This window comes from Kangiella japonica (genome assembly GCF_039523535.1).
GTDB classification, from domain to species: Bacteria; Pseudomonadota; Gammaproteobacteria; order Enterobacterales; family Kangiellaceae; genus Kangiella; species Kangiella japonica.
In genome coordinates, this window is the sequence record NZ_BAAAFM010000001.1 from 1 (window position 1) to 57,671 (window position 57,671).

The 57,671-nt window shown below is 43.3% G+C and carries 44 protein-coding genes (1 of these 44 running past the window's edge); 22 read left to right on the top strand and 22 right to left on the bottom strand.

The window, feature by feature from the left end; all coding sequences use genetic code 11:
• Window positions 1-702 precede the first annotated feature (702 nt).
• Window positions 703-1,500 carry a CDP-diacylglycerol--serine O-phosphatidyltransferase gene (gene pssA, locus ABD128_RS00005; protein WP_343984963.1) on the bottom strand — a complete coding sequence of 266 codons (798 nt, stop codon included), beginning with the start codon at window positions 1,498-1,500 and terminating at the stop codon, window positions 703-705.
• A 91-nt stretch (window positions 1,501-1,591) separates the two neighbouring features.
• Here pssA and ABD128_RS00010 point away from each other — a divergent pair, with 91 nt between their 5' ends.
• Window positions 1,592-1,882, top strand: coding sequence for a DUF3579 domain-containing protein (locus ABD128_RS00010; RefSeq protein ID WP_343984965.1), 291 nt, complete (start codon window positions 1,592-1,594; stop codon window positions 1,880-1,882).
• Window positions 1,883-1,907: 25 nt separating this feature from the next.
• Window positions 1,908-2,363, top strand: a complete 456-nt coding sequence (locus ABD128_RS00015) for a DUF4124 domain-containing protein (protein ID WP_343984967.1) — start codon at window positions 1,908-1,910, stop codon at window positions 2,361-2,363.
• 65 nt (window positions 2,364-2,428) lie between these two features.
• Here the strand turns inward: ABD128_RS00015 and ABD128_RS00020 are convergent, their stop codons facing one another.
• The 7 genes from ABD128_RS00020 to rluD all read right to left on the bottom strand — a co-directional run bounded on the left by ABD128_RS00020 (window position 2,429) and on the right by rluD (window position 9,603).
• Window positions 2,429-3,013, bottom strand: coding sequence for a hypothetical protein (locus ABD128_RS00020; RefSeq protein ID WP_343984969.1), 585 nt, complete (start codon window positions 3,011-3,013; stop codon window positions 2,429-2,431).
• Window positions 3,014-3,030: 17 nt separating this feature from the next.
• Window positions 3,031-3,552, bottom strand: a complete 522-nt coding sequence (locus ABD128_RS00025) for a hypothetical protein (protein ID WP_343984971.1) — start codon at window positions 3,550-3,552, stop codon at window positions 3,031-3,033.
• 226 nt (window positions 3,553-3,778) lie between these two features.
• On the bottom strand, window positions 3,779-4,228 hold the full coding sequence (locus ABD128_RS00030; RefSeq protein WP_343984973.1) for a hypothetical protein: 450 nt from the start codon (window positions 4,226-4,228) through the stop codon (window positions 3,779-3,781).
• 140 nt (window positions 4,229-4,368) lie between these two features.
• Complete coding sequence (gene clpB / locus ABD128_RS00035) at window positions 4,369-6,978, bottom strand: ATP-dependent chaperone ClpB (protein ID WP_343986511.1); 2,610 nt, start codon at window positions 6,976-6,978, stop codon at window positions 4,369-4,371.
• Between the two features lie 130 nt (window positions 6,979-7,108).
• Window positions 7,109-7,843, bottom strand: a complete 735-nt coding sequence (locus ABD128_RS00040; RefSeq protein ID WP_343984975.1) for a lysophospholipid acyltransferase family protein — start codon at window positions 7,841-7,843, stop codon at window positions 7,109-7,111.
• A 12-nt stretch (window positions 7,844-7,855) separates the two neighbouring features.
• On the bottom strand, window positions 7,856-8,623 hold the full coding sequence (gene pgeF, locus ABD128_RS00045; RefSeq protein ID WP_343984977.1) for a peptidoglycan editing factor PgeF: 768 nt from the start codon (window positions 8,621-8,623) through the stop codon (window positions 7,856-7,858).
• A gap of 2 nt (window positions 8,624-8,625) precedes the next feature.
• A complete protein-coding gene (rluD, locus tag ABD128_RS00050) occupies window positions 8,626-9,603 on the bottom strand; it encodes a 23S rRNA pseudouridine(1911/1915/1917) synthase RluD (RefSeq protein ID WP_343984979.1) in 978 nt (325 codons plus the stop codon).
• A 92-nt stretch (window positions 9,604-9,695) separates the two neighbouring features.
• On the opposite strand from rluD, the gene ABD128_RS00055 reads away from it, so the two are divergent.
• Complete coding sequence (locus ABD128_RS00055) at window positions 9,696-10,466, top strand: outer membrane protein assembly factor BamD (protein WP_343984981.1); 771 nt, start codon at window positions 9,696-9,698, stop codon at window positions 10,464-10,466.
• A 90-nt stretch (window positions 10,467-10,556) separates the two neighbouring features.
• Here the strand turns inward: ABD128_RS00055 and ABD128_RS00060 are convergent, their stop codons facing one another.
• Both ABD128_RS00060 and ABD128_RS00065 read right to left on the bottom strand, forming a co-directional pair.
• Complete coding sequence (locus tag ABD128_RS00060; protein WP_343984983.1) at window positions 10,557-10,895, bottom strand: P-II family nitrogen regulator; 339 nt, start codon at window positions 10,893-10,895, stop codon at window positions 10,557-10,559.
• Window positions 10,896-10,914: 19 nt separating this feature from the next.
• The gene (locus ABD128_RS00065) at window positions 10,915-12,543 is read right to left on the bottom strand and encodes an NAD+ synthase (protein ID WP_343984985.1); all 1,629 of its coding nucleotides are present in this window, start codon (window positions 12,541-12,543) and stop codon (window positions 10,915-10,917) included.
• A gap of 124 nt (window positions 12,544-12,667) precedes the next feature.
• Here ABD128_RS00065 and ABD128_RS00070 point away from each other — a divergent pair, with 124 nt between their 5' ends.
• The 4 genes from ABD128_RS00070 (at window position 12,668) to ppnN (ending at window position 17,719) form a co-directional block, all read left to right on the top strand.
• On the top strand, window positions 12,668-14,257 hold the full coding sequence (locus tag ABD128_RS00070) for an ATP-binding protein (protein WP_343984987.1): 1,590 nt from the start codon (window positions 12,668-12,670) through the stop codon (window positions 14,255-14,257).
• A gap of 12 nt (window positions 14,258-14,269) precedes the next feature.
• Window positions 14,270-15,589 (top strand): sigma-54-dependent transcriptional regulator, encoded by a 1,320-nt coding sequence (locus ABD128_RS00075; protein WP_343984989.1) that lies wholly within the window; start codon window positions 14,270-14,272, stop codon window positions 15,587-15,589.
• Between the two features lie 115 nt (window positions 15,590-15,704).
• Window positions 15,705-16,211 carry a GspH/FimT family pseudopilin gene (locus ABD128_RS00080; RefSeq protein WP_343984991.1) on the top strand — a complete coding sequence of 169 codons (507 nt, stop codon included), beginning with the start codon at window positions 15,705-15,707 and terminating at the stop codon, window positions 16,209-16,211.
• Between the two features lie 110 nt (window positions 16,212-16,321).
• Complete coding sequence (gene ppnN, locus ABD128_RS00085; RefSeq protein ID WP_425545664.1) at window positions 16,322-17,719, top strand: nucleotide 5'-monophosphate nucleosidase PpnN; 1,398 nt, start codon at window positions 16,322-16,324, stop codon at window positions 17,717-17,719.
• 6 nt (window positions 17,720-17,725) lie between these two features.
• Here the strand turns inward: ppnN and ABD128_RS00090 are convergent, their stop codons facing one another.
• The 11 genes from ABD128_RS00090 to rmf form a co-directional block, all read right to left on the bottom strand.
• Complete coding sequence (locus ABD128_RS00090) at window positions 17,726-18,328, bottom strand: CAP domain-containing protein (RefSeq protein ID WP_343984993.1); 603 nt, start codon at window positions 18,326-18,328, stop codon at window positions 17,726-17,728.
• Window positions 18,288-19,451, bottom strand: coding sequence for a mechanosensitive ion channel family protein (locus tag ABD128_RS00095; RefSeq protein WP_343984995.1), 1,164 nt, complete (start codon window positions 19,449-19,451; stop codon window positions 18,288-18,290). The genes ABD128_RS00090 and ABD128_RS00095 overlap by 41 nt, the downstream gene beginning before the upstream one ends.
• Window positions 19,452-19,542: 91 nt before the next feature.
• Window positions 19,543-20,481 (bottom strand): protein translocase subunit SecF, encoded by a 939-nt coding sequence (gene secF, locus ABD128_RS00100; RefSeq protein WP_343984997.1) that lies wholly within the window; start codon window positions 20,479-20,481, stop codon window positions 19,543-19,545.
• 13 nt (window positions 20,482-20,494) lie between these two features.
• Window positions 20,495-22,423 (bottom strand): protein translocase subunit SecD, encoded by a 1,929-nt coding sequence (gene secD / locus ABD128_RS00105; RefSeq protein ID WP_343984999.1) that lies wholly within the window; start codon window positions 22,421-22,423, stop codon window positions 20,495-20,497.
• Window positions 22,424-22,494: 71 nt separating this feature from the next.
• On the bottom strand, window positions 22,495-22,818 hold the full coding sequence (gene yajC / locus ABD128_RS00110) for a preprotein translocase subunit YajC (RefSeq protein ID WP_343985001.1): 324 nt from the start codon (window positions 22,816-22,818) through the stop codon (window positions 22,495-22,497).
• 48 nt (window positions 22,819-22,866) lie between these two features.
• Complete coding sequence (gene tgt / locus ABD128_RS00115) at window positions 22,867-23,994, bottom strand: tRNA guanosine(34) transglycosylase Tgt (RefSeq protein ID WP_343985003.1); 1,128 nt, start codon at window positions 23,992-23,994, stop codon at window positions 22,867-22,869.
• 16 nt (window positions 23,995-24,010) lie between these two features.
• Entirely contained in the window at window positions 24,011-25,066 is a 1,056-nt protein-coding gene (gene queA / locus ABD128_RS00120) for a tRNA preQ1(34) S-adenosylmethionine ribosyltransferase-isomerase QueA (RefSeq protein ID WP_343985005.1), read from the bottom strand.
• A gap of 100 nt (window positions 25,067-25,166) precedes the next feature.
• On the bottom strand, window positions 25,167-27,530 hold the full coding sequence (gene pbpC, locus ABD128_RS00125; RefSeq protein ID WP_343985007.1) for a penicillin-binding protein 1C: 2,364 nt from the start codon (window positions 27,528-27,530) through the stop codon (window positions 25,167-25,169).
• A gap of 29 nt (window positions 27,531-27,559) precedes the next feature.
• Entirely contained in the window at window positions 27,560-32,482 is a 4,923-nt protein-coding gene (locus ABD128_RS00130) for an alpha-2-macroglobulin family protein (RefSeq protein WP_343985009.1), read from the bottom strand.
• A 182-nt stretch (window positions 32,483-32,664) separates the two neighbouring features.
• Window positions 32,665-33,987: a TonB family protein gene (locus ABD128_RS00135; protein ID WP_343985011.1), complete on the bottom strand. Its 1,323-nt coding sequence runs from the start codon at window positions 33,985-33,987 to the stop codon at window positions 32,665-32,667.
• Window positions 33,988-34,118: 131 nt separating this feature from the next.
• A complete protein-coding gene (gene rmf, locus ABD128_RS00140; protein ID WP_046561298.1) occupies window positions 34,119-34,301 on the bottom strand; it encodes a ribosome modulation factor in 183 nt (60 codons plus the stop codon).
• A gap of 488 nt (window positions 34,302-34,789) precedes the next feature.
• Between rmf and ABD128_RS00145 the strand changes: the two genes are divergently transcribed.
• From ABD128_RS00145 to ABD128_RS00205, 13 genes are all read left to right on the top strand, one after another.
• A complete protein-coding gene (locus tag ABD128_RS00145) occupies window positions 34,790-35,182 on the top strand; it encodes a MerR family transcriptional regulator (RefSeq protein ID WP_110201856.1) in 393 nt (130 codons plus the stop codon).
• A gap of 21 nt (window positions 35,183-35,203) precedes the next feature.
• A complete protein-coding gene (locus ABD128_RS00150; RefSeq protein WP_343985018.1) occupies window positions 35,204-36,364 on the top strand; it encodes an isovaleryl-CoA dehydrogenase in 1,161 nt (386 codons plus the stop codon).
• Window positions 36,365-36,806: 442 nt separating this feature from the next.
• Complete coding sequence (locus tag ABD128_RS00155; protein WP_343985020.1) at window positions 36,807-37,985, top strand: acetyl-CoA C-acyltransferase; 1,179 nt, start codon at window positions 36,807-36,809, stop codon at window positions 37,983-37,985.
• Between the two features lie 119 nt (window positions 37,986-38,104).
• Window positions 38,105-39,241 (top strand): acyl-CoA dehydrogenase family protein, encoded by a 1,137-nt coding sequence (locus ABD128_RS00160; RefSeq protein WP_343985022.1) that lies wholly within the window; start codon window positions 38,105-38,107, stop codon window positions 39,239-39,241.
• Window positions 39,242-39,308: 67 nt separating this feature from the next.
• Window positions 39,309-40,919: a carboxyl transferase domain-containing protein gene (locus ABD128_RS00165; RefSeq protein WP_343985024.1), complete on the top strand. Its 1,611-nt coding sequence runs from the start codon at window positions 39,309-39,311 to the stop codon at window positions 40,917-40,919.
• Between the two features lie 13 nt (window positions 40,920-40,932).
• On the top strand, window positions 40,933-41,790 hold the full coding sequence (locus ABD128_RS00170; RefSeq protein ID WP_343985026.1) for an enoyl-CoA hydratase/isomerase family protein: 858 nt from the start codon (window positions 40,933-40,935) through the stop codon (window positions 41,788-41,790).
• Window positions 41,791-41,800: 10 nt separating this feature from the next.
• A complete protein-coding gene (locus ABD128_RS00175) occupies window positions 41,801-43,825 on the top strand; it encodes an acetyl/propionyl/methylcrotonyl-CoA carboxylase subunit alpha (RefSeq protein WP_343985028.1) in 2,025 nt (674 codons plus the stop codon).
• A gap of 30 nt (window positions 43,826-43,855) precedes the next feature.
• The gene (locus ABD128_RS00180) at window positions 43,856-44,797 is read left to right on the top strand and encodes a hydroxymethylglutaryl-CoA lyase (protein ID WP_343985030.1); all 942 of its coding nucleotides are present in this window, start codon (window positions 43,856-43,858) and stop codon (window positions 44,795-44,797) included.
• A 77-nt stretch (window positions 44,798-44,874) separates the two neighbouring features.
• A complete protein-coding gene (locus ABD128_RS00185; RefSeq protein WP_343985031.1) occupies window positions 44,875-45,576 on the top strand; it encodes a CoA transferase subunit A in 702 nt (233 codons plus the stop codon).
• Between the two features lie 11 nt (window positions 45,577-45,587).
• Complete coding sequence (locus ABD128_RS00190; RefSeq protein ID WP_343985032.1) at window positions 45,588-46,244, top strand: CoA transferase subunit B; 657 nt, start codon at window positions 45,588-45,590, stop codon at window positions 46,242-46,244.
• 715 nt (window positions 46,245-46,959) lie between these two features.
• Window positions 46,960-49,128, top strand: a complete 2,169-nt coding sequence (locus tag ABD128_RS00195; protein WP_343985034.1) for a S46 family peptidase — start codon at window positions 46,960-46,962, stop codon at window positions 49,126-49,128.
• Between the two features lie 165 nt (window positions 49,129-49,293).
• Entirely contained in the window at window positions 49,294-49,776 is a 483-nt protein-coding gene (locus ABD128_RS00200; RefSeq protein WP_343985036.1) for a DUF7793 family protein, read from the top strand.
• Window positions 49,777-49,838: 62 nt separating this feature from the next.
• Window positions 49,839-52,505 carry an EAL domain-containing protein gene (locus tag ABD128_RS00205; RefSeq protein WP_343985038.1) on the top strand — a complete coding sequence of 889 codons (2,667 nt, stop codon included), beginning with the start codon at window positions 49,839-49,841 and terminating at the stop codon, window positions 52,503-52,505.
• A 64-nt stretch (window positions 52,506-52,569) separates the two neighbouring features.
• Here ABD128_RS00205 and acnB read toward each other — a convergent pair whose 3' ends face one another.
• Complete coding sequence (acnB, locus tag ABD128_RS00210; RefSeq protein WP_343985040.1) at window positions 52,570-55,182, bottom strand: bifunctional aconitate hydratase 2/2-methylisocitrate dehydratase; 2,613 nt, start codon at window positions 55,180-55,182, stop codon at window positions 52,570-52,572.
• A 421-nt stretch (window positions 55,183-55,603) separates the two neighbouring features.
• On the opposite strand from acnB, the gene purB reads away from it, so the two are divergent.
• Together purB and ABD128_RS00220 are read left to right on the top strand one after the other, a co-directional pair.
• Window positions 55,604-56,968, top strand: coding sequence for an adenylosuccinate lyase (gene purB, locus ABD128_RS00215; protein ID WP_343986517.1), 1,365 nt, complete (start codon window positions 55,604-55,606; stop codon window positions 56,966-56,968).
• A 67-nt stretch (window positions 56,969-57,035) separates the two neighbouring features.
• Window positions 57,036-57,671: the 5' portion of a cupin domain-containing protein gene (locus ABD128_RS00220; RefSeq protein WP_343985042.1), read on the top strand. Its footprint extends 516 nt past the window's final position; the window shows 636 of its 1,152 coding nt (coding positions 1-636); the start codon lies at window positions 57,036-57,038; its stop codon lies off the right edge, out of view.

Here is a 57,671-nt window from a genome sequence, read left to right on the forward strand (position 1 = left end):
AAGCTCTCTAATCTTTTGCTCGATGAATCACCAACTTATTAAAAAATAAATCAATCGAATAAATTTTTTGGGTGTTGGTCACTGCATCGTTGTTTGTATTTCAACATTGACACAAGTGCCCACACAAATTGTCTTATCAATCTGTTAAAGAACGTCTTGGTGAAGAACTCGCTTCACTCAAGTGGGCGCACATTATATATCGCCCTAACTTCCTGTCAACCGCTTTCGATAATCTTTTTAACGTTTATTTTTCAAAACCTTAAATCGCTTTATCGACCCCTCAAATCCCTGAGCGGCTTGCTCGAACTTTTCGTTCAGAGCGGCGCGCATTATATAGCGCCTTAACTTCCTGTCAACACTCTTTTTGAAACTTTTTACATCGTTTCAAAAGCCACTCTTCCTGAGCGTCTTTCTTGGCGAGTACTTGCTGTGTTTGCCTCGAAAGTGAAACGCATTATAGAGACTAAATTGCACTCCGCAACCCTTTTTTGAAACTTTTATGAAAAAGTATTTTTCCACAAGGGGAACTGCTTAGTATAGCGCCATTTGGTACAAAAATTAAGCGTATTCTGCAGTTTAGATAAGGATTGATTATGGCTTAGATAAAAGCTACTAATTCTATAGGAATAGAGAACTAGCAGCTTTCTTGATGATTGATGGTTTTAAGGCCAATATTTGAGCTATTTTGTGCCTGTTCTGAGCTTAATTGTCATCTTCATCGAGAGTTGGTTCACTCATACCTTCTTTTTTCAGTGCTTTTTTGCGTTGTCGCTCTTCTTTTATGTCTTTGATACGCCACAGTGTCATTACTGGTCCAGAAAGCGCATAAAGCGTAAAGCCAACGAACAGAACCGTCGGTGGATCAATCGCAATAAAGATGAAAACCAGTACTATAACTAAAACACCTATAAATGGTATTTTGCCTTTCCAATCGACTTCCTTAAAGCTCGAGTACCTAAAGTTACTGACCATTAGTAAGCCTGCAAGCAGAGTTAACAAGGCTATATAGAATCCCCATGGTTTTGCTTCCCATTGATATTTCGAACCCACCCACACTAGGCCAGCTAAAATAGCGGCGGCGGATGGACTCGCTAACCCTTGGAAATAGTTCTTATCCGCTGTCGCAACTTGGGTATTAAACCTTGCTAAACGTAATGCGGCACCAACCACATAGACAAAGGCAGCTAGCCAGCCGAACTTTCCTATGTCTGTTAGCGCCCAGTTATACACAACTAAAGAGGGTGCAATTCCGAATGACACCATATCGGCCATAGAGTCATACTCGGCACCAAAGTCGCTTTGGGTATTTGTCATTCGTGCCATACGCCCATCGAGTCCGTCCATAATCATGGCGATAAAGATGGCAATCGCTGCGTTTTCGAAGTGCCCTTGCATCGAAGCAACAACTGCGTAGAATCCTGCAAACAAACCTGCAGTTGTTAGCAAGTTTGGGAGCAGATAGATGCCTCTGCGATTGGCTAATGACTTCTTAACTTTCATAAAATGGTATTACCTATTAAAAACGCGTTATAATCAATGCATTACATCTTATCATAACTAGCTACAGTGGAAATAATTTCAATAAATTAATATGAATGATGAAATATCAAATAAACGACTCATAATTATGGGCGTCACAGAAGCAGGGAAGAAATTTCGTCCTAGTGACTGGGCTGAGCGAATGTGCGGTAACCTGTGTACTTTTAGAAACCGAAGAATTATCTACTCTCCCCTCCTTAGACCTGCGATTAGAGATGGCTTCAAGTCCGTCATTATTTCCGACCAGTTATCAATAAAGCACCCCAAACTCTATCAAGAGCTGGTGGAATTTGCCAAAACCAACAATTTAGTGGTAAAAGAAGAGACTGTAGCTGCAACTTAACTTGGAACAACTAAAGAGAATTATTATGGTTAACAAAAAAACAATCCTTTTAACGTCAATCATAGCGCTAGCTTTATCCTTTAGTGCGTCAGCCAGCAAACCTATATATAAGTGGAAGGATGGGCAAGGGAATATTAAGTATACTCAGTCTAAGCCTCCGCGTGGCACCGAGTTCGAAATTATCTATCAGCGCGCTAGTGACAATTCACAGTCAGAGCGAGTCAACAATCAGAATAGCAGTCAAGCTGACTTACAAGACGATATAATTGCTAAACAAAGTGAAGAAATAGAAAAAGCAAAGAAAGCTAACGAGGAAATAGCGAATAAAAACTGTACTATCGCTAAAAACAATCTAGAAACTCTAGAAACTAGCCATAGAGTATTTACAGTTGTAGATGGTAAGCGTCGCTTACTTACTGATAAAGAAAGAACCGACAAGTTAGCGACAGCAAAAAGCAATGTGAGTAAATATTGCAAATAGCTCTAGAACAAGACAACTAACAGAAAAGCCCTCAAACAGAGGGCTTTTTTATTGCTTCTACGTTTTTAAAGTGGATATGCTGATACCCAAAGAATCCAAGCGTAGGCTGTTTTTTCAGTGGTCGATATCGCCCCGGTGTGAGACCAACGGCTTTTGTTATCCCACTTCATAATCTCGAAGGCTACTGCGGTATTACCTTCTCTTGCATGAGCAATTTTATCACTTGGCATTTTGATCATATAAGATCGAGAAGCTGGTCCTTTCGCTGTAGCAATAGAGCTGTTAAGGACTAAAACGCCGTATAAAGGCTCTGGGTTGTTGCCATAAAAAACATGTACCTTCTTGCCGCCACAAAGCTGAGCTTGAGTCGAATTATTTAAGACATTTTTGCCATTGATACTATTGATATCGCAACCATAAGTCCATAAGTTCGATTGAAACGGAGACTGGAAACGCTCTCCTCCTTTAAGTTCAAAAGATTTATCTTCAGCTACAATTGTAAGGCCTTCTTCCAATACACCATGCTGAATAGGAATCGGAGCCTTGCTTGTAATATTTGTTAATCTTGCAGGCTGCTCAGAGCCCATTGCCAATAACAACATCCCCGCGATCGCTAATCCACTTATCGCTAGTTTTAACCACACTTTCATGTCTTAATCCTCAAGGTTTAATACTTCAACACAATATTATTGTTAACGCGCTTGTAATTTAAAAATTCATCCCCTGTGACAACATTGACAACCTCATGCCCAACGAGACCTGTTACAACAACTGAATTCATTGATGGTACTTTTATACATTTAAACTGATTCGATAAATTTCCAAACTGGCGGGAATCTGCGTCGTCACCAAATTGCCTAGAATCAGCGTCATCGCCAAATTGGCGTGACTCCGCATCATCACCAAACTGACGTGAATCAGCTAAATCGCCAAACTGACGAGAATCCGCATCATCACCAAACTGACGAGAATCTGCATCTTCACCAAATTGACGTGAATCAGCTAGATCTCCGAACTGGCGTGAATCCGCATCGTCACCAAACTGGCGCGAATCAGCATCATCACCAAACTGGCGTGAATCCGCATCATCACCAAATTGACGAGAATCGGCATCCTCACCAAACTGACGTGAATCGCTATCATCGCCAAACTGACGAGAGTCAGCATCACCGCCAAAGCTACGTGCCATAGAACATGGTTTCGGAAGTGTATAATCAGTCCCGTTTATAGTTATTACGGTTTTGATTGAATTGTTAGATGTGTTTTGAGAAGAATTCTTTTGAACAACAAGAGGATGTATGCCTTGGTGAGACACTTTTGGTTGGTGATAAACAGGCCCTCCACACGCTTGAAGCAGGAAAACTCCTGACAACACCCCCAGAGCACAAATTTTCATGGCCTTTCCTTAGTTTTGCTTATTGAGCATTCTTACTTGGCTTTCTGCGCAGCAACCAATGACTAAACACAGTTGCAACTCCCCCTGCACAAAAAGAATAAAATAGGTCCCATTCATCGAAGGTTCCGCCAGCTACGCCAACTAGCTGTAATACTTCATAAAAAATAGCACAGGTAATTCCAAGTGGCAATAATTTCAAGAGTGTAAGCTGACCAACCCAAATACCGCAAATCAGCATTGCAAAACTTGTTGACCACAAAATATCGGCTAAATGATGCGCTATCCACCCCGACCGATAGAAACTTGGGCTAGCGTTGGCTATCGTCATTAACCCTTCATAAATAAAGGGAATCTCTGCTCTGAGCCATTGCACTACTACGACATCTTTCGCCCCCTGTAAATATAAAACGCCTCCTATATAAAGCAGAGTAAAAATTATCAGTAGCCATATACAATATCGATATTTCATTGGAGACAATTTTAGTGAGCTTGTTTTGATTATAGGCGTAATTATCGCCTATACCAGAAAAAACCCACTAACAATTGCTAGTGGGTTTTAAAGGCTGGCAGATAATTTGAATAAATTGATGTTACATAAGTAATTTATGATCAAGTGAATTTCAACTCATCACCCTCAATATCTAACGATATCGGTTTGCCAGGCTGCAACTCTCCAGAAAGTATTGCCATCGATAAAGGATCCTCGATACGGCTTTGTATTGCACGCTTTAGTGGTCTCGCGCCGAAGACTGGATCGAAACCAGCTTCTGCTAACTTATCCAACAAGGCTTCAGTAACGTTAACGTCAAAACCATTGTCTTTTAAACGCTGTAATAAGCGCTCTAGCTGTATCGATGCAATGGCTTTAATTTGTTCTCTAGTTAACGGATGGAATACCACTATCTCATCAATCCGATTAATAAACTCAGGTCTGAAATGATTACCAATGACATCCATTAGCATATTTTTCATCTCTTCGTAATTTTTAGCATCGGTAGATGCACTTTCTGTAGACGAATCTGTGCTAGCGGTCACCGCACTATGCTGCTGAATCAAGTCAGAACCCATGTTCGAGGTCATAACAATCACTGTATTTTTAAAGTCTACGGTACGACCTTGGCTATCGGTCAAACGTCCGTCCTCAAGTACCTGCAACAGGATATTGAACACATCAGGGTGCGCTTTTTCTACTTCATCAAACAAAATTACCGAATAGGGCTTGCGACGTACCGCCTCCGTTAAATAACCACCCTGCTCATAACCAACATAACCAGGAGGCGCACCAATGAGTCGTGCAACCGAGTGCTTCTCCATAAACTCAGACATATCAATTCGCACCATAGCGTCTTCAGTGTCGAACAAGAATGTTGCTAACGTTTTACAGAGCTCTGTTTTACCCACACCAGTTGGGCCCAAGAATAGGAATGAGCCATTGGGGCGATTAGGATCTGCAAGGCCAGCTCTAGAGCGACGAATAGCATTCGATACAGCCACAACAGCTTCATTTTGACCAACCACACGTTTGTGCAACGCCTGCTCCATCTGAAGCAGTTTTTCGCGTTCTCCTTCTAACATTTTAGACACAGGGATACCTGTCCACTTAGATACAACTTCCGCGATTTCTACATCTGTCACTTTATTACGCAACAGTTGCATCTCTTGCGTATCCTGCTCCGAAACTTTGGCTAGCTTCGCCTCTAACTCAGGGATTTTGCCATATTGTAGTTCTGACATTTTAGTCAGATCGCCCGAGCGCTGTGCAGACTCAAGCTCAACTCGAGCTTTGTCTAATTCAGCCTTAATATTTTGCGCACCATGCACCGACGCTTTCTCTGAACTCCAGATTTCATCAAGCTCAGCAAATTCCTTTTCAAGCAAATCGATTTGCTCTTGCAAATCATTAAGGCGTTTTACCGAGCTATCGTCAGTTTCTTTTTTCAATGCTTCACGTTGAATTTTAAGCTGTATTAAACGGCGCTCTAGTCGATCCATAGCTTCGGGCTTTGAATCAATCTCCATACGAATACGGCTGGCCGCTTCGTCGATTAAGTCGATTGCTTTATCCGGCAACTGGCGATCGGTAATATAGCGTTGCGATAGCGTTGTTGCCGCCACGATAGCAGGATCGGTGATCTCAACACCATGGTGGACTTCGTAGCGCTCTTTTAAGCCACGTAAAATAGCGATAGTGTCTTCTGTAGATGGTTCATCAACCAATACTTTTTGGAAACGACGCTCTAAAGCTGCATCTTTCTCAATATACTGGCGGTACTCATCCAAGGTAGTAGCGCCAACACAGTGTAATTCACCTCTGGCTAAAGCAGGCTTTAGCATGTTGCTGGCGTCCATAGCTCCATCGGTTTTACCCGCGCCAACCATGGTGTGAAGCTCATCGATGAACAAGATTATCTTACCTTCTTGTTTCGACAAGTCGCTAAGCAAAGCTTTTAGTCGCTCCTCAAACTCACCGCGAAACTTAGCACCGGCGACCAGTGCCCCAAGGTCTAATGATAGAACTCGCTTGCCTTTCAAACCTTCAGGAACTTCTGAATTAATGATTCGTTGCGCTAACCCTTCGGCAATGGCGGTTTTACCCACGCCAGGCGCACCAATTAAGACTGGGTTGTTTTTACTGCGGCGTTGTAAGACTTGTATACAACGACGAATTTCATCATCACGCCCAATAACCGGATCTAACTTGCCACTTTCCGCGCGCTCCGTTAGATCGATAGTGTACTTTTCTAAAGCCTGACGATTTTCTTCCGCGTTGGGATCATTCACGCCCTCGCCACCGCGAATCTTGCTAATAGCGTCTTCTACCATCTGCTTGGTAACGCCTAGCTGATTCAAAAGCTTGCCTAAGGCAGACTTGTTTTCAAGTACCGCTAACAAGAAAAGCTCTGAGGCAATGTATTGATCTTGGCGTTGTTGAGCGATTTTGTCGCAAATATTCAGTACCTTGCCCAAATCCGATGACAGGTGGACTTCGCCAGCATTACCAGACACCTTAGGTAGCTTGTTAAGCTCTGCTTCCACAGACTGTAAAATGGTACTTGGTGCGACGCCTATTTGGTTAAGAATCGCGGAGACACTATTGCCTTGCTGCTGAAGCATGGCCACCATCAAGTGTAAAGGCTCTATATATTGATGATCTCGGCCCACCGCCAACGATTGAGCGTCAGCTAAAGCCGATTGAAATTTTCCGGTAAATTTATCCATTCTCATTTGTAAGACCTCATAATGACGTCAGTCATTTGATGGGATTTTCCCCGGACTGACCTCATAGAAAATATTAATAACTAGATGTCTTACAAAATGTGGGTTTATTTCAAGATTTCAAGTATAAAAATTAATCAAAGGCCGGATAAGTGGATAACTGCTCGCGATGGCCAAGCAATAATTCACCAAGTTCCTGGAGAGCTTCTGGGTGTTTAAAGTAGTCGTAGCTAATATTTGGAAAACGTAAAACTTGAGTTTTAGATCTCATAAGCAAAGGTTTAAATACACTACCTTGCCCTTTAACGCCGGTTATTCTAGCTACAAGGATAGGCATTTTTGATAGTTCAGCTAAGCGTTTAATTCCAGGTTTAACACGATACGGCTTAACATCATCAAGATGAATTTTGCCATGTGGAAAAAGTGCTAAAATCTCGCCATTTTGCAAGGCTCTTTTAGCTTGTCTAAAAGCAATGTCTGCGCGACCTGTACGATCTACCGGGATACAGCCAGCGCCTTTAAAGAGCCAGTTAAGACCAAATCGCTCATATTCTTCTTTGGCAATCATGAACCGAATCGGTCTATCACAAGCAGCAATCAATAGCAGAGGATCAACGCCTGAAACATGGTTTGAGATTAGAATGGCGCCACCAGATTTGGGTAAATCAAACTTTTCTAACTTAAGTCTGTGAAACCTCACGCAATAGGCACGACACAGTCCGTCAACAAAATTCAGTCTTTTCGAACCCCAATCAACATGGTTGTACTTTCGGGATTTCGCTCTTAAATAGCCAACAAAAATCAGTAAAGCTACTAATACAAATAACCAAACTATGAGATTTAAATTAGTTTCAATCCACTCGGGCATGCTCGTCTCTTCTTATTGTTCTTGATGTTCAATCCAAATAGCACTTGCCATACGCCCGGTCGCCGCACCTAGTCCCTGCTCATGAGTCTTACGTCGATGGGAGAAGAATTCATTTGTTTGCTTATAACTACATAAGCCACTTTGATAAATGTTGATACTTCTATCCGGTGACTCGAGCTGTGACAGCAAGTATTGCGCGATTCCCGATAAATCACATTGCCAGCGATTGTTGGGATTTGCTTCAAAAAACGCAGCTAAGCTTTTGTTTTTATTTGTAAACTGTTCGCGAACATCATCACCAACTTCAAAAAACTCTTGGCTAATGGCGGGGCCAATCCAAGCTAATAAATCGTCCGTACCAGAATATTGGGCGACAGCTTCCTGAATAATACCGTCCGCTAGACCACGCCATCCAGCATGGACCGCAGCAACCCAAGTTCCTTTTGCGTCGGTTAATAAAATAGGCAAGCAATCGGCAGTCATTACTATACAAGACTGATTGAACTTCGTAGTAAAGCACCCATCAGCCCTGATATCACCACCACCATGCTTGATTACTCTAGTGCTATGAATCTGCTCTAGCCAGTAAGGGTTTGGCAAGTTAGCTTCTTTTCCCAGAAGATCTCGGTTTTTTATGACATGCCCATAATCGTCACCAACATGCAAAGCCAAATTCAAACTATCCCAGGGAGCTTCGCTACATCCCCCCTCCCTTGTTGTGCAAAAAGCCTTGACTGAATCAGGCGCTGGCCAATTAGGCTGAATGAGCTTTAGCGGCATAACTACTCTTCTGGGTTAGAAAAGTGCTCACGATTCGCTACCAACGCATCTCTTAACTTTTGCATATCAGCAGGCATAGGCGCCGTCCACTCGATATAGTCACCAGTGGTTGGGTGTTTAAGACCTAACAGGCTGGCGTGAAGCGCTTGTCGCTTAAACTTGCCTAAAATATCTTTAAGCTCAGGAGTGATTCGATTTGGAACTCTATAACGACCGCTATAAAGAGGATCGCCGACAATTGGGAACTTCAAATAGCTCATATGAACACGGATCTGGTGTGTACGACCAGTTTCTAGGCGAAGCTTAAGATGGGTATGATCTAGGAATTTCTCAGCGACTCGAAAGTGAGTGATAGCTCTTCGCCCATCAGGAATCACTGCCATGGCGGTACGCTTAGTCGGATGGCGACCAATTGGTGCATCAATTGAATTACCAGAAACCATTACGCGATTGACTAGAGCGTCGTATTCGCGGGTAAATTCACGTCTTTGCAACTGATCAACAAGGCTAGTATGTGCGCCTATGGTTTTGGCCACCACTAACAATCCAGTCGTTTCTTTATCCAAGCGATGGATAATACCTGCTCGCGGAAGATTTTGTAATTCAGGAACATGATGCAATAAAGCATTCACCATGGTTCCCTGCTGGTTACCAGCACCAGGGTGAACTACAAGCCCTGTAGGTTTATTAACAACCAGTAAGTCATCATCTTCATAGACGATATTAAGCTCAATAGCTTCAGCCTCCCAGTCGCCAGCGACTTCGACCTCGGCATTGACCTCAACCAACTCAAAGCCAGTCATTTTATGTTTGTTCGACGTTATGACTTCGTCATTAACTTTAACAAAGCCTTGCTTAACCCAGTCCTGAATTCTTGAACGTGAGTAGTCCTCAAAAGTTTCAGAAAGTGCTAAATCTAAGCGTTTTCCGTAAACTTTTTCGTCAAATGTGTGTCTTAGTTCGATAGATTGGGTAGTCATTGTAAAATCGCGTAAAAAGATTGGCGTATGACATGCTGTCAGTTAGAATGACTCACATTGTATCAGGCTTAATATAAACAGAAAGAATTAATATGAAAAAAATAGTTTTAGTATCGCTTGCCACCCTATTATTAGCAGTTGCTGGTTGCTCAAGCACTCCAAAAAAGAATGATTTAGAAGAAACTAAGCTCGAAGTGATGACTGCACAGCAGTTATTCGACAATGCTAAAGGGGCTTTACGAGCAGGAAACTATACACGAGCCATCCAAATGCTTGAAGAAATAGACACTCGCTACCCCTTCGGCAGTATATCTGAGCAGGCAAAAATGGATCTGCTTTATGCTTATTTCAAGAAAGCCGACTATGAAGCTGGGCAGGCATTAGCGGATCGCTTTTTACGCCAACACCCTCAGCATGAAAATGCAGACTATGTCTATTACATGAAAGGCGTGATGCACTATGAATCGGAAGTGGGTTTCTTTAAAGACACTTTCCAAGCAGATCTCGAAACCCGTGACACCACTAACTTAGAAGCTGCTTTCGATAATTTTAAAGCGCTAGTGGAAGTTTATCCGGAAAGCAAATATTCACCAGATGCTCGTAAGCGCATGATTCAGATTCGTAATCTACTTGCGGAAAATCAATTGCACATCGCACAATATTACATGGAACGCGATACCTATATTGCCGCAGCCAACCGCGCTAAATATATCGTTGAAAATTTCCCACAAACTCCAGCAGTGCCACACGCTTTGGATATGCTGATTAAAGCCTATAACCTTTTAGAGCTTCCTGAATTAGCGCAGCAATATAGAAAAGTCTTGTTATTAAACTATCCAGATTACAATTTTGCAGATCTGTAAATCAGTTTAATCCAGTCAAAATTAGCTTTTAGCAAACATAAAAAAAGCGGCTGATCAGCCGCTTTTTTATATAAACCTTCCCATATCCATTTATATAGCTTCGCTACTTTCCTCGCCAGTACGAATACGAATAGCTCGCTCAACATTAGTCACAAAAATCTTACCATCACCAATTTTGCCCGTACGAGCAACTTCAATAATGGTTTCAACACACTTTTCGACTAATTCATCATCGACCACAACCTCAACCTTAGCTTTAGGCAAGAAGTCGACCATGTATTCAGCACCACGATAAAGCTCGGTATGCCCTTTCTGACGACCAAAACCTTTAACTTCAGTCACCGTCATACCCGTAATTCCTAAATCCGTTAACGACTCTCTAATATCATCCAATTTGAATGGTTTGATAATCGCTTCAATTTTTTTCATCGTTGTTTCCCCGAAACTCCTATTTAAACTGTCGCCCAAAACCCGAGGTTATAGGGTATCGACGGTCGCGGCCAAAAGCTCTTTTACTGATTCTAACGCCTGGCGCTGCTTGTCTACGTTTATGTTCATTAATATCAACTAAGCGAATAACACGACGCACAGTTTCATCATCATAACCTAGAGCTACGATATCAGAAATACTCCTATCATGCTCAACGTAAGCCTCAAGAATACCGTCTAAAATATCGTAAGGCGGTAAATTATCTTCATCTTTCTGATCTGGTGCAAGCTCAGCTGATGGCGGTCGAGTAATCACACGCTCTGGTATAACAGGAGAAATAGTGTTTCGGTATTTTGCTAATCGATATACCATCGTTTTTGAAACATCTTTCAAAACATTGAAACCACCGGCCATATCGCCATACAAAGTGCAGTAACCCACAGCGATTTCAGACTTATTACCAGTGGTTAATACAATGCGGCCATACTTATTAGAGAGCCCCATTAACACCGTGCCTCTACAACGGGCTTGGATATTTTGTTCGGTGGTATCAAGTTCTGTTCCCGCCAGTTGCTCAGACATCTGCGCCATAAAGGCGTCGTAGATAGGTTCGATTGAGATAATATCAAACTCAACTCCTAGCGCCTCAGCTTCAGCCTTAGCATCTTCAATACTCATGCTTGAGGTGTATTTGAAGGGCATCATCACGGCATTAACCTTATCAGCACCCAAGGCGTCCGCGGCCACAGCTAATGTAACAGCAGAATCGATGCCGCCTGAAAGCCCTAATAAGGCTCCTGGGAAGCCGTTCTTCTGTACATAGTCCTTGACGCCTAACATTAGCGCCTGCCAGATTTCTTCTTCATCATCGAACTGCTTGGAATTGTCTTGCAAAGACAAGAGGCGATTATTTTCAACATCGAAATCCACACAAGCAAAGTCTTCAGACATTTCAGCCGCAGTAAAGACAGTTTTGCCATTTGCGTCATAGGCGCTTGAGCAGCCATCAAAAATCAGCTCATCTTGCGCCCCCACTTGATTAACGTAAATCACAGGGATATCGTTTTCATCAGCACGACGTGACATTGCCTGACCACGAACTTCAGCTTTGCCGTAATAATATGGAGAAGCATTTGGGCTTAAAATAATATCCGCACCGGCAAGCTTGGCAACTTTTGCAGGCTCTGTAAACCATAGGTCTTCGCAGATAAGAATACTGATGTTAACGCCTTTAAAGTTAATAACTGGGCAGTCGCTAGCAGCTGTGAAATAACGTTTTTCGTCAAAGACGGAATAATTGGGCAACAACTGTTTATCGTAAGTCAGCAAACAGTCACCATTATAAATTAGACTGGCAGAGTTGAAGGTATCGCCACCCTCTGTTCGCGGGTGCCCTACCACCATTGCCACGCTCGACTGCATCGACTTTAGTTCATGCAAGGCCTGCTCAATCAAAGCATACAAATCTTGACGTAAAAGTAAGTCCTCGGGCGGATAGCCAGACAAGGCTAACTCAGAAAAAACGACTATATCCGCATCGGCCTTTTCTGCTTGTTGAACCGACTTTTTGATAAGCTTTAAATTATAGTGAATATCGCCAACAATATAGTTGTTTTGCGCAAGTGCTATACGCATTTTATGTCTCAAATCGAAATTATCTGTACATTGTCTAATAATTATGCCATTTTTCAAAGTGTTAAAATGGAAAACTTGAAATGAACCCTTGATAGACTTAATCTGTAACTGACAGTAGTGTTACAAAGGAACTTATGTGTTAGATAACAATAAAAAAATAGATTTTGGTTGGGAATTTTTACGGTATTACGCCGTTATACGTCTTATATTAGCGTTGCTGCTTTTGCTAACGCCCTATATTTTTAACGCAAAGGGTAATTTGTACGAGGTTGATACCTACACTTCGTCGGCAATCAGTTATCTAATTTTATCCTGCCTACTCATCTTCATGGCTTTCGTCGAACATCAGTTCAGAATCCAGGCCATTGCGCACCCGCTCGTAGACATTGTTTTCTTAGCTTTACTCGCCTACTCAGGTCATCAAAACACTGCTGTATACATCGTAATGATGGCTTTAGTTTCAATCGTGGGTATCTTTTTGACTCGACACAGAGGAGGCTTACTTTATGGTTTGTTAGCCTGCGGTGCCGTGGTTATTATTAGGCATTATCGCCATGACGGGCTTGCTTTAAGCGACTTCTCGGATTTAAGTTTACAAATAGCAGGGATACTGGCTGTAATTGTCTTGGCTAATATCCTAGCTCGTAGAATGACACACTATGAAGCAGAAACTCTTGAGCAGCGTTTAAGCCTCGAACAATTGCACCTATTGAATAGACAGATTATTGAGAAGATGAATCGAGGCGTGATAGTTGTTGATAAAGAAACAATTATTCAGCACATCAATCAAACTGCTTGGTATGGCTTAGGCTTACCTGAGAATCCTCTAGGAAAGCCTTTAAAGCAAGTGGCTGACGAACTGGACTATCAGCTTACAACGGTTAAAAAAGAAGCGTCATATAAGAAGAAAGCAGAACTTCAAGAAGAAGGTCTTCCATTTAGGGCTACTCAAACCGGTCCGCAACTGGTGCCTAAGTTCATTGATTTAGTCGATGGTGAAAAGATTCTAATTACATTAGACAACTACTCGGAAGTCATGAAGAAAGCTCACCAATTAAAACTCTCCTCGCTTGGACAGTTAACCGCGAATATTGCTCACGAAGTTAAAAATCCTTTGAGCGCGGTGAGTCAAGCTACTGCCCTACTGTCGGAAAAAGAAAATTTTGCTGACGACGATAAAGAGCTCATAACCATCATTCAGCGCCAATCAAAACGCATTAATGAAATAATCGAAAACGTGCAAAAGGTCTCTAAAAGCAAGCCACCAAACCGCGAAGCGATAATACTACAGAGATTCATAAATCAGTTTATCAATGAGTATAAACAGGGGCTTAAGTTTGATGCAGCAATCTCTGTTGAAGATATAGACGAATCACTGATGGTGGTCTTTGATCAAAGTCAATTAAAGCAAGTCCTATCAAACTTATTTGATAACGGCCTAAAGTTTAGTTATATCAATACCAAGGAGTACCGACTTCACATCGTGGCTGGACAAGACCCCGTCAGCGAGGACTTATTCCTTGATGTCATTGATGAAGGCACCGGGATTACTTTGGAGCAAAAAGAAAAAATATTTGAGCCCTTCTACACCACTGCCCACGATGGAACTGGACTTGGGCTATACATTTCTAAGGAACTGTGCGAAGCAAACCAAGCAAGACTAGACTGTATCCCAGTTGCTTTTGGAGGCGCCTGCTTCCGAGTCAGCTTTGATACGTATAGCTAAGAAGGATTGTCTATGCCGGAGAGAAAGCCGAAAGTTATCATTATTGATGATGAAGCAGACATTCGTCACCTGCTCACAATGACGCTGATCCAGATGAACCTTGACGTGATAAGTTGTAAGGATTTAACCGAAGCGAAAGACGCATTAAAAAAAGACATCTATGACTTCTGCTTAACTGACCTCAAGCTTCCCGATGGCGATGGTCTAGAAATGGTTAGCTTCTGCCGTCTTAATTACCCCAATATGCCAATAGCCGTGATTACAGCTTATAGTAGCACTGAAAAGGCTATCGAAGCTATGAAGCTGGGGGCGTTTGATTTCTTATCTAAGCCGATAGATCTTAGCCATTTAAGGCAACTACTCAAACATGCTTTTAAATTTAGTCAGCGCGAACAAATCGCCCAAAAAGAAACCATTTATAAGGTGCTCACGGGTAATGATAAGTATGCAGCCGACCTATTAAGCCAAATTGCAAAAGTGAAAAGCTCACAAGCCCCTGTCGTCATTGAAGGAGAGCCAGGTACTGAAAAAGAAGCTTTAGCTCATATTATTCATCAGCAAAGCTCTCGATCAGAACAGAAGATCATGATTCTTGATCTAGAAGCACATCCTGAAGAAACTCATGAGCAAGTTCTATTCGCCGCAAAAGAAGAAGAGCACAATATTCTTTTGCAAGCGAACCAGGGAACTTTGGTCATAAACAATATTCAACGATTATCAAAGCCCCTACAGAAACGATTTCTACAGTGCATTGAGGATAAAGCTTTTGTTGAAAGCAGTAGCTTTGATACCCTTCCGCTGGATATACGGCTAATCGTTTGCACTGATACTCCTTTGGACACTTTATTCCGTAATGAGTTACTTCGTGAAGATTTGTACTTTAGAATTAATGTAATAAATTTATCAATCCCTAGTTTACGACAAAGAAAAGGTGCACTGCCGGCTATCGCTGACGCTTACTTACAGGATATCAACTGCGATAAAAAGCTTTCTCAACTCGCTATTGAAAAACTAGAAGCCCATGACTTCCCTTATAATTATAGAGAGCTTGAGAATATCTTATTCAAAGCAACCACATTGGCATCTGGAAATTTCATTGAAGAAAGTGACTTAGTTCTTATAAAACCAATGAATCATTCTTCACCCACTAACAAGAGCTTAATTTCAGAGCGCGGTGACAAACCACTAGATCAATATCTAGAAGAAATCGAAAAAGCAGAAATTGAAAAAGCCTTAGAGAAGACGCGGTGGAACAGGACCGAAGCGGCAAAGATCCTAAAGGTCAGTTTCAGAACTATACGTTACAAAATGAAAAAACTTGGCATTCAATAACTGCTATTACAAATTCAGCGATATCCCACAGAGGTTAATGACTATATCTCAATGACAATCCAAGCCTACTGAGATAGTTTATACACCATCATTCTATTCATGGTATTCACTAGAAATGACCATAGTAAAAGGACTTACTATTACAGAACTAATGCTCACCTTAGCAATCATTAGTATTATCGGCTTGTTCGCTGGGCCTTCCATATCTAAGTTTTTAGAACGGAATAAGGTAGAATCTGACACTCTACAAATTACTAATATCATCACGACAGCTCGTAGTAATGCCATATCCAAAAAGTCCCCTATCACCATTTGTGGTGATGACAAAACAGAAAAATGTTCCCGCAACTGGTTGCGACTGAAAGTGATTAACGCATCGACCAATGAAATTATGCATCAAACAACTCTGAACTCAAGGTTTTCAAGTGCACACTGGTCAGCCTTTCAGAATAAGCCAGGGCTTACCATAGCGCCTACAGGCTTTACGTCACACCAAAACGGTACCTTGTATTTATGTCACAAACGCTATAAAAAATTGCACAGAGCAATAATCGTTAGTAAATCAGGACGAGTTTCGATTAAGCGGCAAAGTACAGAAATAAGCAGAAAGTGTAATAATTAAAATAATCAGTGACACAAATGATTAATATTTAAGATTGTTGCCACTACTCTAGATATCCTCTAAAGTAATTATTAAGGTTATTACAATAAAAGAAAAGACGATAAACGTTAATGATGAGCCATATTGATATAGAGATTACAGCCGAATCAGGCCTAGAGCTTTTAACTAATGATGAAATATCTCGCTTAAGTGAGCACTCCAAAGGTGGTGAGTACGAGCTATTTAAAAAGTGTGTACTTGCAGTTTTAACAAGCACACAAGTCACCGACGAAATCAGTTATCACGAAGAACAGCTGAAACTCTTCGACATTGAAGTTTTACAACTAAATAAAGGCGTAAAGCTAAAATTAAAGAATGCTCCTGCAACATCACTCGTTGATGGCAAGATGATACAGGGCCTCAAAGAGCAGGTTTTTAGCGTACTCAGGGATATTGTTTTCTTAAAACAGGAGCTAGAGTCAAATTCTAGAATAGACTTTAATTCAAGCAACGGCTGTACCAATGCTATTTTTCACATTTTAAGAAATGCCAAAGCATTGCGACCTGGCTGTGATCCAAACATGGTTGTGTGCTGGGGTGGACACGCCATTCCTGAATTCGAGTACCAATACACCAAAGAAGTCGGTTACCGTCTTGGCTTACGTGGACTGGATATCATCACAGGCTGTGGCATAGGAGCCATGAAAGGTCCTATGAAGGGAGCTCTTATAGGCCATTCTAAGCAACGAATTTCTAACGGAAGATACATCGGATTAACCGAACCAGGAATAATCGCTGCAGAGTCCCCTAACCCAATAGTCAATGAGTTGATCATCATGCCAGACATCGAAAAGCGGCTCGAAGCATTTGTTAGATTGGGTCATAGCTTTGTGGTCTTTCCTGGTGGCGTTGGAACCGCGGAGGAAATTCTATATATCTTAGGCATACTACTACACCCAAAAAACAAGGACACTCCCTTCCCCTTGATTTTTACTGGCCCTAAGGAATCAGCATCTTACTTTGAACGTATCGATCAGTTTATAGCAGACACTCTTGGTCCCGAGGCACAGCAAAAGTATCAAATCATTATTGATGACCCTGTCGCTGTTGCTAAAGCGACTCTTCAAGGGGTAGTCGATGTACGCGAATACCGTAAACAAACGCACGATGCCTACCACTTTAACTGGCAGTTGCATATTCAGTGGGACTTTCAAGAAGAGTTTATTCCTACTCACGATAATATGGCAAAACTTAACTTAAAAGCCGACCAACCACTTCATTTATTAGCAGCGAACTTACGCAAAGCATTCTCAGGGATAGTGTCTGGAAATGTAAAAGAGGCTGGTATAAAAGAAGTTGCGAAGCATGGTCCCTATACCATTAGTGGCGATGTAAAAATCATGAATCAGCTTGATGCTTTATTGGAGGCTTTTGTTAGTCAGAAGCGAATGAAGCTGAATGCTGATAACTATGTCCCCTGTTATAGGGTTATTAAACCTCAAAACAAACCACAACCCGCCACGGTTTAAATTTACTTAATGTGAGTCTTCTTCACTCTTAGAAGGCTCACCATTAATAGACTCTCGGTTTCCCTTGGCGATATAAACCACCCAGTAGTCAACGTGGGGGCTAAACCACTTGGCGGCATAGCCAACGCCTATTTCATTTTGCTCTAAAAAGAACGGATCCTCGGCAAACAAATGGATTCGATGATAATAGGAGTTTCTAAACATATCGATTACTTCTTCTGGGTCAGAGTAGCCCCCTAATATTGCTTCTACATGGTTTTCACCTTCTGCTTCTGCCGGAAGATTCAAGGGGTACCCCGCCTTAATGAGCCGAAGATTAGGCGTGCCACCGCTACCATTGTGTGACACTTTACCTGCAGCTGCCATCTCCTCAGCCTTGTTCTGTGCCACCTCGCTTAAAAGTGCATTGCAGTATAATTCACTGCGATTTTGCTCACTATCAGTAACAATAAGTTTAGCAAGGTCTTGCGCTTTTTGGTTTAAGCCACAGTCTTCATAAGTCTCTATATTTGAGCTATCTGTAGGTGACTTGAGCTCTGCAGATTCAGCAGAGCTCAACATTGAAAGATTAATCAGAACCGCTAGGGCTGCTTGGCCACTCTTTAACATACAAATCCTGTTTGCTATATGGAATCTCGATACCCTTCTCTTTAAAGAGCTTGTGAATGGTCATTACTAACCGATGAGATATCATACCTTTCTGTTCAGGCTTTTCAATCCAAGCCATAAACTGTAGATCGATACTTGACTCACCAAAGCTTCTAAATCGAACTCTTGGCTCAGGACTCGAACAAAGATCCAAGTTTTGTTTTGCCATTTCCATCAACACATCATGAACCTGCTCTAAATCACTGTCGTAGGAAACTCCAATATTGATTCTGATTCGAGTTTTTTCCCAAGGGCCACCACTTTCATTAACAATTTTGGCATTACCCATCACAGAGTTAGGGATTGTAACCTCAACATCATCGCGGGTTAATAAACGGGTACTTCGAATTCCGACATGAGTCACTCGACCACGTTCACCAGAATCGAGAATGATGTAATCTCCTAGCTTGTAAGGCGAATCGGCGACAATAAAAAAGCCTGCAAATAAATTGGCCAAAGTATCCTTGGCCGCAAAACCCACCGCGATGCCAACGATACCCGCTGACGCTAACCAAGCTGCGGGGTTCACACCCCAGGACATGATTAAGATATACATGCCTGCGCCAACAATTAAAATCTTAGTGGTGATATCTAAGATTGGAATGGTGCGCTCTTCAATCAACTTAAAGCGATGCTTATGCTGAGAAAAAGACTCCAGCACTAATCGCGTCACTTTGAGTAACTTCATCATCAGCGACAAAATTAATAGCGTCACCACAAAGCGCTTAAGGAAGGTATCGGTAGATTGGCTAAACTGTAAAGCCTCAATAGCTAGCAATAAAGAAATATAAAAAATAACAGAATAAAGCGCTTTAGCTAGAATAACGAACAAATGATCATCAAAGGTCCCTTTGGTTTTACTAGCAACTTTCCCTAGTACAGTTTTAAAAACATACTGTGCAATTTTTGCAATGATAAAACCTGCAGCAATCACTGTGGCAGCCAACAGCCATGGATTAGACTCTAAACTCTGCCAAATTGGTACGACTGAGTCAGGAAGGCTTGACTTAATATCACTAAACATTTGCTCTGCCACATGGCTACTAGTATCTACGGTTTCTTTTTTTGAAGCTTCGTCTGCCATCGAAATTCCTTTAGCTATAAAAAAACGGCCTAGAATTTATTCTAGGCCGTTTCTCGAAAATTACAATATAACTTTCATCTCACAAACTCAACTAGAGAGTATCAAACTCTTCGCCTTCTTTCTCCACTTCTGGTGGCATCAAGTCTTCTTTCTTCACGCCTAGCAATAGAGCCATAGGGCTCGCAACATAGATAGAAGAATAAGTACCGACAAGAACACCCACAATCAATGCTTCTGCAAAGGAGTGAATTGTCTGACCGCCGTAGAAGAACAAAGCTAATAATACCAACATCGTGGTAATCGACGTCATCAAAGTTCTTGAAAGCGTTTGGTTTAGTGAAGTATTAACCACCTCTTCCGAACTACCCTTGCGCATTCTCAAGAAGTTTTCACGAATGCGGTCAAAAACAACGATTGTATCGTTAAGCGAGTAACCGATAATCGCAAGCAACGCTGCTAACACCGTTAAATCAAACTCAACTTCAGTGATTGAGAAGAAGCCGATAATCAAAATAACGTCGTGCGCCAATGCAATTACCGAGCCGACCGAGAACTTCCACTCGAAACGTAGGGCAACGTATATCATGATACAGATCAGGGCAACTAGCATCGCTAAGCCACCCATTTCTTTTAGTTCTTCACCGATAACCGGACCAACAAACGACTGATCTCGTTTAATCACAGTTAGGCCATCCGCGCGGAGCGCTGCAAGCACTTCATCACCAACAACAGCGTTCTCGATATGATCTTGCTGAGGCATTCTAATTTGAACAACGCTGGCCGAACCAAAGTTTTGTACGATCGCTCCTTCAATACCAATGCCGTCTAGTTGCTCATGGATCTTTGGGATGTCAGCATCCTGCTCGTAGCCGACTTCAATCAAAGTACCACCAGTGAAGTCCAAACCGTAGTTTAGACCTTTAGTGAAAAATGATGTCAGTGAACCAATCATTAATAATATAGATAAGGCTAACGCAAACTTACGTAGCTTTAAGAAATCAATATTGGTCTCTTTATTTAAAATTCGCATAATCTACCTCTACCTATATTGATAACTTTTTAACGGTTCTGCCACCGTACATCAGGTTGACGATACCACGACTTACAAAGATTGCCGTAAACATTGATGTCAAAATACCGATGAATAAGGTAATCGCGAAACCTTTAACAGGGCCAGTACCAATCGCAAATAGAATGATTGCAGCAATCGCAGTCGTAATATTCGCATCGGCAATGGTTGAAAGCGCGTGACCATAGCCTTTATCAATAGCTTGAGCCGGTCTAGCTCCTGCCCGAAGCTCTTCTCGAATCCGCTCGAAAATAAGCACGTTGGCATCAACAGCCATACCTACTGTTAATACGATACCTGCAATACCTGGAAGCGTTAACGTAGCACCCATCAATGACATAACGCAGACAATCATCACTAGGTTCAGACTCAAAGCCACATTCGCCACCAAGCCAAACAACTTGTAGTAAACCAACATGAACGCTAGAACTAACGAGAAGCCGATGATGACAGACGTAACACCCTTCTGAATATTCTCTTCACCTAAAGTTGCACCAATGGTTCTTTCTTCAACAATGAAGGTTGGAGCAATTAAGGCACCTGAACGAAGCTTACGGGCCAAGTCACGGGTTTCAGGCTCAGTGAATCGACCAGTAATGGTGAAGCGGCTACCAAAAGTACCATTAATGTTTGGTGCGCTAATCACACGTTCTTCTAATTCTGAACCGACTAAAACGCGCTTACCATCTACGATATCGAAAATCGGACGAGATTCTTTCAAAATCATTGCCAATCTTTTATTAACGTTTGCCGCTGTGGTGCGTGTCATCTTAGAGCCACCCTCACCGTCTAAACGCACCGATACGATTGGTTCGTTCGTTTGAGGGTCATAAGTTGCAGTAGCGTTCGTAAGATGGTCACCGGAAACTTCAACTTCGTCATAAACCAATATAGGTCCATACTCAGTGTCGAAAAGTTTATTACCAGCAGGAATTCGACCATTTTGAGCACTAACAACGTCAGCTTCTTCATTCACTAAGCGGAACTCTAAGCTCGCTGTTGCACCAAGAATTTGTTTTGCTAAAGCCGAATCTTGAACGCCAGGCAGTTGCACTACAATGCGATCAGAACCTTGGCGCTGAATCAATGGCTCAGCGACACCTAATGAGTTCACACGAGAGCTTAATATCACGCGGTTTTGGTCAATCGCATGATCTTTGATTTCTTGTAGCTTCTGCTTATTCAAAGTACCGCGAATAATCGGACGACCACCTTTTTCAGAAAGCTGCAGATCAATACGATCAGCGTGTGCTTTAAACAAGGCTTCATAAGCACGCTCTGCGTCTTCTTGATTTCGGAAGCTTAACAGCATACCGTTTTCAATAGGCTCAACACGACCACGAATTGAGGGGCTTTGCTCAGTAAGCGTATCGATGAAATCACGACGTAACTGATCTTGCTGGCGCTTCAAGGCTTGATCCATATCAACCTGCATTAAAAAGTGGATACCACCCCTTAAATCCAAACCTAGCTTCATTGGCTCGCCACCCAAGTTCGCGAGCCATCTCGGTGTCGAAGGTGCAAGGTTTAATGCCGTCACATAGTTTTGATTTTCTAAAGTTGGATTCAAAACATCATTAGCTAACTGACGAGCTTTTAATTGCTCGGCTGGCTTAGAGAAACGTGCAATAACTTTATTCGCGCCCTGCTCACCAATAGTTGCAGGATCGATGCTTAACGGCGTTATCCCCTCATCTGCCCATGCTTTTTGAATTTGGTCGAGTTGATTTTGCGTTACCATCGTATCGCGCAAGCCAGAAATCTGAACTGCAGGATCTTTACCGAAAATGTTTGGTGCTGCATATAAAAATGCTAGCGCCAACACAACGATAATCAACACGTACTTCCACTTTGGATACGTATTGATCGGTAATTGTTGTTGGTTTGGTTGATTGACAAACATAAATTTAGCCTGTGTGTGTTTTTATTAAGCTCTTGTAGCAGAAAGCCCAACGTTATGTTGGGCTTTAATTATTAATCTTCGATAGATTTAATAGTGCCTTTAGGCAGGGTTTGAGCAATTGAAGCTTTTTGGAATTTAATTTCCATGCCTTCGGCTAAGCTCAATACAACATAGTCTTCTTTAATTTTACTGATTTTTCCTATAATGCCGCCAGTTGTCATGACTTCATCACCTTTTTCTAGGCCGCCCATCATTTCTTTATGTTGCTTCATTTTCTTCTGTTGTGGACGAATCATCATGAAGTACATGATTAGAATCAGTGGTACAAACATGATCAAGAAGCTCATTAAACCGCCACCTTGGGGAGCTGCGCCACCTGCTGTTGCTAATAACATCGATAGTTTCCTCTATTTTTAATAATTAACTAACTGAAAAATAAACGATTAAAGCGCTGGGACTTCTTTACCCAACCCTTCGTAGAATTCTTTTACAAAGTCCGACAATGTACCTTTTTCGATGGCTTGACGCAATCCATCCATTAAATTCTGATAATAACGCAGATTATGGATAGTATTTAAGCGCCCACCAAGCATTTCGTTACACTTATCAAGATGATGGAGATAAGCACGGCTATAGTTTTCACAGGTATAGCAGTCACAGGCATCATCTAACGGTCCAGTGAATGTTTTATTGTGGCTGTTGCGTAATTTTACAACCCCTTTACTAGTAAAAAGGTGGCCGTTTCGAGCGTTACGCGTTGGCATTACACAGTCGAACATATCAACCCCACGACGAACCGCCTCGACGATATCTTCTGGCTTACCAACCCCCATTAAATAACGAGGTTTATCCGCTGGCATTTCGTGGGTTAAATTATCTAGCACCTTAAGCATTTCATCTTTAGGCTCTCCAACGGATAGTCCACCTATGGCATAGCCGTCATAGCCAATCTCAGTGAGCCCTGCTAGCGACTCTTCACGCAAGTGCGGGTACATCCCCCCTTGCACAATACCGAATAAAGCTGTCGGTTCTTTATCCTTAAAACCAGAAACGTGCGCATCTTTACTACGTTTAGCCCAACGCAATGATAATTCCATTGACTCACGCGCTTCCGCTTCTGTCGCAGGATATGGCGTACACTCGTCAAAAATCATCACAATATCTGAGCCTAGCTTGCGCTGAACTTCCATCGCTTCTTCAGGGCCTAAAAATACTTTCGAGCCATTAACGGGCGAACGGAACTCAACGCCTTTCTCGCTGATTTTGCGCATTTTTCCTAAGCTGAATACTTGGAACCCACCTGAATCGGTTAAGATTGGCTTATCCCAGTGCATAAAGTCATGCAAGTCACCATGCTGCTCTATAATATCCGTACCTGGACGTAGCATTAGGTGGAACGTGTTACCTAAAATAATTTCGGCGCCTAAATCCTTTAATTCTTCTGGGCTCAGACCTTTCACAGTGCCGTAAGTACCAACAGGCATGAATGCTGGTGTTTGAATGGTGCCACGCTCAAAGGTTAACTGTCCTCGGCGAGCCTGACCATCGGTTGTATTTAAATCAAACTTCATTACTCAAGTACCTTCATTATTGGTTCAAAGCTTCAGGGTGAGCTCCTGAAAACGGGCGCGTGATAAACATGGAGTCGCCATAGCTAAAAAATCGATACTGCTCAGACACCGCCTCGCCGTAAGCCTGCATGATGTGCTTTTTACTGGCGAAAGCGCTAACTAACATCATCAGTGTCGATTCTGGTAGGTGGAAATTGGTGATAAGGGCGTCAACAGCTCTAAAAACGTAACCTGGATAGATAAAAATATCCGTTTCCCCAGAACCTGCTTCTAATTCACCATTAATAGCCGCAGACTCTAAACATCGGACCGAGGTTGTGCCCACAGCAATGACGCGACCACCTTTGGCGCGAGTTTCATTAACCTTATCGACGACTTCTTGCGATAGCTCATACCACTCTGAATGCATCTTGTGCTCAAGGATATTATCCACGCGCACTGGCGAGAAAGTACCTGCACCGACGTGCAATGTTACAAAAGCGCTGTCAACCCCCTTCTCTGAGAGTTTAGCTAATAATTCATCATCAAAGTGCAATCCCGCCGTTGGCGCAGCGACCGCACCTTCAACTTTGCTATAAACCGTCTGATAACGTTCTTTGTCCGAAAGCTCATCTTCTCGATCGATATAAGGCGGTAGAGGCATATGGCCAACGGCTTGCATCACGCTGTGCCAATCGCTCGAGAGCAATTTCAGCTGATACATAGCTCCGTCTTTACTGATGACTTCGACCTCAGTTCCTTCTTCCAAGACCAATCGTGCGCCAGGCTTTGGGCTACGATTAGCTCGCACATGGGCTAAAGCGTCGTGTTCAGATTCGACACGCTCGATAAGTATTTCGACCTGCCCACCGCTGGATTTTTTACCAAACAAACGCGCCGGCAAAACCCGAGTATTATTAAATACCAGTAAGTCATTAGGCTCGACGAAGTCCGTCAGTTGATAGAAGTGGCTATGCTGAATGTCACCGGTTTCACCATCAAGTCGTAATAGACGGCTGGCGGTACGTTGTTCCGTGGGATAGCGAGCGATAAGCTCGTCTGGTAGGTCGAAATGAAAGTCTTTTAATTGCATAGGGCGCTGACCTTACGGGGTCATGACAAAATAATGGTGCTTAGTTTATCGGCAAACGCCCAAAACGCAAGGGTTTCAAAGGAAAAACTATCGATAATTGCTACTGCTTAACCTGAAACTTTAACTCCGCGAAGGCCCCTGTTTCATCGATCACCACCACTTCATAACGTCCTATATCTAAAGCTTTGAGCGATACACGGTTATTGCTCATAAGTGTGGCATCCAAAAGCCGTCCATTCAAAAACCAGTGCAGCTGCCCAGTAACGCCCTCGGCTAATAACTGAATATCTGGTAATTGCTGCGCTTCAGGAGGTGCATACAAAATCGAGTCAGGATCAATCCCTGCAATGTTGGGGCTACTAAAGTTGATATGATTCCTACAGTTTTCAGAGAGCTCGGGCAAAAGTTGTTCGCTTCGAAAAGGTTTTGCAATCCAAGGCTCAAGACTTCGTGGCCACAATGCAATCTCTCGTGTCTCAATCTCACCATCAAAACACTGTGGGTTCACTCTTTTGCCACTGGCGGAATCAACTTGTATGGTCAATAATCCATGACTCCACTGGCTCGACAACGGGTCGCTAAGAGTCACAGGCGCCGTATCCTCGACTAAATACGCTTGGCGTTTTTTATGGCAATTGGTTTCTGTTTGCATCGACGCTAAAGTCCCCAAAGGCCAACAAATATCAGCGACAGTAACCGTACCCGGACGCTGAATAGGCTTTATCCAGTCCCATGGCAGTATATTTAAAATACGTTGCAACAAAGGAACCGCCGTTGTACGGCCACTGTTGTTGACACTAAAAGAACCATCCGGCATTCCCACCCAAACACCAATAGTTACTTTTTCATTAGAGGCTAAAACCCAAGCATCACGAGAGCCGTAGCTCGTTCCAGTTTTATAAGCGATTGAATTGTTGGCGGAAAAATAGCGGTGACTTATTTGATTATTTAAAGGAATTTGCCACAAAATATTTTGAATGATCCAGCTGGACTCTTTACTCATCAGTGGGTATGACCGCTGAGTTTCGCTCGGATGCAGTCGTAGCTTTGTTGCCTTACCCTCATTTCCAAGCGCTGAAAAAAGCCCGACAAGTTGCTGTAAATTTGCGCCACCACCGCCTAGAGCGATACTCAGGTTCGGCTTAGCGTTTGGCGGCAATGATAACTTTAATCCCGCATTGGTAAGCTTAGTATAGAAATACTCAGGTGACAGTTCATTCAACAGCTGCACCACCGGCATATTAAGCGAACGTCCCAGAGCTTGCGACACGCTAACGGCTCCATTGAAGTGTTCATTGAAGTTTTTCGGCTTATAGCCTGCGAAAGAATGGGGCACATCAAGCAGCAAAGATTCTGAATGTATAAGCCCTTGATCAACGCCCAAACCATAAATAAAAGGCTTCAGAGTCGAGCCTGGCGAACGTAAGGACTGCGCCATATCGACATAACCCGCACGCTCATGGTTAGCAAAATCAGCGCTACCAATATACACAAGCGGTAACGACGTCTTGTTGTCCATCACGATGACCGCGGCCGACATCCCCTCTTCTTTGCTTCGAATATAATCAAGCACCGACCAGCCAATTTCCGCTTGTAAGGTTCTATCGATTGAAGATTTAATTAATCGTTGTTGCGGATAACGAGTGACCAGTTCACGACTGAATAAAGGCGCTATAACGGGTTGCGTATTGTATTCAGCCCAAACATCTTCTTGTTTAATATCATCCACAAGTTCCTGCGGCCAGACACCAAACTCTGTCAGTCTGTCGAGCAGTTTATTACGCTGCATTTGCGCTCTTTGAGGATGCAAATCAGGGCGGTTCCAGGAAGGAGCCTGTGGTAATACAGCGAGCAAAGCTGCTTCTGAAGCGGTTAAATCTTTTGCTGACTTTCCTAAATATGTAAAACTTGCTGCTTCGACACCTTCAATAGTGCCGCCAAAAGGCGCGTAATTGAGATAGTAAGTTAAGATCTCATCTTTTGAGTAATGCCACTCAAGCTGTAGGGCTCGGAACATTTGCTGCAGCTTGCCACTGACACTTTTTTTATGAGGTTCAAGAATACGCGCGACCTGCATGGTTAGCGTTGATGCACCAGAAACCACTTCGCCATGATAGATCGCTTGGCCGACTGCTCGCGTTAAGGCAAAAGGGTTGACTCCGGGGTGTGAATAAAAATACTGATCTTCGTAGTTAATTAATGCCTCAAGGTATAACGGCGAAACCTCGTCAATGGTCACCGGATAGCGCCATACACCTTGTTCATCGGGAAAGGCTCTAAGCGGTTTACCATCGGAAGCTACAACGAGCTGCGCAAAACTCCGCCGCTCGAAATCCTCAATCGGCAAGGGGAATAATTTATCAAGCACCCAAAAGCCAATAAAACTCAGCAAACACAAAAGCAGTAAACGCTTTAAGCTTTTCAGCCAAAAACGTTTACTAAATAATGCTCGGGGCTTTGTCATGCTGCTATTGTCCCTGACCGATGACTACCTTAGTCAGTAGAGACTTTAGTTATAACAACAGGCTTTTCGGGCTGACTAATTCCTCGAATCTCAGGTCGATACATGTCTTCAACAAAGCTCGATGGCACCGTATAAGTACCCGGCGTTACTGCGCGAACCATGTAGAACACATGAGTCGTGCGATAACTACGAAGCTCCAACGCCGCCATGTAACGATCATCCCAGAACTCTTGGTGCGCAAGCTGGGTGTTTTCAGTTAACTCTTTGATGGATTTACCATCGATTTTAATCTCATCAATCTTAAACGAGTGCTCGAGGTTTTGGTTTTCAAGCTCCAGTCCAGCAGGCAACAAGTCCACCAGCAGCGCATTCCGAAGCTTGCGATGTTCTTTGGCTAAGTCAATCGAAATACCAACGATAACACGGTCGCCAGCATTCAACTGGTTAATCGATATTGGCTCGCCCTGAAGATTGAAATAACGTCTTTGGATAGCGATATCGCTCGACTGTTTTTGTGGTGCAGTCTTTGGGTAGCCTTGAACTTTGTAGTCCACAAAGGTTGTTTTTTCACCATTGTTAGTTAACGCCAGTGCCGTTTTAACCGAAGAGTTTTTCGCAACACTGATGTAATCGGACTGTTGCTTAAAACTTTCTTCCTCACCACTTCGGGTTAATGACAAACTTAACTCTGATTGATTAGAAGCGGTGTCATTGAGAACTTTTGCCAGACGCGCTAAGGCACCTTTTTCTTGAGTCGATAACCATTGACGAGACTCTAGTTCACCTTTTAAATTAAACACTAAGTCTAAGCCATTAATATCTAGGGACTGAACCACCTTGCTCTGTAAACTTAAGTGCGCAACTTGGCTCATATCGCGGATCGGCGAGCCATAATCGCCATAATACCAGTAAGGCTTATGCTGGAATGTTGCAGTAAACGCTTTCCCCCACGCTAATTTGGCGCGCCCTTGGTCACCGAGCTTTTCAAGCGTTGCCGCCAAATGCGCTAATGGTAACGCTCGTGCGGCATCTTTTGATTTATTATCAAACAATGAACGCACATCTTGTAAATTAGCTCGCCCTACTTTGCTCAACACATAAGCGGAATAGGCTCGATAAGCCAACTCGAAATGCTGCTTATCGTCATAATAGCCCCAGTCATTCGCTCTAAAGGCAGCCGAGCGCACATACTTTTGCAAACGACGCACAGCACGGTTCAAGTTATTTTCAGGAACTTGATAACCTAGCTGTTTAGCCGCAATCAAAAAGTCGGTAACGTATGCCGTAAGCCATGGTTCTTCTGGGCTATTGTTCGACCATAAGCCAAAACTACCGTCATAACGTTGCATCGAAATAATGCGACTAATCGCCGAATCGATAAGCTGTTGACGTTCAGTAAATAGCTGATTGCTGCGGCTTTCATTCAATGATTTCAAATAACTTTGATCCGCGTTTAACCATGGCCAAGCGCTTGAAGTGGTTTGCTCTAAACAACCATACGGATACTGCAATAAGCCGTCGATATAAGTGCCTGCGTCCAGCGGCGGCGTATTCGAAACATTGAGCACAGACTTTAAACCAAAGTCATCATATGCACTGGCAAAATCACTAGCCACACTAAATTGTGTTCCTGGATTGAGCGCAGCTTGCTTCGTAATAATCGAAGCGGCATAGGCTGGGCGTAAACCTAGTGCCCAAGTTCTTTCAAGTTCAAGGTCAGGGTTATCGCTCATAACGCTCAGCGAAACGTGCCCCTGTCCTGTAAAATGTGAAGCCGTTACAGGAAGCTCAATAATAGCTTTGCCTTTGCTAGCTAACGTAAGCGACTTTGTCACCACTGTTTCACCAAGTGCTTCATCCGACGTCAATCGAACCTCAAAACTTTGCTCTATGTCCTCCATATTTTTAATATCGAATAACACCTGCGACTGGTCGCCTTTGGCTAAAAATCTTGGCATTGAAGCTTGCACCACTAACGGCGCCGCAACTTTTGCTTTGGACTCGGTCGCACCATAAAGACTTTTACTAAAACCCACCGCCATTAAGCGCAATTCGCCATTAAAGTATGGAAGCTCCACTGAAACCGTCGCTTTACCATTAGCATCGAGTGCCACTTTGTCTTTAACGATTGATACGATCTGCACATCCGAAACAGGGGCATCACCACCGCGACTTAAGTCCGCATCGCCACCAAATCGTTGTCGAGCACGCTTACCATCGACTAACTCGACTAAACTGCCGTAGTTATCTTTCAACGCTGCTTCATAAGCCCTTTGACCAAAGAACCATTCCAGCGGCTTCGGCGTCTCAAAGTTGCTGATGCTTAATACACCGCTATCGACTAATGCTAATGTTGCATAAACCTCTTCATTTGCAGCTATATTTGATGCTGTAATTTCAACATCCACCGTTTGTTGAGGTCTTAACTTTTCTACATGAGAAACCTCTAACTCTAAGCGTTTAGCGTCGCGATTGAGTGGTAAGTGTAATAATCCAAATGCTCTACTCGGTAAGTGTTTACGTTTAACATTCCCAGGCTTTAAAACCATTGCCGAGACATACAAATTGTGAGTTTGCCATGATTTATCTAAAGGAATCCTGATCGTCGACTCGGTCGAATCGAGCTTTACAGAACGCTTCCATAATAGCTCGTCACTTTCCACAGTAATTAGCGCTTGGCCTGCGTATGGAGCTTTGACGGTTAGTTCAAGATCAGTTCCTAACTCAACAAAGTCTTGCCCCATAGACAGACTAACTTGATCGGGACGCTCACCATTTAAGTCAGAGCGTTCAGACCAATACCAGCCAGCAAAAAAGTGATAGCTCGTTAGCAACGTGTTCGAACGATTTCGAACTTCGAGGCGGTAGTTGCCGTAATCTAAAGGCAAAGATAGTTTCTGACGTTCGCTTGAGTCGAATTTAACCACTTTCGAATAGACAGGAACATTGCCGTCAGAGGTTCGGTACTCCCAACCGCTGCGCCCATACTGCCAATAACGGCGACTGTCTTCACGCACTAAGGTTACTTGATACTCTTGCCCAGCAGTTAACTGCTCACCTTTGGCATCTACGGCAATTAACTCGAGCGTATTACTAGCATTAGGAGCGGCAAACTCTCGGTCGGCTTCCCACAAAGGGCGTACGCCAATGAGCTCATTGTGTGGGAAAGCGTATTGCACTAAACGTCGCGTAATCGGGCGGCCACCACTTTCATACACATTGACATTGCTTAATAAACGCAGAGGAAACTTGCTACTAGACCATTGATTCTTTAAGGATAACTTTGCAAAACCTGTTTCATCCAGTGAACCTGGCGTAATATCCATAACTTGGTTGTAATCACGGTATTTGTTAGAGCCAAAGTAGAAGCCATCGTAATTCTCAAACGGATTTTTAGCGCTAGCAACTGTTACAGTTGCATCATAGCGATTGCAACTTGCTGGTGCGCCATATAAATAATCAGACTGGACATGAATCACTGGCGTAGTTTTAGTATCGAGTAAGTCATCAGACGACGATCTCAGCTCAAGCTTTAATCGCTCCGGCATAAAGTCTTCGACCGAGAGTTCATACTCAAAAATGCTTTTGTTACCTAAGGTGGCCTCGAAAGTCCAAATCCCACGCATGGCATCATCAGGAAGCTTAAAGTCTGTTTGGTAATAACCAAGACTATCGCCTTTCCATTGCAGCGTTTTATAGACTTTATTGTCAGGGCGTAGAACTCGAACCGCGATCGGCGTTGGCTCTAACCAATCCGCTTTGGCATCACGCAGAAGACCTTGCATTCGCACTTTCTCGCCAGGACGGTATAAATCTCTTGGGCCATATAAAAACAGCTCTATTGGCTGTTGCTGGCGCTTCGTGAGCTTAAACTCCGACAGATCGAGTTTGGGGCTTTTGAGGCGAATAAGGTTGGTGTTTTTGCCTTTTGTGGCGATAAGGTAACTCGCCACCTCCAATTCCGAATTATTAAATTCAGCAAAACCTTCAGAATCGCTCAACTTTTCAGCAACTCGTTCGCCTTTATCGTTGATAAGCGCTAATGTGACGCCGTTATAAGGTCTGGTCGATGGTAACTGATGCGTAAAGGTCACAAAACTGTCTTGATACTGACGCGAGTGTAAGCCTATATCGCTAATCACAAACCAACTAAACTCATACTGATACGGATAGTCATCGGCAGGCTGCATTGTGACCGCATAAACACCGTTATCATCAAGTGCATCAATGTCATTAAGCTGAACTTGGTGGGTTAAACGCTGATTATCCTTAGTATCAAGCGTAAAGCGCCCTGTATGAACGAGCTGCGCCATTTCCTTTAGGTTGCGCAGCTCATAATAAGAGTTGTAACGACTGCTCGCGAAAAAGCTGTCATAAAAACTTGGCTTAATACGCCAAAATTTTACATCCACCTCACCGACGTTAACTGCTTCAATCGGTAAAAAGCCACTGTCCCGCAGAATAGTCGAGCCTTGACTCAAAAAGCGAAGCTGTCTTTCGGCAGCAGTCGTTTTCACCTGCTTTTTCACATTAGAAGGAAGAGACTTACCATTATCAGCGAGCAGCTCGCTCGAAAAGTTGATGTTATAAACTTGCTGAGGCTGAATATAGGGAAAAAATAGCCTGCGGTTATCATCGCTAATAACCCAACCGCCGGTTTGAGGCTCACCTTCCTTATTGACCTGAATCAACTGCTCAAGATTCTGATCGCGCTTGATGGGGCGAGTAAAATTAACTTGAATGGCAGGAGCGTTATCGTAGCTTCCCTGATAAACGCTTAGCACCTCAAAAGGCGTCAGCGTGTCCGGCTCTGTAGAAGCCTGTGACTGGACTTGTTCTTGCTTAAGACTTGATGTATCGCCTGATGACTCAGATCCCTCATCATCCCCGCATCCTAATAAAGCCAACCCAAACAAAACACTCAACACCAACAAACGCAAATAAAAAGACATGATACTCCCCTGTATAATTTTTCAGCTTCTATTATAGAAACGCACTTCTATCCAGAACGGGTTAAGAATATGACGAAATATGTAAAACTTTAGCAATATTATTTCCGAGATTAGCGGAATTACATAGTTGATTCACCATGAAAAAATAAAGCTCCAAACCGGAGCTTTATTCTAAAGAGTGCTTATGTTCTAACTAATTTGGACTTTAACTCTTCTAATTTACTTAACAAGCTTTCAGGAATATTTTCTTCGCCATAACTATGCCACGCATCAATAGCCTTATGTTGATATTCAACAGCCCTTGCATAATCCTGCTTCAACTCATAAGCTCTGGAGTAGAGGTTATATATATGGGCAGGTTTTTTACTCTTTGTTCCCATCAGCATATCAAGCTTCGCGAGCATTAGCGCAGGATCTACTCCAACAAGTTTACTCTCATAAATATAATTAAGAATTTCGTATGCCAATTTATTGTCACTTGCTTCAAGAGCTTGTGTCATCAAGCTCAACCCTTGCTCTGTATTCCCTGCTTCAAGACTTAATTTAGACAACTCATACGTTGATGGTGCGTAACCATTGGCAGCTGCAATAGTGAACCAAGAAACGGCCTTGTCCATATCAGCTTTGCACCCCTTACCTTTTAAAAGACTCTCCCCAACTTCATGCTGAGCATTGACTACACCATTTCTTGCAGCTTCAAAATACCAAAGTGTGGAGTTAAAATTTTTGTTAGCATCCATATCAAAGGAGCCATACCTACCATAGAGATATTGCGAAGCTGCATCCCCTTTAATAGCTTTTGCTTTAAGCTTTGTCAGTCTCTCGTATTTACCATCACCAAGTTTAAAATCAAATTTGTACGCGTAAACTTTACTCAACTTGGCACCATCATTATCAAACTTCCATTTTCGTACGGCCTTTAGCACCGGCTTTGAAAAATACTTTTTCTCTGGGTACTCATCGATCAAGCGTATATCTGTAGGTATGCCTGACGGCGATAAATTGAAGTTTAAAAGAACCCAGCCTTCCACGCCTTTCAAATTAGCGCTTATTGGGTAACCAGGATCAGATGTTTTTATAGCCTTTGCTACGTTCTTATCAGCGAGATTCTCATTACTTAATACTGGCTGATAGTTTTCCAGGATAGCTTCAGAGCCATATTGAGACCTGAGCAATACAAAAGTCTCTTCTGATTCGGCCAAAGCACCATCTGTCTTTAAATATCCTTTAATTTCTTCTATAAACTGTTTTTCTTGGCCTTTATTTTCATCAGACAGCTTCACCCAGGCATAGGCTTTTTGAATATCTTGCTCGGTTCCAGTCCCCTCTAGGTACATAACACCTAAGTTAAATTGCGAAGGTTTATGACCAATCTTTGCAAGCTTGTAAAACTCATTAAACGCCTGTTGATACTGCTGGTTATCGTAGAAATCTGTTGCTTTTTTGAAAGTTGCATTTGAACAATAAGAGAACAGAAGTATAAAAAAAAGAAATATGGCTTTCATATGATTCATCCTGATTCAATTAATATAGTTTTTATATGTAGCATGTGACAATTGGAAATATACCTCACACCATTAAAAATAAAAAGCCCAGCGTGTTGCTGGGCTTGTTTAGTATTAGTTGGGATGAAGTTTTATAAATAATTTTTCATACCATTTTGGGTAAATGCCTCCCGGCCCTCTCGCCACCCTCCGAGCCATTCTTCTTTGGCATTGATATCTTCATGTGGGCACACTTCTTTAGATTGGCCTTGCATTGCAGCGTGAAAACCTTTTGCGTGTGCTCTTTGTAACTTATCTCTTTTCTGTCTTTTCATTGATACATACCCTTTTCTTGCAGTTAGTACAAAACTTATGATGTTTCTTTATTAACAACTTGTAACCATAAAAATTAAGCATAAAAAAAACCGAGCACTCGCTAGAGTTATCGGCTTTTTAAAGTTCGATGCGCTTTGAATGCGCCTGTAAATAATTGGTTAATTGCATACCTACCTAATTAACGTTTAACACATTATCGAATGCATGTTGCTTAACTTTCATCAGATTACACTCTTTAGAGGAACTTTGGCAGTAAAAGTTCACAAAACCGCAATAAAGGTCTTTCTCACTAAAAGTTACCTCGCTGAGCTCAAGCTTCACTCTATGAGTAGTCCCTAGGTTATTGATTCTTAAAGCACAGCTTTATGTCAAAATAACCCCAACAGATCTGATCAGTGTATTAATCGGGCTCTTGCAAACACATGAAGTTTACGTTTGCGTAAAGGTAAGCTAGAATATTGCGGTTATTGTTAAGGAAACCATACAAATGAGCGACGAGAAGACCGAATACACCATTAGTGACTTAGCCAAAGAGTTTGAGATTACCTCACGCTCAATTCGTCACTATGAGGATGAAAAGCTCATTACACCGCTGCGTCGAGGCGTTCATCGCATCTACAACACCCGCGATCGCGTACGCTTGCAGCTAATCTTACGCGGTAAACGACTTGGCTTTTCATTGGCTGAAATTAAAGAAATCATCGACTTGTATGGTGTCGAAGGCGAACAGAAGCAAACGGAGCGTTTGTTAGAGCTGATTAGACTTCGTCGTGACTCCCTGAAGCAACAACTTAAAGATATCAAGTACTTGCTAAACGAATTTGATGTGTTGGAAGAGAAGTTAACCGCCAACCATCAGCCTAATAATTTAACATCGTAAAGATTCAGTAGAGGACATAATATGTATCCATCACTCAACTTCGACTTAGGCGAAACAGCTGACATGATTCGCGACATGGTGAGCAATTTTGCAGAAAAAGAAATTGCACCAATCGCAGAAAAGACTGATGAAGAAAACCTTTTCCCGCACGAAATGTGGAAAAAACTTGGCGACCTAGGTCTTTTAGGCATCACTGTCGAAGAAGAGTACGGCGGTTCCGGCATGGGCTATCTTGAGCACGTTGTGGCGATGGAAGAAATCAGCCGCGCTAGCGCTTCTATTGGCTTAAGCTATGGTGCTCACTCAAACCTTTGCGTTAATCAAATTCGTCGTAATGCTAACGAAGAGCAGAAAAAGAAATATCTTCCTAAGCTTTGTTCAGGCGAGCACGTCGGTGCATTAGCCATGTCTGAGCCAGGCGCGGGTTCTGATGTTGTTAGCATGAAGCTAAAAGCTGAACTTAAAGGCGACCATTACGTTCTAAACGGTAACAAAATGTGGATCACGAACGGTCCAGAAGCTGACGTTTTGGTGGTTTACGCTAAAACAGATATGGAAGCACACTCGAAAGGAATTACCGCTTTCATTATAGAAAAAGGCATGAAAGGCTTCTCTACGGCACAAAAGCTCGACAAATTAGGTATGCGCGGCTCTAACACTTGTGAGCTAGTTTTCGAAAACTGTGAAGTACCTGTCGAAAACGTCATGGGTGAAGTCAACCAAGGTGTTAAAATCTTGATGAGTGGCCTCGATTACGAGCGTGCTGTACTTTCAGCCGGCCCATTAGGCATCATGCGTGCTTGTATGGACGTTGTGGTTCCTTACGTACACGAGCGTAAGCAATTTGGTAAAGCTATCGGTGAATTCCAGCTTATCCAAGGTAAAGTAGCCGATATGTACACAACGATGAACGCAAGCCGCGCCTACGTTTACTCGGTGGTTAAAGCTTGTGACCGTGGCGAGACGACTCGAAAAGACGCAGCAGCAGCCATTTTATTCGCAGCCGAAAACGCGACCAAGCTAGCGCTAGACGCGATTCAGATTCTAGGCGGTAACGGTTATATCAACGAATACCCTACTGGTCGTTTATTGCGTGACGCTAAGTTATACGAAATCGGCGCTGGTACTAGTGAGATTCGTCGTATGTTAATTGGTCGTGAGCTGTTTAACGAAACAGCCTAGAACTTACTGAGTTTGTCTATGCGTTGTTAAAAACTGCTTCAGTCAGGTCGTTTACCGTTATGTAAACTCCCCTCTTTGTAGCAGTTTTTTGCCTAGCCTAGGCATCATCCAAATCATTTTAAAATCTTACTGAAGGTAAGGCTTTATTTATTAACTTAAGTCATCGCGAGAGCTTGAAAAGCCTGTTGCAGTCAAAAAGAGATTGCTTCGTCGTGATACCACTCCTCGCAATGACGAGGTTTTATTTTAAATTCACCTAATACAGAAGTGTGCGAACTTAACTTCTCACACCTCAAAAGTTAGAGAACAGATTGGGCGCAGTTAGGACGCGACAAATAACTTTTTAGTACCGGAGGTTACCAATTAGGTAATCGAGGAAACTAAAAAGTTATTTAACAAAGTAATAACAAGCCCAGACTGTTCAAAAAAGAGGAATGAAAATATGTCAGATCCAATCGTAATCGTCAGCGCTGCTAGAACCCCAATGGGTGGTTTTGGTGGCTCACTTTCAACAGTTAAGTCAACAGAACTAGGCGCTAACGCTATCGCTGCGGCAGTTGAGCGCGCAACTTTAAAACCTGAAGATATTCAAGAAGTTATAATGGGCTGTGTATTACCAGCAGGCGTTGGTCAAGCACCAGCGCGTCAGGCTTCTTTAGGCGCTGGTATTCCTAAGTCTACTGGCGCGACGACCGTCAACAAGGTTTGCGGCTCAGGCATGAAAACAATCATGTTAGCGCACGATTTGTTAAAAGCTGGCACTAACGACGTTATGGTTGCTGGCGGTATGGAAAGCATGAGCTTAGCGCCTTACCTACTACCTACTGGCCGTTACGGTCAGCGTTTTGGACATGGTAAAACTTTAGATCACATGGCGTTTGATGGCCTTGAAGATGCTTACGAAGGCCAAGCAATGGGCGTTTACGCTGAGCAAACGGTTGAACGCTATGGTTTTACTCGCGAAGATCAAGACAACTTCGCCATCGAGTCGCTAGCTCGTGCGAACAAAGCAATCGAAGATGGTTCATTCAAGAACGAAATCACCCCAGTGACTGTTAAATCACGCAAAGGCGAAGTTGAAGTTGATACCGATGAGCAGCCACTAAAAGCTCGCCCAGACAAAATTCCAGCGCTACGTCCTGCTTTCAAAAAAGACGGCACAGTAACAGCTGCCAACGCTAGCTCAATTTCTGATGGCGCGGCGGCAGTAGTTATGATGCGTCAATCAGAAGCTGAGAAGCGTGGCCTGAAGCCATTGGCAAAGATTGTTGCGCATACGACAAACGCACGCACGCCAGCAGAATTCACCATCGCACCAGTTGGCGCCATGGAAAAAGTTTTGGAGAAAGCTGGCTGGACGAAAGATGACGTTGATTTGTTTGAAATAAACGAGGCCTTTGCTGTAGTGACTATGGCGGCGATGAAAGAGCTCGACTTAGATCATGCTAAAGTCAACGTTCATGGCGGTGCTTGTGCGCTAGGTCACCCTATCGGTTGTTCAGGTACACGTATTGTTGTGACCCTACTAGAAGCACTACGCAAGTACGGCAAGTCGAAAGGCGTTGCATCGTTGTGTATTGGTGGTGGTGAGGCGACAGCATTAGCGGTAGAACTAATCTAACTCAATTAAAGTCATTGCGAGGCCTTTCAGCCGAAGCAAACTCTACAGTCGCAAAAGAGAGATTGCCACGCACCTTAACGGCGCTCGCAATGACCTAAAGAATAAAGTGAACTAATTGTATGATTCTGACAGAAGAACAAACAATGATTCAGGACATGGCACGTAGCTATGTTCAAGAACGAATTGCCCCTTTCTCCGAAGAGTGGGACAAGAATAAAACCTTCCCAGCTGAAGCCTTACAAGGTCTTGGTGAGCTTGGCTTTTATGGCATGCTAGTGCCTGAGCAATGGGGTGGTAGCGAAATCGGTTACACCGCAGCGGCATTAGTTCTAGAAGAAATTGCAGCTGGCGACGGTGCTTGCTCCACAGTGATTTCAGTCACTAATTCAGTTGGATGTATGCCTATCCTGAACTTCGGCACCGATGCGCAAAAAGAAAAATTCCTAAAGCCATTAGCTTCTGGACAAGCGCTTGGAGCTTTTTGTTTAACTGAGCCTCACGCGGGTTCGGATGCGGCTGATCTTAAAACCAAGGCCGTCAAACAAGATGATCATTATGTGCTGAATGGTGTAAAACAGTTCATTACATCAGGTAAAAACGGTGATATCGCGATTGTTTTTGCTGTCACAGACCCTAGCGCGGGCAAAAAAGGCATCAGCGCCTTTATCGTGCCGACTGACACGCCAGGCTATATAGTCGCTAACATTGAAGACAAAATGGGCCAAAATGCTTCAGACACAGCACAAATCGTGTTTGAAGACTGCAAAATCCCTGCTGAAAATCTACTGGGTAAAGAAGGCGAAGGTTATAAAATCGCACTTTCTGGCCTTGAAGGTGGTCGTATCGGTATCGCAGCCCAAGCTGTTGGGATGGCACGCGCGGCTTATGAGTACGCACTTCAGTATTCAAAAGACCGTACTTCTTTCGGCAAGCCAATTTTCCAACACCAAGCAGTCCAATTTAAGCTCGCAGAGATGGCGACACAAGTTGATGCAGCGCGTAATATGGTGCTTAACGCAGCTCAACTTCGCGATGCCGGAAAACCGTGCTTAAAAGAAGCTTGTATGGCTAAATTGTTTGCTTCTGAGGCGGCTGAAAAGGTTTGTTCCGAAGCGATTCAGGTCTTAGGTGGTTACGGTTACCTTAAAGACTACCCTGTTGAGCGTATTTATCGTGACGTTCGTATCGCACAAATATACGAAGGTACTAGCGAAGTGCAAAAGATGGTGATTGCTCGAGCAATCGGCTCAGAATAGCCTAAGCCTCGAGTGAAGAAGACCATAAGACTTTAAGATTGAAAAGATTTCATACTAAGGATTCGATATGCCAGTAATTAAATCTTCGATTAATCCGCGTAGCGCGTCATTTATCGAAAACTCTGAAGCGATGAGCGCTTTGGTCGATGACCTACGTGACAAGATGGAGTACATCACTCAAGGTGGTGGCCCAAAGTATCAAGAAAAACACCTCTCTCGTGGCAAGTTATTACCACGTGATCGTGTACGCAAATTGTTAGACGTCGGCTCGCCATTTTTAGAAATCTCGCAAATGGCAGCTTGGGACATGTACGACAACAAAGTTCCAGCGGCAGGTTTGATTGCTGGTATTGGTCGTGTTTCTGGCGTTGAGTGCATGATTGTTGCTAACGATGCGACGGTCAAAGGTGGAACCTACTTCCCTGAAACAGTGAAAAAACACCTTCGCGCGCAAGAAATCGCTGAAGAAAACAATTTGCCTTGTATTTACCTCGTAGACTCAGGCGGCGCTAACTTGCCGCAACAAGACGAAGTATTCCCAGACAAAGACCACTTCGGCCGAATTTTCTATAACCAAGCAAACATGTCGGCAAAAGGCATTCCACAAATTGCGGTGGTGATGGGCTCTTGTACAGCAGGTGGCGCTTATGTTCCAGCGATGGCTGATGAATCAATTATCGTTAAAGAACAAGGTACGATCTTCTTGGGTGGCCCTCCATTGGTTAAAGCTGCAACTGGCGAAGTGGTATCAAGCGAAGATTTAGGTGGTGCTGACGTTCACTGTAAAAACTCTGGTGTGACTGACCATTATGCTCTAAACGATGAGCACGCGTTAAAGCTAGCGCGCCAAGTCGTTTCAAACTTAAACCGTAAGAAAGAACCTTTAGTTACGGTGAAAAAGCCGGTAGAACCGCTCTATCCTGCTGAAGAGCTATACGGTGTTATCAATAAAGATCCTCGTAAGCCATTCGATATTCGTGAAATTATCGCGCGTGTGGTTGATGGTTCTGAACTTGATGAATTTAAAGCTATGTACGGAACTACCCTAATCTGTGGCTTTGCTCGAATTCACGGCTACCCTGTGGGTATTGTCGCCAATAACGGTATTTTATTCTCAGAGTCAGCGCAGAAAGGCGCACACTTTATTGAGCTTTGCTCACAGCGTGGCATCCCGCTCGTTTTCCTACAGAACATTACTGGGTTTATGGTTGGTCGTAAGTACGAGAACGAAGGTATCGCTAAGCATGGTGCGAAAATGGTAACAGCGGTTGCCTGTGCCAAAGTACCTAAGTTTACCGTGATTGTTGGCGGTAGTTTCGGCGCTGGTAACTACGGAATGTGTGGTCGTGCTTATAGCCCGAAGTTTTTATGGATGTGGCCAAACTCGCGTATATCTGTAATGGGTGGTGAGCAAGCAGCAAACGTTCTAGCACAAATTAAGCGTGACAATTTCGAACGCCGTGGTGAAGAAATGTGGTCAGAAGACGAAGAAAAAGCCTTCAAGAAACCAATCGAAGACCAGTACGAAAAGCAAGGTCACCCTTATTACTCAAGCGCACGCTTGTGGGATGATGGCATTATCGACCCTGCCGATACGCGCATGGTGTTAGGTCTAGGACTTTCCGCAGCCATGAACAAAGAAGCCGAAGAAACTAAGTTCGGCGTCTTCAGAATGTAAGGCGGTTCTTTGTATGAGTGAGAATATGACTAAAGCACTAAACATTTCGATTGATACTAAAGAACTAGGTTCAGAAGGTCGTGGCGTTGGTAGAATCACCATGACTCGTGGCGAAATCCACAATGCTTTTGACGATCAATTAATCGCTGACTTGACCCAGGCTTTTCGTCGTATGGATGCGAATCCAAGCGTCGAGGTGGTGGTTTTAGAAGCAGAAGGCAAAAGCTTTTCAGCAGGCGCAGACTTAAACTGGATGCGTCGCATGGCGGACTACACTTGGGACGAAAACTACAAAGACTCTCAAGGCTTAGCCGAGCTGATGCATACCATTTACACCCTTAGCAAACCTACGGTAGCCGTAGTTCAAGGCGCAGCATTTGGTGGTGGCGTTGGTCTAGTGGCTTGTTGCGATATTGTTATCGCCTCTGAGCGCGCGAGTTTCTGCTTGTCTGAAGTAAAGCTAGGCTTGATCCCAGCAGTTATCAGCCCTTACGTTGTTAAGGCTATTGGCGAGCGCCAAGCGCAACGCTACTTCTTAACGGCTGAGCGCTTTAAAGCACCACAAGCTAAAGAGTTTGGTTTAGTGCACGAAGTCGTTGCTGAAGAAGAACTAGTGACAAAAGCTAATGAAATGATTGCTGGCTTATTATCGAATGGCCCACAAGCTGTTCGTGCCGCAAAAAGCTTAATCAAAGCCGTTGCTGAGAAAGAGATTAATCAAGACATCTTAGACGAAACCGCCAAGCGCATCGCCGATATTCGTGCGAGCGAGCAAGGCAAAGAAGGTCTAAATGCCTTTTTAGAAAAGCGTCCTGCTGATTGGTCAGTAGGTTCGACGAACCACAACGAAAGCTCAGACAGCGACAGTTAAGGAAGCATCTATGTTTACAAAAATATTAATTGCAAACCGTGGTGAAATCGCTTGTCGAGTGATTAAAACTGCGCAGAAACTTGGTATTCGTACGGTTGCGGTATATTCCGAAGCCGACAAAAACGCTCGCCACGTTGCGATGGCGGACGAAGCTATTTATTTAGGCCCTGCTCCAGCGAAAGACTCCTATTTAAAGCCAGAGCTGATCATTAAAGCGGCTAAACAAACTGGAGCCCAGGCAGTACATCCTGGTTACGGTTTCTTATCAGAAAACGCAGACTTTGCTAAAGCTCTTGCAGAAAACGATATCGAGTTTATTGGTCCTCCTGAAGGCGCCATTATTGCCATGGGTTCTAAGTCCGCGGCTAAAGAAATCATGGATAAAGCCGGTGTGCCTTTGGTTAAGGGCTACCATGGCGAAAACCAAGAGCCAGACTTCTTAAAGTCGCAAGCCGATGACATTGGTTATCCAGTGATTATCAAAGCGACCGCTGGTGGCGGTGGTAAAGGTATGCGTATCGTTTGGAAGTCAGAAGAGTTTGAGAACAGCTTAGCATCATGTAAGCGTGAGTCGGCTGCGTCTTTTGGCGACGATAAGGTCTTAGTCGAAAAATACATTACTAAGCCGCGCCACGTCGAAATTCAGGTTTTCGCAGACAAGCACGGCAACGCCGTACACTTGTTTGAGCGCGATTGCTCTGTACAGCGTCGTCACCAAAAAGTCATCGAAGAAGCCCCTGCTCCAGGCATGTCGGAAGAAAACCGCCAGAAGATGGGCGAAGTGGCTATCCGTGCAGCGCAAGCTATCGGTTATGTTGGCGCTGGTACAGTAGAATTCTTGTATGACGAAGATGGTTCTTTCTACTTTATGGAAATGAACACACGTTTACAGGTTGAGCACCCAGTAACTGAAAAAATTACTGGCCAAGATTTGGTCGAGTGGCAGCTAAAAGTCGCTTATGGTGAAAAGCTACCAGCGTCTCAAGAAGACTTGAGCATCAACGGTCATGCCTTCGAAGTGCGTATTTACGCTGAAGACCCAAGACAAGATTTCTTGCCAGCGACAGGTACGCTACTACACTTAAGTACGCCTGAAGAAAGTGACCATATTCGTATCGATACAGGTGTGCGCCAGGGTGACACGGTTTCAGTTCACTATGATCCAATGATTGCTAAGTTAATCGTTTGGGACGAAGATCGTAATTCTGCCCTAGCCCGCTTAAGAGGCGCTTTGGCGCAATATCAAGTAGTTGGTTTAACAACGAACGTTGAGTTCTTATCAGCCTTAGCAGGCAACCAAGCGTTTGAAGATTGTGATTTAGACACAAACTTCATCGAGCGCTATCGTGATGAACTAATCTTAGAAGACGCGCCTGCAGACGAAGATGCTTTAGTCGCGGCCACTGTTTATCAGCTTGTTAAACGTCAACAATCTGCGGAAGAAGCTGCAGCTAACAGTAAAGACCCCTACTCTCCTTGGAATCAGGTTAGTGGCTGGCGTTTAAATACTGATAATCATCACTCGTTCGAATACATCGATTATGTCGATAGCATTCCAAACGAAGTTGAAGTCACAACCCATTATCGTGGCGCTACTTATGATCACGAATACCTTTTAGAGTTGCCTGAAAAAGAAATCAAAATTCATGCAGCAGAGCTTAATGGCAACAACCTGCGTTTAGACGCCTCCGGTAAGCGCTATAACGCGACGGTTGTAGACGACGGTACTAGCCTCCATATCTTTGTAAATGGCAACTATCAAATTCTAGAAAAAATCGAGCGTGGCTTAGATGGCGAATCTGAAGAAGCTGGCGGTAGCTTAACAGCACCAATGCCTGGCACCGTTATCGAAGTTAAAGTTGCTGAAGGTGATAGCGTTGAAGCAGGTCAGCCTCTAATCATCCTTGAAGCGATGAAAATGGAGCATACGATTAACGCACCAACCGCAGGAACGGTGGCGGAAGTGATGTATGCCGCGGGCGATTTGGTTGACGATGGCGCCGAGCTACTAAAATTAGACGCTGGCGAAGACTAATACTAGATATAAGTAATTCAGGAGACTGTCATGGTAATGGTAGACGATCATATTGAGCATTTACCTAGCGAGGTGCGCATCGTAGAGATGGGCCCTCGTGACGGGCTACAAAATGAAAAGCAGCCCGTGTCGACAGAAGTAAAAGTCGAGCTTATAAAGCGCTTAATTGAAACTGGCGAAAAGCATATCGAGGCCACAGCTTTTGTGTCCCCGAAGTGGGTTCCACAAATGTCGGATCATCATGAAATGATGCAGGCGTTGAAACCACTAAAAGAAGCTCATCCTGATGTAACTTTCCCAGTGCTAACGCCTAACATCAAAGGCTTCGAGGGTGCGCTCGCCGGTAATGCCGAAGAAGTTGCTGTGTTCGCAGCAGCTTCGGAAGGTTTCTCTCAGAAAAACATTAACTGCTCTATTGCCGAGTCGATTGAGCGTTTTAAACCTGTTGTTGCCGAGGCTAAAAAGCACGGCATCAAAGTGCGGGGCTATGTTTCTTGCGTCTTGGGCTGCCCTTTCGATGGTGAGATTGCACCCGAACAGGTAGCGAAAGTCGCTAAAGACTTATACGACCTAGGCTGCTATGAGATTTCTTTAGGTGATACTATCGGCGTCGGCACACCTGCAAAAGCAAAGGCCATGATTGAAGCTGTGAGCAAAGTGGTTCCAGTAGACAAACTTGCTTGCCACTTCCACGATACCTATGGACAAGCGCTAGCAAATCTATATGCTTGCTTAGAGCTAGGTGTAACCACTATCGATAGCTCTGTCGCTGGTCTTGGCGGATGCCCTTATGCGCCTGGCGCTACGGGGAACGTCGCTACCGAAGATGTGGTCTACATGCTGAATGGTCTTGGTATCAAGACTGGAATTGATTTAGATAAACTGGTTGATGCTGGAGTCTATATTTCCGATCAACTTGGCAGGAAGCCAGTATCGCGCGTAGCGAACGCTGTGCTCTCTAAGAGAAAATAGTTTTATTAGGAAGTAACGAAAAGTAGCTCACCAGACTGGTGATGATAAATACTCTTAAAATATGACGAGGAATTAGAATGTCAGGTTTTAATAAAGTCGTAAATAGTTACGAAGAGGCCTTAGAAGGTTTCAAAGACGATATGACCGTCATGGTTGGCGGTTTTGGCCTATGTGGTATCCCTGAAGGCTTAATTGAGCAAGTTTATAACATGGGTTGCAAAGGCTTAACGGCCATTTCAAACAACGCAGGTGTTGATGGTTTTGGCTTAGGTAAATGGTTAGAAAAACGTCAAATCAGCACTATGATCGGCTCTTACGTTGGTGAGAACGAGTTGTTTGAAAAGCTATTATTATCTGGCGAGATGGAAGTTATTCTAACGCCACAAGGTACTTTAGCTGAAAAAATTCGTGCCGGCGGCGCTGGTATCCCAGCTTTTTTCACGGCCACTGGTTTCGGTACTAAGGTTGCAGAAGGCAAAGAAACGCGCAATATCGATGGTCGTGATTATGTTCTGGAGCCTTCACTAACGGCAGACTTCGCTTTGATTAAAGCTTGGAAAGCAGACACTATGGGCAACTTAATCTTCAATAAAACAGCCATGAACTTTAACCCTATGATGGCTACAGCCGGCAAAATCACAGTTGCTGAAGTTGAAGAGATTGTCGAGCCAGGTGAGTTAGATCCAAACTTTATTCACACTCCTGGTATCTACGTTCAACGCGTTATCAAAGGCGAAAACTTTGAGAAACGTATCGAACAACGCACGATAAAATCATAAGGAGCGCAATCATGGCACTATCTCGTGAACAAATCGCCATGCGAGTGGCGCAAGAATTAGAAGATGGTTTCTACGTAAACCTTGGTATTGGCATCCCTACCCTCGTCGCTAACTATGTTCCAAAAGGCGTTGAGGTAATGATGCAATCTGAAAACGGTTTGCTTGGTATGGGCGAGTTCCCGACCGAAGAAACAATTGACCCAGATCTTATCAACGCTGGTAAGCAAACGGTAACCGCAGCTACAGGCGCAGCCTTCTTCTCTTCAGCAGAAAGTTTCGCAATGATCCGCGGCGGCCATGTTGACTTAACCGTTTTGGGCGCATTTGAAGTTGACCAGCAAGGCAACATCGCTTCGTGGATGATTCCTGGCAAGTTGGTAAAAGGCATGGGCGGCGCGATGGACTTAGTTGCCGGCGCTGAAAACATCATTGTTACAATGACCCACGCCAATAAACACGGTCAGTCAAAGATTCTAAAAGAATGTACACTTCCGCTAACAGGCGCACAGTGCATTAAACGCGTCATTACTGAACTTGCCTTAATGGAAATCAAAGATGGTGCATTCCACCTTATCGAACGTGCTCCAGGCGTATCAGTAGAAGAAATTAAAGAGAAAACGGAAGCGGATTTAGTTATTCCAGATAACGTTCCTGAAATGAACGTTTAACTTGCTGCACCGTCATTGCGAGGTGTTGCAAAACACCGAAGTGATCTGCCAAAGATTGCCGCGCCTACTCCGTAGGCTCGCAATGACGCGGTTTTCCTCACGTTTTCACCTCGTCACACCATCGTTCGCTACTTTAAAAACCCTCGAACACTCCAACTATTCTCTACTTAACGCACTAAGATAACAAAAGCTGTCTAAAGACGATATCAGGCATCACACTAAACCTTTCCTAGATTCGCTTTTCATTATTAGCTCATTTATTACTAGATATTGACTAAAGCTCTATCAATATGCCACTTTTACCCCATTATATTGAGCTGTACTGTGAGCAAAATATAGCAAGCAAAATCTTGGATGATTTTGCTAAGAGTTTTCGGCACATGGATGTGCTGTAAACTCTGTTGCGTTAAGTATTTTATTCACTGTACAGGCAGTCATGCTTGCATGACCTCAATATAGGGATGAGCTTCTCTTTGGATACATTCTCTTGCTCACCAAGAGAAAGTATCTCGCCGAGTGGCGAAACACATTATTAAAACTATAAACCTAAAATAGATTGCCACGCCTACTCCGTAGACTCGCAATGACGACACTTACTGCAACACTTATTTACATTTTACTACTAACGTCCACTGGAAATTGTTGCTGATCTCTTTATATTTAACGCTGGATAAAAATTTAGAAACTTATAAACCGCGATCTCAGGGGATATTCCATGAAGAAGATATTGTCAGCTGTAGCTATTTCAGTAGCAACAGCCGCATCGCCATTGATGGCAGACGAAGGTATGTGGCAACCAAACCAACTACCTCAAATCGAAGAGCAGCTTAAACAAGCTGGCTTAGAAATCGATCCAAAAAACCTGACCAAGCTTACTGAGTTCCCGATGGGTGCTGTGATTAGTTTAGGTGGCTGTACAGCTTCATTCCTATCACCAAAAGGATTAGTAGCGACAAATCACCACTGTGCCTACGGAAGTATTCAATTTAACTCTACTGCTGAAAATAACTTGCTAGAAAAAGGCTTTTTGGCAAAAGACTTCTCTGAAGAGTTAGCAGCAGCTCCAGGTTCGCGTGTTTATGTAACTACAGAAGTTACAAACGTTACACACAGTATTAACGATGGTTTAACAGACGAAATGTCTGGCATGGATCGTTATAAGGCCGTAGAAACGAAAGAAAAGTCTTTAGTTGCTGATTGTGAAGCTGACGAAGGGTATCGCTGTAATGTGTACTCTTTCCACGGTGGTTTAGAGTATTACCTAATTAAGCAAATGGAAATTCGCGACGTACGCCTAGTTTATGCGCCGTCTTCACATATTGGTAAATATGGTGGCGACATTGATAACTGGATGTGGCCTCGTCATACCGGTGACTTCGCATTCTATCGTGCTTACGTTGGTAAAGATGGAAAGCCAGCGGATTTTTCAAAAGACAACGTTCCGTATGAGCCTAAACACTTTTTAAAAGTTAACGCCAACGGCGTATCTGAAAATGATTTTGTTATGGTTACTGGTTATCCAGGTCGTACAAACCGATACCGCACAAGCGCCGAAGTTAAGAATCAGTTCGAGTGGAGCTACCCTACCTTCCGCACTATTTTGCATAAATACATCGATATTATTAAAGAAAATGCACCGGAAGGCAGCGACGCGCGCGTTAAGTACGCTAGCACCTTAGCTGGCTTAAATAACGCCGAGAAAAACTGGGGCAGCATGATCGAAAGCTATGGCAAAGGCGATTTGCTGGAGCGCAAGCAAAATCTTGAATCAGAACTTGAAGCCTGGTTACTTGATAATCCTGAAATGAAGGAAAAACACGGTGATGCTCTTGCAGCTCTAGATGCTTTAATTAAAGAAGATCTTAAAGACCAAGCTGTTCAAATGAAAAAGTGGGGCATGAACCGCGATACTTTAAGCGGAACAGCGGCACGACTTTATCGCCTTGCCATTGAAAGCGAAAAGCCTGATGCAGAGCGCGAGCCTGGTTTCCAAGAGCGTGACTTAACACGTATCAAGGAAGGCCTCAAGCGCATGAACCGCCGTTGGGATGCTGATGTAGAAAAAGCTTTATACAAGCACTTTGTAGCCGTTTACGCGGAGTTACCAGCCAAAGATCGCGTTAAAAGCTATGACAAATACATGGGCATCAGTGGTGAGTTCAACGCTGATAAATTTAACCGCAAAGTCGATGAAATGTTCGCTAAAACTCAGCTTACCGATCAAGACGTTCGTTTAAGCTGGGTTGGCAAGTCAGTAGAAGACTTTAAAAACTCTGACGATCCTTTCATCCAGCTTGCTGTTGCGACTTATGATGAGAAGCACGAAAAAGAGCTTAAGGATAAAGAGCAGTCAGGTAAGTTCAAAAAGTTACGTCCACAATACATGGCAGCCATCATCGACTTCTATAAGTCCAAAGGAAAGCCTTTGTACGCTGACGCTAATAGCACACTTCGTGTGACTTATGGCAACGTTAAAGGTTACTCACCACAAGACGGCATGTTAGCGACACCATTTACTACGCTCGAAGGTATTAGTGCTAAACATACAGGCGAAGAGCCATTTAACTCGCCACAGAAGCAACTTGAGCTGATTAAAAGCAAGACTTACGGTGAATATGAAGATTCTGATTTAAATAGCGTCCAAGTAAACTTCTTGTCGACAGTGGACACCACTGGCGGAAACTCAGGTTCACCAACAATGAACGCCAATGCTGAGTTCGTAGGCTTATTATTTGATGGTGTTTATGAGTCAATCATTGGTGATTGGGACTACAACCCAGAACTCAATCGCTCAATACACGTTAGTAGCGCCTACATGTTATGGGTTATGGAGCATGTAGATAATGCTCAAAACTTAATTAAAGAAATGAAGATTGTTAGATAAAGACTTGATTTAACAAATACTAACATTTCAACAATGTAAAAAAGTTTAAGAGCAGCTCTAGGGCTGCTCTTTTTGTATTAATTTTAAACAATATGACAATGATATTAGAGCAAAAACACTACAATGCAACTGTTTACTCCACACCGAACAGAGGCCTTTGCTTTAATGTCTAATAACTTTGATTACAGCGATCCACAAGATACAAAGGAAGTTAATGGGGTGCATCGCTGTGCATCTATAATTGAATCCCACAACCAGATACTCTACGTGAAGTTCCCCTATAACGTAGAGCTCTGCGAAGATTTTTTTACTGCTAATGATCAACATATATCATCCGAATATCATCAACACCACGCCAAGTCTCCACAGTTATTAGTAATGTTAGACGGTATTGCTGACTGGTCTTCAGACAGCCGAGCTTATTTAAAGTCTAAAAAACATCAAGGCATGTACAGTGCCATTGCATACGTCTTAAGCACGGGCAATATGTCAGTGCTAGAGAAGCACTACCTAGAGCTAGTTTATGCTAATCAATTACAAAACAACCCTCCTAAACTATCCCTAAGGTACCCTATTGGTATCTTCCAAAATAAGAAAGATGCCTTACATTGGTTAGAGTCTAGCCCCCGTAGAAACGAAATTAGTTAGCCGTAATTATATTGCTAAAACAGCATAAAAATAATAAAGTGGGTTAATTGAGGGGGACAATTGTGCATCGATTAAACTTTAAAGCTCTAGTGCTAGTGACTTGCTTGTTCCTACTTCAACTGTTCGCAACTGGAGCTAAAGCTGACCATGGTAATGAAGAACCCGTACGTTCTTTAAGGGTAGCTATGTTCCACGCGCCCCCTATTATGGAAGTGAACCCAGATGGTAGCTATAGTGGCTTTATGGTTGAGCTGCTGAACGAGCTTGCTAAGCTTGAACACTGGGAACTTGAATGGGTCAGACTTTATTGGCCAGAAGTCATCCCTGCCGCATTAAATAATCAAATCGATCTTATCCCTTTTATTTCTTATTCCGAAGAACGCGCTGAATATTTAGACTATAACGACATAGGCATTCTAACCGGCTGGGGGCAGGTTTTTGTCCACCGCTCCGAGGAAACTCCGAAGAATATTCTTGGCTTATCTGGCAAAACAATAGCCATTATTAAAAATGAAATTTATGGGGAAAAGCTAGCCGGTTTGTGCAACCTTTTTATTATTGAATGTAATTTTAAAGAGGTTAGTACATACGAAGAAGCCTTCGAGCTCTTGGAAAGTAGGAAAGTCAGCGCATTCGTCACTAGCAACCTTGTTAGTTATGGCTATTCTAATGAATTCGTAAAAAGAACCCCTATAGCCTTCGAACCAAGAAAAGTACTCTTTGCAACTGCAAAAAATACTAACGATAGCCTTTTAAAAACCATCGATCATTACACAAAACTTTGGCGTTACGATAAAGAATCGCCCTACTTTGCTCTTAAAAATAAGTACCTATCTGAAATAGAGCAAGACCAGTCTATCCCACCATGGGTTATTTATGTTCTATTAGCCGTCCTCGGACTTTTGCTCATGTTAGCCTTAATTTCTATATTATTACGTCAGCAAGTAAAGATAAAAACCCAGCACATAGAAGAGCAAAGCGATAAAATTCGTCAGATTATCAATCTTGTACCACACATGATTTTTGCCACAAACGCGAAAGGAAAGTTAATTCTGGCAAATCGCTACGCTGCCAAGTTTTTCGGTATCGATAGAGCGGGCAAAAAGCATCACGATAAAGAAGACATTCTGGAGAAGGCTCAAAAGGCGGCTAACCTTTTTGATGATGAAGAGTTGTTATTAAGACGTGATGCTCACGCTCTCCAAAAAGAAATTGAAACCTATAATGTTGATAATGAAAAGTTCATCTTAAACGTCTCTAAAGTCCCTTTCATCACACGCTACAGTAGAACCCCTTCTGTAGTGACTGTTGGAGTTGACATCACCGAATCGAAAGCCTACGAAAACCAAATTAAACACATGGCTCAGCATGACTTGTTAACCGGTTTACCAAACAAGCTCTTGCTTAATGACCGATTAGAACAGTCCTTAGTCTTAACAAAAAGTTATGGGCATAATGGCGCCGTCTTATTTATCGATTTAGACTATTTTAAGAACATCAACGACTCTCTAGGACACGCTATAGGTGATGAGCTTTTAAAAGAAGTGGCTCGCCGCATAAAATCCCAAGTTAGAGACAGCGATACAGTAGCGCGTCATAGTGGCGATGAATTTATTGTTCACCTTAATCACTTAAGTGGCCACCCCTCTAAAGCAGAAAGCTTCGCAAAAAATATAGCTGAGGTTATTAATTTCGCAATAGCTCAGGAGTATGAGTTCGAAGGCAATAAACTTTTTACAACTGCAAGTATAGGAATTGTCATCTACCCTACTAGCGCCAAGACAGTTGAGTCTATAATTAAGCGCGCTGAAACTGCAATGTACTACGCCGAGTCGATGGGAAGAAATCGCTATGCAGTATTCACAAGAGCCATGGAAAAGGCTGTAGTTAGAAGACACGTGCTGGAGTGCGAGTTACACAAAGCCCTGCAAGAGTCTCGGTTTATCTTAAGGTTCCAGCCTCAAATTGCCGACGACGATTATAAATGTATAGGCGCAGAAGCCTTACTGCGCTGGAGTCACCCAACCGAGGGAATTGTATCGCCAACAGAGTTTATTCCAATTGCTGAGCAGAATCATTTAATCGTCCCAATTGGCGAGTGGGTACTTAAGCAAGTCTGCCACCAGATTAAATATTGGTTGGAGACTTATGGTTACTCCCCTTTCATTACGGTAAATTTATCCGCTGTTCAAATACGCAGCTCTAATTTAGTGGAGTATATTGAAAAGCTCTTAGAGCAAACTAAAATTCCTCCGCACTTATTAGAGTTAGAGATAACCGAGACTGTGCTGCTGCACGAGGGAAGAGCCTCAATTGAAGTTCTAAATCAGTTAAAAAAACTTGGCTTGAAGCTTTCGATTGATGACTTTGGCACCGGCTACTCGTCGCTCAATTATCTCAAGAGATTACCACTAGACAAACTGAAGATTGACCGTTCCTTCGTAAAAGATATTCCTGGCGATACTGATAGCGAAACTATCATCAATACCATCATTAATATGAGTCACGACATGGGGCTAGAGGTTATTGCTGAAGGTGTAGAAACAAAAGAGCAGTTAAATTATCTACTGGCTGAGCAGTGCTGTTTATTCCAAGGGTTCTACTTTGATCCGCCACTCTCACTAAAGCAAATCGAAACAAAGTATTTTGATAACCTTCATCACAGCGTTTTATACGACAGCAAAGTTGTTAGTCTTAAAGAGTATTCAAAGAAATCCAAGAAAAGGTAAAACCTATTTATTTTGGTAGATACAAAAAAGCCCGCTTAAAGCGGGCTTTTTGTTGAAGAGCTTACTAGGCACCAACTGTAACCTTATTTGTTACAGGAATAGTGACCTTGTTTGCTTGTTGTTTATACTCTTCCATCTGATGGAAGTTCATATAAACATAGATATCATCCGCCATTGAATCAATCTTCTTAGCGTACTCCATATACTCTTCGACCGAAGGCAAGCGACCGATTACAGCAGCTACAGATGCTAACTCAGCGGAAGCTAGGTATACGTTTGCACCTTGACCTAAACGGTTCGGGAAGTTACGCGTCGAGGTTGATACAACTGTAGACTTTGGTGCTACTCGAGCTTGGTTACCCATACACAATGAACAACCTGGCATTTCTAAACGTGCTCCAGAGCGACCAAAGGTATTATAGTGTCCTTCTTCCATTAACTGGTGCTCATCCATCTTCGTTGGTGGAGCAATCCAAAGACGCGTTGCTAATGTGCCAGCTTCAACATCTTCTAGCAATTTAGCCGCAGCACGGAAGTGACCAATGTTAGTCATACAAGAACCGATGAATACTTCATCAATGGTATCGCCAGCAACTTCGCTTAGTAAACGCGCGTCATCTGGATCGTTAGGGGCACAAAGTACAGGCTCTTTTAAGTTATCCATGTCGATTTCGATAACAGCCGTGTACTCAGCATCTTTGTCTGCAGATAACAAGCTTGGGTTATCCAGCCACTCTTGCATTTTCTCAACACGTCGAGAAATCGTACGCTCATCACCATAACCGTTAGAAATCATCCATTTCAATAAAACAATGTTCGACTCTAAGTACTCAGCGACAGACTCTTCACTAAGTTTAATAGTACAACCAGCAGCAGAGCGCTCAGCTGAAGCATCAGAAAGCTCGAATGCCTGCTCAGCAGTTAAGTCCTCAAGACCTTCAATCTCAAGGATTCGGCCAGAGAAGATGTTTTTCTTACCGGCTTTTTCAACAGTAAGAAGACCGTCTTGAATCGCTTGATAAGGAATTGCGTGTACAAGGTCACGTAGCGTAATACCAGGCTGACGCTTACCTTTAAAGCGAACCAATACTGACTCAGGCATATCAAGTGGCATAACACCCGTCGCAGCTGCGAAAGCAACCAAGCCAGAACCCGCTGGGAACGAAATTCCTAATGGGAAACGCGTATGCGAGTCACCACCCGTACCGACTGTGTCTGGAAGCAACATACGGTTCAACCAGCTGTGGATAATACCGTCGCCAGGACGCAATGAAACACCACCACGGTTCATGATGAAGTCTGGCAATGTGTGCTGAGTATCAACGTCAACAGGTTTAGGATACGCTGCCGTGTGACAGAAAGATTGCATCACTAAGTCTGCTGAGAAGCCTAAACATGCCAAGTCTTTAAGTTCATCACGAGTCATTGGACCGGTCGTATCTTGCGAGCCAACTGTAGTCATTTTTGGTACGCAGTATTGACCGGCACGAACGCCTTCAACACCACAAGCACGACCAACCATTTTCTGAGCCAATGTATAACCTTTACCTGTATCCTTAACGTCTTCAGCGTTACGGAACAAATCATTAGCTTCAAGACCCATATACTCACGAGCACGCTCAGTTAAGCCGCGACCAATGATAAGCGGGATACGACCACCAGCTTGAACTTCGTCAAAAATAACCTTGCTATCATATTCAAACTCAGCAATAACTTCGCCGTTCTTAGTAACTTTGCCTTCGTATGGGTAGAAGTCGATTACATCACCCATCTCCATTTTAGACACGTCTAGCTCAACTGGCATAGCGCCCGCGTCTTTCATGGTGTTATAGAAAATTGGTGCGATATTACTACCGAAACAGAAACCACCAGCGCGCTTGTTAGGAACGTGCGGGATATCGTTACCCATCAACCACAATACAGAGTTTGTTGCAGATTTACGTGAAGAACCAGTACCTACAACATCGCCCACATAAACGATTGGATGACCTTTTTCTTCAAGCTTTTCAATTGTACTGATTGGGCCGATTTCGCCTTCTTTATCAGGTGTGATGCCGTCACGGGCATTTTTAAGCATTGCTAAAGAGTGCAATGGGATGTCAGGACGCGACCAAGCGTCTTGTGCTGGTGACAAGTCATCGGTATTCGTTTCGCCAGGCACTTTGAATACTGTTAATGTGATTTTTTCTTCTAGCTTTGGCTTTTTAGTGAACCACTCGCCTTCCGCCCAAGACTTGATCACATCTTTAGCTACTTGGTTGCCTTTGTCCGCTTTTTCAGCAACATCATGGAACGCGTCGAACATTAACAAAGTGTCTTTCAACTGCTCGCCCGCTAGCTCTGCTAAGTCTTTATCTTCTAAAAGCTCAACCAAAGTTGCGATGTTATAACCACCAAGCATAGTACCTAATAGTTTCACAGCGTGTTCTTTGTTCACTAAAGGTGATTCTGCTTCGCCTTTTGCAATCGCCGCCAAGAAACCTGCTTTAACATAAGCAGCTTCATCAACGCCTGGAGGAACACGATCAGTCAATAATTCAACTAAAAACGCTTCCTCACCAGCAGGTGGGTTTTTCAATAATTCAACAAGCTCATTGACTTGTTCGGCGCTCAAAGGCAAAGGTGGAATACCTTGCTCAGCACGTTCTGCTACATGTTTTCTGTATGCTTCTAACACGCTATTTTCCTCATTTTGGCAAATTCTATCTTTTACGAAGGAAAGCCCAGTAAATTGTCGTTAGCTATCAATTCGGACAATTTGGACGATTTTTAAACTAATTTGATTCATTTTTAGCTAACTCCTCCGAAAATCGGCGGCTGATTATAACACAGCATCTGAATAATGTGAGACCTATCTTATTCAGTTTGTCCTCAAAGGCCCTAGGCTTTCTCTCTAGCCATCCCCATAACCTTATAAGCTAGGGTAATGATAAAGCATAGGCTAACTTACTCCTCATTAAGCCAGATTACTCTGGCTTTATTTATGCTTTTCATTATAAGTTTTGTTGTGACAAAAGGTGCGAAAAGCAGGCAGTTAAGGTATGATCGGCGACTTCTAAGAATTGATTAACTTTAGCTTTTACGGATAAGGTATGACGATGCAACTTTCCGCTTTAACAGCAATATCCCCAGTCGATGGTCGCTATGGTTCAAAAGCAGCCGATTTACGCCCAATTTTCAGCGAGTATGGACTCTTAAAATACCGCGTAACCGTTGAGGTTCGTTGGTTACAGGCGCTTTCTAAAGCTGCCGAAATTAAAGAAGTTCCAGAATTCTCAGACGCTGCCAATACCCTATTAGACAATATCGTTGCTAATTTTTCAGAAGAAAACGCTAACCGTATTAAAGAAATTGAGCGCACGACTAACCACGACGTAAAAGCCGTAGAATACTTCTTAAAAGAGCAAGTTGAAGCAAACGACGAAGTTGCCAAAGTCAGTGAGTTTATTCACTTCGCCTGTACCTCAGAAGATATCAACAACCTGTCTTATGCTTTGATGCTAAAAGAAGGTACTGAAGCCTTGCTTGATTATCAGAAGCAGGTTGTGAATTCGATCCGTGATCTAGCGGCACAGTTTGTGAACATTCCAATGATGTCTCGCACACACGGCCAACCAGCCTCTCCTTCCACGATGGGCAAGGAAATGGCGAACGTGGTTTACCGTCTAGAGCGTCAGCTAAAGCACATACAAAACCAAGAGTTTTTGGGCAAGATTAACGGCGCTGTGGGTAACTATAACGCGCACTTATCAGCCTATCCGGATTTCGACTGGCAAAGCTTCGCCGAAGAGTTTGTAACGTCTTTAGGCTTAACTTGGAATGCTTACACCACACAAATCGAGCCACACGATTACATGGCTGAGTTGTTCGACGCTATCGCACGCTACAACACTATCATCTTAGATTTCGACCGTGATGTTTGGGGCTATATTGCGCTTGGGCACTTCAAGCAAAAAACCATTGCTGGTGAAATTGGTTCATCTACCATGCCACACAAAGTAAACCCTATCGACTTCGAAAACTCAGAAGGTAACTTAGGCATTGCTAATGCGTTGTTTGATCATTTAGCCATGAAACTTCCAGTTTCGCGTTGGCAGCGTGACCTTTCCGACTCTACAGTACAGCGTGTTCTAGGCGTAGGCTTTGCGCACAGCGTCATCGCCTATCAAGCGACTTTAAAAGGTATTTCAAAGTTAGAAGTGAACGAACAGTCTTTACTCGATGAGTTGAACTCGAACTGGGAATTACTAGCCGAGCCAATCCAAACGGTCATGCGTCGTTACGCAATTCCTAACCCATACGAGAAGCTTAAAGAGTTGACTCGTGGTAAGCGTGTGACTCAGGAAGACTTAAAAGCCTTTATCGACAGCCTTGAGCTTCCACAGGAAGAAAAAGATCGTCTTAAAGAGTTAACACCTGCTACTTATATCGGTAACGCAGTGTCTCAGGCCAAGTCGATTTAAACTTCACAGATTATATATTGTAAAACAAGTTGTTATGGTGCAGATCGAATCTAATATGTTAGGAGATATGAGTCCAGAGGAATTCCTTTCGGACTACTGGCAAAAGAAGCCATTGCTTATTCGCGGTGGCTTCTCCGGCGATCCTGCACTCATAACCGCTGAAGAATTGGCGGGATACAGTTTAGATGATGATATAGAATCACGCCTGATTCAAAACAAGGTCAACAGTCAGAACCCTGAGCAACACTCTCAACATCAGCGCTGGCAGCTATCTCACGGACCGTTGCAAGAAGATACCTTTGAGAATCTCGGCGAAGAAAACTGGACGCTACTCGTTCAGTCCCTAGATTACTTCCACCCTCCTCTGCAGGAACTAACTAAGGCATGTAACTTTCTCCCCCGTTGGCGACTCGATGACATCATGGTGTCATTTGCCACAGAAAACGGTGGTGTAGGCCCGCATCTCGATAAGTACGATGTGTTTTTAGTCCAAGGCGAAGGGCAAAGGCGCTGGCGTGTGGGGTATAAAGGGCAAAAAGTCAGCTCTATTAACCCACATCCTCAAATCTCCCAAGTAGAGCCTTTTGAAGCGACGATTGATGTCATTGTCAACCCTGGTGATGTGCTTTACATTCCACCTGGAACACCACACTGGGGCATTTCCATTGACAACAGCATTTGCTACTCAATTGGCTTTAGAGCA

What these genes read in the sequence shown, in the direction of transcription:
- pssA (WP_343984963.1), bottom strand. Translation starts at nt 1,500, where the DNA reads ATGAAAGTTAAGAAGTCATTAGCCAATCGCAGAGGCATCTATCTGCTC.
- ABD128_RS00010 (WP_343984965.1), top strand. Translation starts at nt 1,592, where the DNA reads ATGAATGATGAAATATCAAATAAACGACTCATAATTATGGGCGTCACA.
- ABD128_RS00015 (WP_343984967.1), top strand. Translation starts at nt 1,908, where the DNA reads ATGGTTAACAAAAAAACAATCCTTTTAACGTCAATCATAGCGCTAGCT.
- ABD128_RS00020 (WP_343984969.1), bottom strand. Translation starts at nt 3,013, where the DNA reads ATGAAAGTGTGGTTAAAACTAGCGATAAGTGGATTAGCGATCGCGGGG.
- ABD128_RS00025 (WP_343984971.1), bottom strand. Translation starts at nt 3,552, where the DNA reads ATGGCACGTAGCTTTGGCGGTGATGCTGACTCTCGTCAGTTTGGCGAT.
- ABD128_RS00030 (WP_343984973.1), bottom strand. Translation starts at nt 4,228, where the DNA reads ATGAAATATCGATATTGTATATGGCTACTGATAATTTTTACTCTGCTT.
- clpB (WP_343986511.1), bottom strand. Translation starts at nt 6,978, where the DNA reads ATGGATAAATTTACCGGAAAATTTCAATCGGCTTTAGCTGACGCTCAA.
- ABD128_RS00040 (WP_343984975.1), bottom strand. Translation starts at nt 7,843, where the DNA reads ATGCCCGAGTGGATTGAAACTAATTTAAATCTCATAGTTTGGTTATTT.
- pgeF (WP_343984977.1), bottom strand. Translation starts at nt 8,623, where the DNA reads ATGCCGCTAAAGCTCATTCAGCCTAATTGGCCAGCGCCTGATTCAGTC.
- rluD (WP_343984979.1), bottom strand. Translation starts at nt 9,603, where the DNA reads ATGACTACCCAATCTATCGAACTAAGACACACATTTGACGAAAAAGTT.
- ABD128_RS00055 (WP_343984981.1), top strand. Translation starts at nt 9,696, where the DNA reads ATGAAAAAAATAGTTTTAGTATCGCTTGCCACCCTATTATTAGCAGTT.
- ABD128_RS00060 (WP_343984983.1), bottom strand. Translation starts at nt 10,895, where the DNA reads ATGAAAAAAATTGAAGCGATTATCAAACCATTCAAATTGGATGATATT.
- ABD128_RS00075 (WP_343984989.1), top strand. Translation starts at nt 14,270, where the DNA reads ATGCCGGAGAGAAAGCCGAAAGTTATCATTATTGATGATGAAGCAGAC.
- ABD128_RS00080 (WP_343984991.1), top strand. Translation starts at nt 15,705, where the DNA reads ATGACCATAGTAAAAGGACTTACTATTACAGAACTAATGCTCACCTTA.
- ppnN (WP_425545664.1), top strand. Translation starts at nt 16,322, where the DNA reads ATGATGAGCCATATTGATATAGAGATTACAGCCGAATCAGGCCTAGAG.
- ABD128_RS00090 (WP_343984993.1), bottom strand. Translation starts at nt 18,328, where the DNA reads ATGTTAAAGAGTGGCCAAGCAGCCCTAGCGGTTCTGATTAATCTTTCA.
- ABD128_RS00095 (WP_343984995.1), bottom strand. Translation starts at nt 19,451, where the DNA reads ATGGCAGACGAAGCTTCAAAAAAAGAAACCGTAGATACTAGTAGCCAT.
- secF (WP_343984997.1), bottom strand. Translation starts at nt 20,481, where the DNA reads ATGCGAATTTTAAATAAAGAGACCAATATTGATTTCTTAAAGCTACGT.
- secD (WP_343984999.1), bottom strand. Translation starts at nt 22,423, where the DNA reads ATGTTTGTCAATCAACCAAACCAACAACAATTACCGATCAATACGTAT.
- yajC (WP_343985001.1), bottom strand. Translation starts at nt 22,818, where the DNA reads ATGTTATTAGCAACAGCAGGTGGCGCAGCTCCCCAAGGTGGCGGTTTA.
- tgt (WP_343985003.1), bottom strand. Translation starts at nt 23,994, where the DNA reads ATGAAGTTTGATTTAAATACAACCGATGGTCAGGCTCGCCGAGGACAG.
- queA (WP_343985005.1), bottom strand. Translation starts at nt 25,066, where the DNA reads ATGCAATTAAAAGACTTTCATTTCGACCTACCAGACGAGCTTATCGCT.
- pbpC (WP_343985007.1), bottom strand. Translation starts at nt 27,530, where the DNA reads ATGACAAAGCCCCGAGCATTATTTAGTAAACGTTTTTGGCTGAAAAGC.
- ABD128_RS00130 (WP_343985009.1), bottom strand. Translation starts at nt 32,482, where the DNA reads ATGTCTTTTTATTTGCGTTTGTTGGTGTTGAGTGTTTTGTTTGGGTTG.
- ABD128_RS00135 (WP_343985011.1), bottom strand. Translation starts at nt 33,987, where the DNA reads ATGAAAGCCATATTTCTTTTTTTTATACTTCTGTTCTCTTATTGTTCA.
- rmf (WP_046561298.1), bottom strand. Translation starts at nt 34,301, where the DNA reads ATGAAAAGACAGAAAAGAGATAAGTTACAAAGAGCACACGCAAAAGGT.
- ABD128_RS00145 (WP_110201856.1), top strand. Translation starts at nt 34,790, where the DNA reads ATGAGCGACGAGAAGACCGAATACACCATTAGTGACTTAGCCAAAGAG.
- ABD128_RS00150 (WP_343985018.1), top strand. Translation starts at nt 35,204, where the DNA reads ATGTATCCATCACTCAACTTCGACTTAGGCGAAACAGCTGACATGATT.
- ABD128_RS00155 (WP_343985020.1), top strand. Translation starts at nt 36,807, where the DNA reads ATGTCAGATCCAATCGTAATCGTCAGCGCTGCTAGAACCCCAATGGGT.
- ABD128_RS00160 (WP_343985022.1), top strand. Translation starts at nt 38,105, where the DNA reads ATGATTCTGACAGAAGAACAAACAATGATTCAGGACATGGCACGTAGC.
- ABD128_RS00165 (WP_343985024.1), top strand. Translation starts at nt 39,309, where the DNA reads ATGCCAGTAATTAAATCTTCGATTAATCCGCGTAGCGCGTCATTTATC.
- ABD128_RS00170 (WP_343985026.1), top strand. Translation starts at nt 40,933, where the DNA reads ATGAGTGAGAATATGACTAAAGCACTAAACATTTCGATTGATACTAAA.
- ABD128_RS00175 (WP_343985028.1), top strand. Translation starts at nt 41,801, where the DNA reads ATGTTTACAAAAATATTAATTGCAAACCGTGGTGAAATCGCTTGTCGA.
- ABD128_RS00180 (WP_343985030.1), top strand. Translation starts at nt 43,856, where the DNA reads ATGGTAATGGTAGACGATCATATTGAGCATTTACCTAGCGAGGTGCGC.
- ABD128_RS00185 (WP_343985031.1), top strand. Translation starts at nt 44,875, where the DNA reads ATGTCAGGTTTTAATAAAGTCGTAAATAGTTACGAAGAGGCCTTAGAA.
- ABD128_RS00190 (WP_343985032.1), top strand. Translation starts at nt 45,588, where the DNA reads ATGGCACTATCTCGTGAACAAATCGCCATGCGAGTGGCGCAAGAATTA.
- ABD128_RS00195 (WP_343985034.1), top strand. Translation starts at nt 46,960, where the DNA reads ATGAAGAAGATATTGTCAGCTGTAGCTATTTCAGTAGCAACAGCCGCA.
- ABD128_RS00200 (WP_343985036.1), top strand. Translation starts at nt 49,294, where the DNA reads ATGTCTAATAACTTTGATTACAGCGATCCACAAGATACAAAGGAAGTT.
- purB (WP_343986517.1), top strand. Translation starts at nt 55,604, where the DNA reads ATGCAACTTTCCGCTTTAACAGCAATATCCCCAGTCGATGGTCGCTAT.